We start from the raw sequence: 57,671 nt of genomic DNA, 5'->3' as shown, positions 1-57,671 counted from the left end.
GGAAGAAAAGCGATGAAGAGAAGAGTAGATCAAGTGAATTCTTATACAGAGAGCTTCGGTAGCTGAAAAGAAGCAAGGAATAATTGATTGAACATGGTCTCTGAGCTGCATATCTGAGCTTTTAAGTAAAGGTATGACGAGATTTGACACTCGTTATCTATGTCATAGTATAAGAACATGTTGTCTATTGTTCCGTACTAATGGAGGCTATTCATGTGAATGATTAGTGAACAAAGGTGGTAACACGAGTATACCCTCGTCCTTTGACAATATTTATTGTCTTGGACGGGGGTTTTTGCATGAAAGGAAACACAAGATTTTTATAAATTTTGAAGAGAGGAAAAAAGTGATGAATATACTAATTGGTGGGGCTTGGCCATATGCAAATGGATCATTGCACTTAGGGCATATATCCAGTCTTTTGTCTGGAGATATTTTAGCGCGTTATTACAGAGCAAAGGGTGATCATGTACTATATGTGTCCGGGAGTGATTGTAATGGAACACCTATTACAATACGGGCCAAACAAGAGGGAGTGGAACCAAAAAAAATAGCCGATACGTATCATAAAGAGTTTAAACAATGTTTTGATCAGCTTGGCTTCACTTACGATTGCTATACACGTACAGATGCACAACATCACCATACCACGGTTGGAGAAATATTCACTACCTTAATGGAAAAGGGGAACATTTATCGCAAAGAGGTGGAACAAGCTTATTGTAGTACTTGTGAACAGTTTTTACCTGATCGTTTCGTAGAAGGTATTTGTCCACATTGTGGAAAAGAAGCACGTGGAGATCAATGTGAGCATTGCTCCAAGATACTTGAACCATTAGAACTGGTGAATAAAAAATGTAAACTATGTGGCAATTCACCTGTAACAAGAAACACAGAGCATTTTTATTTTAAATTGCGTACTTATCAACAATTATTGGAACATTACCTCAAAGATGTGAAAGAAAAGGGGACTTGGAGAGACAATGCACTTAAAATAGCAGAAAGATATTTACAGGAAGGCTTACATGATAGAGCAATTTCAAGAGACCTACCAGTCGGTGTACCTGTACCTGTTGATGGTTATGAGCACAAAAAGATTTACGTTTGGTTTGAAGCAGTTGCTGGTTATTATACCGCTAGTAAAAAATGGGCAGAGGATAATCAGAAGGATCATACTTCTTTTTGGGGGGAGGACGCGATCTCTTATTATGTTCATGGAAAGGATAATGTCCCGTTTCATGCAATTATTTGGCCTGGTATATTATTAGGTATAAATAAGCCGGCCCTTCCAACTTATATGGTTTCTAATGAGTATGTAACGATCGAGAAGAAGAAGCTATCTACTAGTAAAAACTGGGCGGTTTGGGTTCCGCACATGTTGGAGAAATATGACCCAGATTCTATACGGTATTTCTTAACAATTAATGCCCCTGAACATAGAGATGCTGATTTTTCCTGGCGTGAATTTGTCTATAGCCATAATAGCGAGCTGCTTGGGGCTTATGGTAACTTTGTGAATAGGAGTGTGAAGTTTATTGAAAAATTCTTTCATGGAGTCGTGCCTAAAGGACAGATTAATAAAGAAATGAAGTATCAGGTAGATGAGCTTTATCACCAAGTGGGTGAAATGATTGAGCACACTCATTTTAAACAAGCGCTAGAGTTAATTTTTGAATTTATTAGAGGTGCGAATAAATATTTTGATCAGCAAAAGCCATGGATTCAAGTAAAAGCTTCTCCTGAATATTGTCAAAATACGTTGAGAAGTTGTGTCTATATTATTGTCAATTTAGCTCAGTTATTACATCCGTTTCTACCATTTTCCAGTGATAAATTGAAACAAGCATTTAACATAGAGGAAATACAATGGAAAGCCATTGATAGTAATGATTCATCTTCTATAAACATTTCTGAACCGTTATTTGAAAGAATCGATGTCATTGTTATTGATAAAGAAATAGAACAGTTAAGAAAGCAATCCTCTTTATAAGGGGATTGCTTTCTTGTACGATAGGAAAGTACAAAAGTCTAAAGGTCTAGTATAAGAACTACGGCTTTCGCTAAAAGAATTGGCGAATACCTGAATTTTTAGAAAGCAAAGGTGAATAAAATGAGTGAATTCAAGCTAGGAATGAAGGAGAATTATGTTCAGTTTTTCTTATTAGTAATTACGAACTTGTTTGTTGGTTCAATGGTTGGGATAGAAAGAACCGTTTTGCCGATTATAGGCGAAGATCAATTCGGACTGGCATCAACAAGTGCTGCGTTGTCTTTTATTATCAGCTTTGGTTTTTCTAAGGCGATCGTAAATTATTTTGCTGGTCATATAGCAGATCGATTTGGTCGTAAGCAGGTGTTATTACTTGGTTGGATCGTCGGTTTATCTGTTCCTATGTTGATTATTTTTGCGCATGCATGGTGGGTTATCGTTTTTGCCAATATCTTACTGGGAATTAATCAAGGATTGGCTTGGTCCATGACGGTTAATATGAAAATTGATCTTTCCAAGTCGAATGAAAGAGGAACAGCAGTGGGGTTAAATGAATTCGCTGGTTATTCTGGAGTAGCTTTATTGGCAGCTATTTCAGGTTATGTCGCTTCTACTTATTCTTTGAGACCCGAGCCATTTTATATCGGAATAGGAATTTCGGTGGTAGGGATACTGTTATCATTAACTGTGAGAGATACAAGGCATCATATAGAGTTACAAATGAAGCAAAGCGCAGCTATGACAAATAGTGGAGGAGATTTATCATCGAGAAAAATCTTTCAATTAACTACATGGCAGGACAAGAATCTTTCAGCTATTAGCTTTTCAGGTCTATCTACTAATCTCAAAGATGGAATGGCATGGGGGTTGTTCCCATTATATTTTACTTCTGTTGGATTATCGGTAGCGCAAACTGGAACCATAGTTGCATTATACCCAGCTGCATGGGGGTTTTTTCAATTATTTACAGGAATATTAAGTGATAAAATTGGTAGAAAGAAATTAATTACTTATGGCATGTGGATACAAGCTATTGCGCTGTGGTTTATTTTGCTAGTTAGCAGTTTTTCACTATGGGTCGCTGGAGCTTTAATATTAGGTTTAGGAACGGCAATGGTTTATCCGACGTTGCAAGCTGCTATTGGTGATGTCGCTGCACCTAACTGGAGAGCTTCTTCAATGGGGGTGTATCGGTTTTGGCGAGATAGCGGCTATGCTTTTGGTGCGTTACTAGCTGGACTCATAGCTGATGTGATGGGGGTCGGCTGGGCGATAGGAATGGTAGCTTTATTGCCATTTTTAGCTGGTGTAGTTGCTAGAGTGCGTATGGATGAGACGTTGGATATGGAAGTGTGAATAATTAAGGAAGAAGGCACCAATATTTCTTTTGAAAAGGTAAGGTAACTTTAGGATTAAAATTATCAAATTTGAGGTAAAAAAAAGCCTAATAAGCGGCTTTCAACAAGTTTTCTAAGATTTAGCAGACGTTACATTTTCATTTTTAGCCTCTATATATAAAAAAGCTTGGCGATAAGCCAAGCTTTTTTTAAAAGATAAGAAAGTATAAAATTTGATGCTATGGCGTAACCAAATAACCGAATGAGCCCCGTCCGGCTCCAGTGCCCACCAACTAGGCGACTTCACTTCATTGCCCTAAGCTAAGTCACCATCGGTTCGTGCTAAATATTGAGGACGACTAAAAAACGGGCTTGCCTTAGGGCGTCGGCATACCCCTGATTTAGTGGCATGGTTCCTAAAACTTCAGTGGTTTCGTTCCACTCGCTACGTTGCTAAACGGGTGCTTGTGCCTTTGTTCCACTATAGGAAAGTATAAAAGTCTATAGGTTTATAGTATAAGAAAAACTACGCCATTCACCATAAGACTTGGCGACAAGCCAAGTTTTTCTAATGTGGAGTGAACCAATGGGTTTTATAATGATGATCACCTATGTCTACATTATAGTTGTACTTAATCAAAATAATACCAAAAAACAACCAAATTATACAGAAATTTTAATACACCTTGTTTTACATTAATATGTCACAAAGAAATTATTGACTGTAAACGCTTTTAAATATATAATGTAATCAAACATAACCAATACTTAACCAAAATATGATATTAAGTTGTTGTTTTTAATTTTATGAGGATATAATTAACAAGTTATTGGTTAACTTTATTAATAAAATATGGAAGGGTGTATTTAATGACGAATATTGCATGGGGAATCGCACCGATTGGTTGGAGAAATGATGACATTCCTGAAATTGGAGCAGAAAACACGCTATCACATGTTTTAAGTGACATTGCTGTTGCTGATTATGCAGGAACAGAAGTGGGAGGCTTCTTTCCGGAAGCAGAAGTACTAAATAAGGAATTGGAACTTCGTAAATTAAGAATTGCTGGTAAGTGGTTTAGTAGTTATATTATTCGAGATGGTATCGAGGATGCGGAAAAAGCATTTCGTAAGCATTGTGAATATTTAAATGCGGTAAATGCAGATGTCGCTGTAGTATCTGAACAAACGTATAGCATTCAGGGAACTGATAAGAATGTATTTGCCGAAAAACCGTTTTTTTCAGATGAAGAATGGGGCCGTTTATGTAGCGGATTAGATCTTCTTGGTAAGGTAGCGCATGAATATGAGTTGAAACTTGTCTATCATCATCATATGGGAACGGGTATTCAAACCCTAGAAGAGGTCGATCGTTTAATGCGCAATACAGACCAAAATTACGTGAATTTGCTTTATGATACAGGCCATATCTATGTATCTGATGATGAATATATGCATTTACTAAATAAGCATATAGATAGAATAAAACATGTTCATTTTAAAGATGTTCGTAAAGATGAAAAAGAGGAATGTAAGAAAGAGGGGAAATCATTTTTACAATCATTTTTAGCTGGAATGTTCACGGTTCCTGGTGATGGGAATATTGATTTTATCCCAGTTTATAAAAAATTGCTTGCATCTGGATATGAAGGGTGGATTATTATAGAAGCAGAACAAGATCCTAATAAAGCGCATCCTTTAGAATATGCCTTAAAAGGAAAAAAGTACATTGATGAGACATTATTGCCTTTAAATAAATCATTGACATCTATACAGTAATTTTCTCTGGCGTCATCAACCTATTTAGAATAAGTCGAATATTTATGACACAGGAGGGGCTGGGAACTAATTGAAAAAAATAAATGTGGGAATTGTTGGTTTAGGAAGAATGGGTCTTACTCATGCTGAAAATATTGTGGAGAGAATTCCAGAAGCTGTATTGGTAGCTGTTTGTAGTTTTGTGGATGAAGAACTCCAAATGGCAAAAACAAAGCTAGGTGTGGAGAAAGCGTATACAAGCTTTGAAAATATGCTCTTGGATGCTGAAATTGATGCAGTAGTGATTGCTTCTCCATCGGGGCTTCATGGTGAACATATCCGTTTAGCTATGAAAAAAGGGCTGCATGTATTTTGTGAAAAGCCAATTGGTGTAGAAGTAGAAGATATAGAAAGAACGATTGAAGTAGTAGAAGGTTATCCGAAACAAATATTCCACTTAGGTTTTATGAGACGTTATGATAAGTCTTATCAATACGCAAAACAAAAGGTAGACAATGGTGAAATTGGTGATTTAACTTTAATTCGCTGTTATGGCATTGATCCAGCTTCTGAATTAGGGAATTTTGTGCAATTTGCAACAAACAGTAAAAGTGGTGGGCTATTCGCTGACATGGCTATCCATGATATCGATTTAGTCAGATGGTTCTCTGGAAAAGAAGTGAAACGCGTGTGGGCAATTGGAAAGAATACTGCTTATCCTGAATTGGATGATTTGGGCGATTTAGAAACTGGAGCTTCTATGATGCAATTAGAGGATAATACAATGGCTCTGTTAGTTGCTGGTAGAAATGCGACGCACGGTTATCATGTGGAAACCGAACTAATAGGGACAAAAGGAATGTTGCGCATTGCGCAGGAACCTGAAAAGAATCACGTTTCCATTTTTAATAATCAAGGAGTAGTAAGACCTACTTCACAACATTTTTCTGAACGTTTTAAAGAGGCCTTTTTCCGAGAGATGAAAGAATTTATTTTATGTATTCAGGATGGGAAACAACCAGGTGTAACTGTATACGATGGTTTGGAAAGTACTGTAATCGCAAATGCTTGTCAAGAATCGGTTGACACTGGAAAAATGGTCGAAATATCTAAATAAATTCATTAAAAGAAGTTAGAAACGAGGGGGATACATTGAATGCGTTTGCCCTAGTGACATTTGTTGTCATTATAGCTCTAGTATGGCTTTATGCATGGCGGAAAAGTAGAAATATTGATATTTCTACTGCAGAAGGATTTTTTATGGGAGGTCATAGTTTAACGGGGTTGTCTATAGCAGGGACAATCATTATGACGAACTTATCAACAGAACAACTAGTTGGACAGAATGGTCAAAGTTATGCAGCTGGTATGGAAGTCATGGCTTGGGAGGTCACCTCTGCAATTGCGATTGTTTTACTAGCTTTAGTTTTTCTACCAAGGTACATGAAGTATGGCGTTAATACGATTTCTGACTTTATTGAAATTCGCTATGATACGTTTACAAAAAGGCTTATCTCCATCCTGTTTATGTTTACGTACTTGACTTCATTTTTGCCTGTAGTACTTTATTCTGGAGCTTTGGTTTTTAATAAGTTGTTTAACATAGATGAAATCCTAGGTGTAGATCCACTAATAGCAGTTGCTATTTGTGCAGCTTTTATTGGCGCTGTAGGAGTTTTATACCTCTTAATGGGAGGGCTTTCATTAAGTGCTTTTAGTGATACTATTTATGGGTTTGGTTTACTTACAGGAGGTATACTGATATTAATCTTGGGAATAGTGACACTTGGAAATGGGAGCGCTATGGACGGGGTTCATTTTATTCGTGAAAATACAGCGGAAAAGTTAAATGCTTGGGGCGCTATAGATTCTGATTATGTCCCATGGCCTACCTTAATGTTAGGGATGTTGTTCAATAATTTATATTTTTGGTGCTGTAATCAAATGATTGTACAAAAAGCGTTAGGTGGAAAAAATTTGAAAGAAGGACAAAAAGGTGCGCTTTATGTAGCTTTCTTTAAAGTTTTTGGAGCCTTATTTCTAGTATTACCAGGTATTGTTGCTTTTAATATGTTTGATGGAGGCATTGCTAATCAAGATGATGCTTATCCGAGTTTAGTTTCGGCAGTGTTACCTGAATGGGCATATGGCATATTTGCGGCTGTTATATTTGGTGCAATATTAAGCTCATTTGTTGGTTCATTAAACTCAACGGCCACTTTGTTTTCTTTGGATTTTTACAAGCCAATCTTTAATAAAGATGCAACAGATAGACAAGTCGCTAGGATGGGAAAAATTGTAACCGTCATTGTTGGGTTTATATCAATAATCATTGCGCCATTAATTGCTTTTGCACCGACTGGCTTATATAACGTTATACAGGAGTTTAACGGGTTATATAGTTTGCCGTTACTAGTTATTATTCTATTTGGTTTTTGGAACAAGCGAGTTACTGCGCAAGGGGCCAAAATTACTTTCTCCTTCCACCTTGTTGTTTATATTGCAGCTCAAGGGTTGCTCGCTGAGATAAACTATCTTTATATATTTAGTGTTTTATTTATATTAGATTGTTTCGTTTTATGGATGTCGACAAGAATAAATCCATTAAAAGAACCTTTTCAATTCCAAGCAAATCTTAATAAGGTTGATATGACTCCTTGGAAACATGTGAAATGGGTGAGTGCCATAGCTTTGTTATTAGTGGTAATTATGTATACTGTTTTTTCGCCTGTTGTGTTAGCTAATTAAAGGAAAATAACAACGATGAAATATCTAAAAGAGAGAGGATATCAAATCATGGAAAAAGAAAAAGTGAATGTAGTAGGAGTAATTGGAGCAGGAAGAATTGGGAGATTACATATTAATAATATGAGAAATATGCCTAATGTACGCCTGAAAACAGTATCAGATCCCCAGGCTGATCACATGAAAGATTGGTTTTCTGAGTCTGGAGTGGAAAATTTAACCAAAGACTATAAAAATATTATAGACGACCCAGAAATTAATGTGGTTTTTATATGTGCTCCTACCAGTTTGCATGTTCAAATTATCACAGAAGCAGCAAAAGCAGGAAAGCACATCTTTTGCGAAAAGCCGATATGCTTCTCAGATGAAAATACGTGTAAAGCTCATAAGGTAGTAAAACAAGCTGGTGTGAAGTTTCAATTGGGTTTTAATAGAAGATTTGATCGTAACTTTGCAAAAACGAAAGAATTGGTAAAAAATAAAGCTATTGGTGATTTGCATATTTTAAAGATTCAATCTCGAGATCCTGAACCCCCTTCTTTGGAATATGTATCTCACTCTGGTGGTATATTTATGGATATGAGTATTCATGATTTTGATATGGCGCGTTTCATATCGGGTTCTGAGGTTGAAGAAGTATATGTAGTAGGTGGAGCGCTCATAAATCCAGAGTTTAAGCAGTATGAAGATATTGACACAGCATTAATTACTTTGAAATTTGAAAACGGTTTAGTAGGTGTTATTGACAATAGTCGACAAGCAGTATATGGATATGATCAGCAATTAGAGGCATTTGGGTCAAAAGGATCAGCAAAAGTAAATAATGAAAAAGAATCTAGTGTTGAGGTTCTGTTAAAAGAGGGCGTAAAAAGTAGTAATCCGCTACACTTCTTTTTAGAAAGATATAATGATGCTTTTATAGAAGAGGTAGAACAGTTTTTTGAAGCAATTAATAACGATGAGGAAGTTCCTTGTGGCTTCGTTGATGGTATTATGGCGCAACGAATTGCTTCTGCGGCAAAAGAATCGTTATTAACTGGGCTTCCAATAAAAGTAGAAAAATATCAATGATTTTATCTGTGGATAATGGAGAAAATTAAATCTTATAGATGTCGTACAAAAATAAGGTATGAACAATAGGGGGAATGTATATGCCGTTACTTACATTTGATTTGATAGAAGGTAGGACGGAAGAAGAAATCAAGTTATTATTAGATGCATCTCACCGTGCTGTTGTTAAAGCATTTGAAGTTCCTGAGGGTGATAGGTATCAAATAGTTCATCAGCATCCGAAACACGAACTAATTATAGAAGATACAGGCTTAGGATTTAAAAGAAGCGATAAAGTGGTGGCCGTTTCTGTAAGAAGTACTCCTCGAACGGATAAGCAAAAGAAATCATTCTACAACATCCTTGTCAAGGAATTGAATGAGAATTGCGGTATGGACTCAAAGGATGTAATGGTTTCAATTGTGACAAACAGTGCAAGCGATTGGAGCTTTGGATTTGGTGAGGCACAATTTTTAAATGGTGAATTATAGATTTAATACAAAAAAACGTAACAGAATAGATAAAGTGCTATTTGTCCCGGGGTATAAAGTGCTATAACACTCTCGCTTAAAGAATTGCAGATGCAAATCTGTACAAGTCTAAGTCGGGGGTAACTAAGTTACCTCCTTCCTAAGAGGCGATGAGGTCATATCTTCGGTTACTGATAATCGGTGGGGGAAGGAGGAAAACCCCACTGATTGAAGATCACTTTATTCTGTTATGTTTTTTTCTTTTTCACTTTAATTAAATATAAAATTTTTTAGGGTATATTTTAGGGGAAACGACGGCGTTCTATCCTCATAAAGATCTTGGTAATAGCCAAGTTTTATAAAAGGGAATGAAGATGAAGAGCAAAAAATAGCTGATAGCATATAAAAACTAAAAATAGTAGCAACACAATGCCGTATTTTAAAAAGCGAGGGGGAGGGAAAAGAAAAGGGCAAAATGTATACATTAGCCCTAGCAAATGAAGGGAATGAGCAAGCGATTTAGAAGTTTAATGACTTTTATTTTAATTGACATAATTAATTTTAATACCTTTCTCCTTACAATAGACTTTATAGTTTTCTGGAATAGAATCTGAAGTAATGATTTGATGAAACTTTTCTATATTTGAATAGGTGACTAAAGCAGCTTTATCGAATTTTGAATGATCGACTAACAGAATGTTTCGATCCGTCTTTTCGACAATCCGACTTTTAATATCATATTCTAGTAAATCTGAATTCGTAACACCTCGTTCAATTGAAAGTCCTGTTGCTGCCATAAAGCTTTTGGTAATATTGATACGTTTAAAGTATTCCCAAGACTCTACGTTGACAAAGGATCTGGTAGCACGCTTATATGTCATACCTATTAATATGAGCTGATAATTACTTAACTCAGCGGCTTTATTAATGATATTTAAGTTATTGGTAATGATGGTTACTCTTTTGTCTGGATCAAAAAAATCGCCTATACAACTAGTTGTTGTACCGGAATCAATAAAAACAAGATCGTTATCCTCAATTTCCGCCGCTGCGGCTTTACCAATGGCTATTTTCTCTTCTGAATGGCTGGAGTGACGATGTTCGTAGGGTTTAAGCTGATTAGAAACAGAAGCAACGCCACCATAGACTTTTTTAATTGTTCCATTCTCAACAATTTTGTTTATATCGCGACGAATCGTGTTTTTAGACACATTAAACTTATCACAAAGTTCATCAATGCTTGCACTACCGTTTTCGTGAACGTAAGCTTCAATTTCCTGTATTCTTTTTAATTTCATTTTAAGCACTTCCTTAGTCATATTATTGTATTTCAAGATACCATTTTCATCGTAGTTAATCAACAGTTAACCATATTTTGATAATAAAGTGATGATAATAAATGATCAAACCTTGACTTTAATATAAGTTTAATATAATATTGAATTGTAATCAACATATAACTAAATGTTAATCAAAAGATAACAATAAAACTCAAAAAGAGGTGTTCATAATGGGTGAAATTAGAACTTTGAAAAACTTTGTGAATGGAAAATGGGTTGGAAGTGAAACGAAAACTTTTGAAGATGTTTTAAATCCAGCAACAGAGGAAGTCGTTGCAAGAGTTCCTATTTCCACAAAAAAAGAATTAAATGAAGCCGTAGAAATCGCCAGTGAAGCTTTTCAATCATGGAGTAACACTGCTGTACCAAAAAGAGCACGTATCTTATTTAAGTTCCAACAGTTACTCATGGAAAACAAGGAAGAGCTTGCTCGTTTAATAACGATTGAAAATGGAAAGGCATACAGTGAAGCTCTAGGGGAAGTGCAACGTGGAATTGAAAATGTAGAATTTGCTGCTGGAGCACCTTCTTTAACAATGGGAGATTCATTGTCATCCATTGCTACCGATGTAGAAGCGACCAATTATCGTTACCCTATTGGTGTAGTTGGCGGAATCTCACCTTTCAATTTTCCGATGATGGTGCCTTGTTGGATGTTCCCAATGGCCATTGCATGTGGAAACACATTTATTTTGAAACCATCCGAACGTACGCCGCTTTTAACAGAAAAATTGGCAGAGTTATTTAAAGAAGCTGGTCTTCCAAATGGCGTGTTTCAAATTGTAAATGGTGCACATGACGTAGTAAATGGAATACTTGAACATCCAAAAATAAAAGCAGTATCTTTTGTAGGGTCAGAACCTGTTGGAAAGTATGTTTACCAAAAAGGTTCTGAAAACCTTAAGCGCGTGCAAGCTTTAACTGGTGCTAAAAATCATACCATTGTTTTAAATGATGCTGACTTAGATGAAACGATTCGTAATGTAATCGCTGCTGCTTATGGTTCTGCTGGTGAAAGATGTATGGCTGCATCCGTTGTGGCAGTAGAAGAAGGTATTTATGATGCATTCATGGAACAGCTGGCATCTGAAGCTAAACAATTAAAAATGGGAAATGGATTAGATGAAGAGGTGTTTTTAGGGCCAGTTATTCGTAAAGAACATCAGCAAAAAACATTTGATTATATTCAAAAAGGTGTAGACGAAGGTGCTACATTAGTATTGGATGGTCGTGAAGGAATTCCAAGTGAAGGATATTTTGTCGGTCCAACTATATTTACAGATGTCACTCCAGAAATGACCATTTGGAAAGAGGAATTATTTGCGCCTGTTCTTTGTGTTGTGAAAGTGAAGAATCTGGCAGCAGGAGTAGAATTGGCCAATAAATCTGTATTCGCTAATGGTGCATGCTTGTTCACGAATAGTGCAAATGCAATCCGTTATTTCCGTGAAAAAATAGATGCGGGTATGCTCGGAGTTAACTTAGGTGTTCCAGCACCAATGGCATTCTTCCCATTTTCAGGATGGAAATCATCTTTTTATGGAACATTGCACGCCAATGGAAAAGACGGTGTTGAATTCTACACACATAAGAAAGTAGTTACCGCTAGATATGCAACAAAAGATTTTAAATAAAGGAGCATGGTTATGAGTAAGTTGCAATACAAACCGAACGATCATAACGTTTCTGGAGTTACTATTTTGCAAGATGTTCATGAAAGAAATTCAGATTTAAAATATGTTGCATTTAAACTCATTCAGTTGGATGAACAAGCGACTTATGCTGAAGAATTGACTGATAAAGAAGTATGTATTGTTGTTTTAACAGGAAAGGCTTCTGTAAAAACCGGAGATCAACTGTTTGAAGAATTAGGAACACGCGATTCTGTATTTGAAAAGAAACCGACAGATAGTGTTTATATTTCAAAGGATTCTACATTTAAAATAGCTGCAAAAAGTGCTTGTAAGATAGCATTATGCTATGCACCTGCAACAGAAAAACGGCAAGCTCAAGTGATACGGGCAGCTGATAACTCTGTAGAGCATCGAGGGAAATATCAGAATAAAAGAATGGTACACAATATATTACCAGATAGTTCAGCTGTATCTAGTAGTTTATTAGTTGTAGAGGTATATACAGATGGGGGTAACTTTTCAAGTTACCCTCCTCACAAGCATGATCAGGATAATTTGCCAGAAGAATCATTTTTAGAGGAAACGTATTATCATGAAATAGACCCAGAGCAAGGCTTTGTGTTCCAACGTGTGTATACAGATGATCGTTCTTTAGATGAAACGATGAGTGTAGAGCATGGCGATGTCGTTTCCGTTCCCAAAGGCTATCACCCTGTTGGAGTGCCGGATGGTTACACTTCCTATTATTTAAATGTCATGGCTGGTCCTAAAAAGATTTGGAAGTTTCATAACGATCCAGATCATGAGTGGATTTTGAAGAGGAAGTAATACCTACTTTCATACGATTAAAAAATAGTTGTAGATAGATTCTGAATATATTGTATGGCGCTGTAACACCATTATCACAATAATTGGAGTTGTTTGCTGGACAAATCTAAGTGGTAGTTCACAGCGCCTCTAGTGCAGCAGTAAATCATGAAGAATCATTTTATTTACTAGGTTAGCAAACTTTCTAAGTTGGAAATTGGAGGATAAAACCATGAGGTTAAAAAAAGGAAATAAAAAAATGGATATAATTGCTATTGGTAGAGCATGTATTGATTTAAATGCTGTTGAATATAATCGGCCAATGGAAGAAACCATGACTTTTCAAAAGTATGTCGGTGGTTCTCCAGCAAATATTGCTATTGGGACGTCAAATTTAGGGCTAAATGTTGGGTTTATTGGAAAAGTATCCGATGATCAGCACGGAAGATTTATAGCGACTTATATGGCTGGAAAAGGTGTAGATACCTCGAAAATGGTGGCGGATCAGGAAGGAAGGAAGTCGGGGTTAGCATTTACGGAAATTAAGAGTCCTAGTGAATGTTCTATTTTAATGTATAGAGATAATGTAGCAGACCTTTATTTAACACCACAGGAAGTGGATGAAAAATATATCCGTGAGGCTGAAGTTCTTTTAGTATCTGGAACAGCTCTTGCACAAAGTCCTTCTCGAGAGGCTGTATTAACTGCTGTTGCATACGCAAAAGCAAACGATGTAAAAGTTATCTTTGAAATCGACTACCGTCCATACACATGGAAGTCAGAGGAAGAAGTATCCACTTATTACACATTAGTAGCACAAAAAGCGGATATTGTCATCGGTACTCGTGATGAATTTGATATGTTGGAAGGGAAAGAAGGCGGAGATAATCAAGATACTGTAAAGGAATTATTTAAATATGAGCCTGAAATAATTGTCATTAAACACGGTGTCGAAGGATCTTTTGCATATAGTAAAGAGGGAAAAGAATATAAAGCGAACGCTTACAAGACCGAAGTTTTAAAGACCTTTGGTGCTGGGGATGCTTATGCTTCTGCATTTCTTTATGCGTTATTTAATGAGAAAGATGTAGAAACCGCTTTAAAATATGCTAGTGCAGCAGCAGCGATTGTTGTTAGTAAGCATAGTTCTTCTGAAGCGATGCCAACTGTTTCAGAGATTGAGGAATTAATCAACAATCAATCCCAATAGATATGGAGGCGAGATTTTATGGTAGCAACCATTCGTTTAACAACTGCCCAAGCGTTAATAAAGTTTTTAAATCAGCAGTATTTATCTGTTGATGGCAAAGAACATCCTTTTGTTGAAGGTATCTTTCATATATATGGCCATGGCAATGTTCTTGGAATTGGGGAAGCTTTAGAAGAAGACGCAGGCCACTTAAAAACCTTTATGGGAAAAAACGAACAGGGGATGGCTCATGCAGCAATTGCTTTTTCTAAACAATCCTTACGTAAAAAGATCTATGCTTTATCTAGTTCAGCTGGGCCAGGATCAGCGAATATGATCACAGCTGCCGGCACAGCTTTGGCGAATCAGATTCCTGTTTTATTCTTACCAGCAGATACATTTGCTACAAGACAGCCAGATCCAGTATTACAACAAATAGAACAAGAGTCAAGCATTGCTATTTCAACTAATGACGCATTCAAAGCTGTTTCGCGTTATTGGGATCGCGTTCAAAGACCAGAACAGCTAATGTCTGCTTTGATCAGAGCGTTTGAAGTAATGACCAATCCAGCTACGATGGGGCCAGCTACGATTTGCTTACCTCAAGATGTAGAAGGAGAAGCGTACGATTATCCGGTTGAATTTTTTCAAAAACGCGTACATTATATCAACCGTACAGTACCTACAAAGCGCGAAATGGAAGGAAGTGTAGAAAGAATTAAAAACAGTCGTCAACCAGTAATTGTTGTTGGCGGTGGTTGTAAGTACTCAGAAGCAAGAGAGGAATTAATCCACATCTCAGAACGACATGATATTCCATTAGTAGAAACACATGCTGGGAAATCGACTGTAGAGTGGCAATTCAAAAATAATTTAGGTGGACTAGGAATTTTAGGTACATCTGCTGCAAATAAGGTAGTTAAAGAGGCAGATCTAATAATTGGTATTGGTACAAGATATACCGATTTCACCACTTCTTCTAAAACGTTGTTTAATTTGGAGAAAAGTCAATTTCTTAACATTAATATAAGTCGTATGCAAGCATATAAGTTGGACGCATTTCAAGTTGTTGGTGATGCAAAAGCGACACTTAAAGAGTTAGCGCCACTATTAGAAGGATATAAGGCAAATTATGGTACGCAATTAGAAGAATTAAAAAGGGAATGGCTAGATGAAAGAACTCGTTTAGCAAATGTTCAATTTAAACGGAAAGATTTTGTTCCTGAAATAGACGGACATTTTTCACAAGAAACGTTAAACGAATACGCAAATGTTTTACAGACAGAACTAACGCAAACAGAAGTATTTGTTGCATTAAATGAATCGCTTAATGAAGACGCTATTGTTGTTTCGGCGGCTGGTTCATTACCAGGAGATATGCAAAGATTATGGAATCCGGTCGTTCCTAATACGTATCACTTGGAATATGGTTACTCTTGTATGGGGTATGAAATTGCTGGTGCATTAGGAGCACGTCTAGCGGAACCAGATAAAGAAGTGTATGCCTTTGTTGGTGATGGGAGTTTCTTAATGCTACATTCGGAACTTGTTACAGCTATTCAATACAATAAAAAAATTAATATTATTCTATTTGATAACTCTGGATTTGGTTGTATTAATAATCTACAAATGGGTAATGGGTGCGCAAACCAAGGAACAGAATTTAGAACAGCAGCTGGTACAATTTTAAACATAGACTATGCAAAAGTAGCAGAGGGTTACGGCGCTAAGACCTATAAAATAAGTAATCTTGATGAATTGAGACTAGCTATTGAAGATGCGAAAAAACAACCAAATTCCACATTAATTGAAATTAAAGTTCTTCCAAAAACAATGTCAGATGGCTATGAGGGAAGTTGGTGGAATGTCGGTTTATCTGAAGTTTCTAAACAGGAAAGTATAAATAAGGCATTTCAAAATAAGCAAGAAGCAATGAAGCAGGCGAAAGGGTATTAAGGAATAACTAACGTAAATGAGAAAGCTTTGCAAAATGAATTAGGAGAAATAAACATGGCATTAGTTACATTAAATGATATACTTCCTCAAGCTAAGCAAGCAGGATATGCTGTAGGACATTTTAACATCAATGGTCTTATTTGGCCACAAGCTATATTAGAGGCAGCTCAAGAGGCAAAGGCTCCTGTTATTATTGCTTCTTCGGATAGATTGGTGGATTATCTTGGTGGTTTCAAACTAATTTCTAATATGGTTCGTAATCTAATGGAAGTTCAGCAAATTACTGTTCCGGTTGTATTACATTTGGATCATGGGCAAAGTGTAGAAAGATGTTTTGAAGCGATTGACGCTGGATATAGCTCTGTGATGTACGATGGTAGCCACTTTCCAATTGATGAGAATATTAAAAATACGAAGCAAGTAGTAGACTATGCACATGTAAATGGTGTATCCGTTGAAGCAGAAATTGGTACGGTTGGTGGTTATGAAGATGGTCTAATAGGCAATATTTGTTATGCCAATTTACGAGAATGTGTAGAGCTTGTGGAGAAAACAAGAGTTGATGCGCTTGCTGCTGCACTAGGTTCTGTACATGGGAAGTATGTTGGTGAACCAAAGCTAGGATTTAAGCAGATGGCTGAAATATCTAAAGAAGTTGAAATCCCACTTGTCTTACATGGAGCGAGTGGAATACCGTTAGACCAACTGCAAAGATCAATACGCTTAGGGCATGCTAAGATTAATATTAATACTGAAATGAATATAGCTTGGAGAGAAGCACTACAACAAAGTTTGGTAGAAAATCCAGAAGTATATGAGCCAAAAAAATTATTGGAGTTAAGTAAACAGGCAATAAAGGAAACAGTACATGAAAAAATCCAAGAATTTGGTTCAAGTAATAAAGCAATGAATAAAGTAGAATAGAAGTAATCGTTGATGCTTTGTTTTGTGTTTAACTTATAGTTAACTAAACTTAAACATCATAGTAACCGTAGGGGGTCGAATTTGCTTTTGTGACTTTCTGCGGTTATTTTATGGCGTTAATCAAGAAATTGTTGATGAAATGATGAACAAATCCACCTATGAACGAAGGTGGGTTTAGGTAAAAAAGCTTTCCTATCTTAAGAGGTTTAACTGTGCAAAAAAACCGAACATATGTTAGTGTAATTGTACAGATTAATTTTGAAAATTTAATTTTAGTGAGGTGAAATATTGTATAATTATCTACATTACTTTTCAAATGAATAATTTTTGGAATGATGCAAAATCCATGATGGTAGAAGGCATGTGCCGGGAATAAGGTAACTTAATTTTGATGGAGGGATGCAATATGAGAGCGAGTACTTTGACTGTTTGTCAAGAACCAATGGGGCGTTTTGATATCGTAAATGAGTGCAGCGGCGTGTATGATTTCTTTCACAGGAAGCAAACAGAAGAAGTGCTGTGTGATGAACAAGAAGGATATATGTTTACGGACGAAAAAGAAACAGAAGATGCTAAGCATCATATATTACGAAAGGCATTTAATAACATCGTTTTTGTTGAGCGCATTCACCAAGTTGCCTACCGTAATGCTTTAACAAACTCAAATTTAAAAAAAGAAGAAGATCATGCTGATGAAATTTTCAAGCAATTACAAGCAGCGTTAACTACTACGGAACAAAAGGATTTACTTACCGAATTAGAGGCTGCATGGAACAGTATGTATGCCGTTTTCTTAGAATACAGTTATTGTCAAGGTATAGCTGATAGTCCAGTGATCCATAAGGAACTAAAGCAATATGGAATTTGTATTTTAAAGGAATGTGCATAGGTTCATTTCATTTTACTTTTGTTTGAATTCTTACATGATAAAGTAACAATATAGATGAGGACACCCTGAAGTTAGCGTGATATTAAACTAACTGTTGGGTGTTTTTTATGATTGTATTAGGCTAAAAGTAGATAAGGAAGGGGAAGTACAATGAATAATAGAAACCCAACCGACAGTTCAATTGTCCTAATGATGTACAAGAAGGTATTCAAAAGTGGACTAAAGAAATGGCTCACAATTTAGTTGCCTAAATTTGCTTTCTTTCTGGAAAAAATATTAAATTTTGCATTTACAATATGAGCATAATTATCAATGGTAAATAAAACATTAGGAGGAGAAACTCATGAGTGAAACGAAAAAAGCTTTAATTTTGGTCGATGTACAAAAGGCATTTGAAGATAAAAAATGGGGTGAGAGAAATAATCAAGAAGCAGAAGAGAATATGAGAAAAATACTACAATTATGGAGAGAAAAGAAGTGGATAGTATTTCATATACAACACACGTCTGATAATCCTAATTCCGTATTTCATATGGCAAATAAAGGCTTTGCTATCAAAGAAATAGTTGAACCAATCGAGGGGGAAGTTATCATTACAAAAAAAGTAAACAGTAGTTTTATTGGTACTAACTTAGAAGAACAATTAAAAGCAAATGAAGTATCAACCGTTGTAATTACGGGATTGACTACACCGCATTGTGTATCAACGACTGCAAGAATGAGTGGTAATTTAGGGTTTGATACATATCTGATTTCAGATGCTACTGCAGCATTTGGATTGAAAGATCAAAATAATAGATATTATGATGCAGAAACTATACATAATGTATCTCTGGCTACATTGCATGGTGAATTTGCCACGATACGGACAACGGAGCAACTAATTAACAGTTTATAAAAAAGTATTTCATTACAAGGTGCAATTATGCAATCCTTTCGTTTATCTCAAATAATTTAGAAAACGGTGCAGCCAGGGTTTTTATCCGGGTATAAGGTGCTGTAAGCCTCCCACTTCAAAATTGGAGATGTGAGTTGATCAAGTCTAAGTGGGAGATAACAGCACCCAAATCCCCGATTCGTTCAGTTGCCTTTAGGTGATACCCTTGCGGTACTAACATCAGTGGGGGATGAGAAAAACACTCATTGAGGTTCACTTTATCTATTGTCCTCTTAGAAAAAATCCGTTTTCCAACGCTTTAAATTTACCAAACTAGATAGACTTAATATTCAAATGGACGGCTATAGTTCCAATCTGAGTTGTGCAAAGTTGAAGAATTACGGTCTATCTTATAGGAAACAGAAAATGAATCGCTTTCACTATTTTTACTCCATGTTTCAAAAAAATATATGATATAAGTATCATCATCAATAATTTCAGCTTTTGTTTCTTGAATTATATGGTATCCGTCAATTTTCACTTTAGAAATACCTTCTTTTTGTGGGAATTTTGCTAGCATTTCATCTCCTTCTGAGGCAAATTTTATAGCATCTTCTGCAGTAAATGGAGGGAGAGGCTCTGATGCAAATTGAAAACCACCCCACATGAATGCCAATATAATAACTGGAAACGATAGACTAATCCAAATTGCTTTTTTGCTTTTTATTTTTATATAGAGAATGCGATCAATCACAGCATATACTAATGCCAGAAATGCGCCAAATAAAATGAATAACCAATTAAAAAGAAAAGAGTCAAGAGTCACCACAATAATACCGAAAAAACCTCCAAATAAACTATGTAATAGAATGTAAAGCCATCTATTTTTAAAGATGCCTTTTTTATGAATGAGCTCTACTATAATTGAAATAGGACTTCCATATAAAAGCAGTACAGGAAAAATATAAATGCTATAAATGAAAGTCCACCCTAAAAAGTCCACTTCTAAATAATAGGAAGCTGATTCTATTGGGAATAGATAAAAGATTGCAAAGTAGATAGCAATAAAGATAGTTAGTATGTAAGAAGTAACAAGTTTTCTTAATAAAAGGGGGAGAGTGTTCATATTAACGCTCCTTCAAAATTAATAAATGTTAGATAATTATTTTCGGCTAGAATATAGTTTTGACTGGATATAGAGTGAATTCATTCCTAGCTATAAACAATTGTTATCTGTTCTATATCCATGTTGTAGTAAGTTGAAAATTAGGATATATCGTTATTATGCAGAAAAAATTTCGTTGTGTCCATTGTAGTTCAATTTTTCTAGATGTTCATGATGATAAAAAATAATCATTAACCTGGAACTTACAGATTTTCTGGAGAAGAGGAATAATTCTATCCATTAAAAAATCAGTGAAAGATAGGTTTCTCTCACTGATTTTGTATTTATTTAAGCCATCGAAGGCTCATGCCAATGTCTGTCAGAGAACCAATTTTCCTTTGTATAGGACATCTCCCAGAAGGCAAGCTCGTATTCTTTAGCAATGATAAATTGCTCTTTCATCTTTTCTTTTTCTTTCTCAGTAGATTCGGCTGCAATTTGATTAAGCAAATGAATCTGTTCATTGGTTGAATCTTGAAACCAGTCACTTGCATAGGTAGCAATCCAATTTTGATAGATTTTTTCGGTTGGTTTGGCATTTTGGTATGTTTTTCCAATATCTGCGTATAACCAATAACAAGGCAACATGGCTGCAATCGCTTGACCTAGGCTTCCAGATGCTGCAGCGCGATATAGGTGTGATGTATAAGCGTAAGCAGTTGGGGCTGGTTTGAAATGATCCCAATCTGTATCTGTGATGTTTAAGATTTCTGCATGCTGTTTATGCACGGTTAGCTCTGCTTGTGCAGTTTTTTTTGCTTTGTCAGCTAGCATCGCTGTTACTTGAAAATCTTCAGCTAATGTAGCTGCCAAGGCATGGACTTTTCCGTAGTGCTTCAAGTAATAAATGTCTTGTAAAATATAATACTTGAAAATGTCTAGGGATAAATCACCTTTGGCGATCCCTTTTACAAATGGATGTTTTATACTTTGCTCCCAACTTTTTGCAGTTACCTCACGTAATGTGTCTGTAAATGACATAAAAAAATTCCTCCTCATACATATTTCATTGCTCGAGGAAGAAAGGGATATACTTAATACACGCAATCTATCTGTGTATAAGGACTTTTGTCCATACACATAAACATGAAACAGATAACGCTGTTAAGTAGTTTTCCACTTCCCTCCGCTGGTACAAACCAGATCAGGTTCTAAGGGTCGTTGTCTCAGCCGCCATCGGGCTCCCCTAGTAGAAACACTATACTTGAAGCATATCATAGTGTCATACAAAGTCAACCGTATTTTTCAAGAGATAAGAAAGCATAAAAATTTGATGCTATGGGATAACCAAATAACCGAATGAGCCACGTCCGGCTCCAGCGCACAGCAACTAGGCGACTTCATGAATCGTCCTACGATAAGTCATCACCGGTTCGTGCTAAATAGGAAGGCCGGCTAAAGACGGGCTTGCCAGAGGGTGCCGCATACTCCTGTTGCAGGAGCATAATTCCTAAAACTTCAGTTGATTCGTTCCACTAGCTACGTTGCTAAACGGGCGCTCCGAGCCTTTGTTCTAATATTAATTGTATTTGTTATAGCGGGTGGAAATAAAGCAACAAATGTTCTATAATAGATGTAATCGTTAGGAGGTGGAAAATTGAGACCAGCATTAACGAAAGATATTCATGTACAAACTTTCAAAGACTACTATTGGTTAAAAGAAGAGTTACAATTATTTTGTAAGCAAAATGGCATTCGTACTTCGGGATCGAAATTAGAACTTACAGACCGCATTGATACTTTCTTGCGTACAGGTGAGGTAAAAAAGCCAATCCGAAAAAGAAGCGGTACTAAAAAAGCAAAAACAAAAGACGAATTAAGCTTAGATACTGTAATTACGGAAAATCATCGTTGTAGTCAGCATGTGCGGGCTTTTTTTAAAACAATTATCCCGAATTTTCACTTCTCTACGTATATTCAAAACTATTTTAAAGAAAATGTCGGTAACACGTATCATGATGTTGTTCAAGCATGGTATGAGGAGGGAGAGCGAAAGAAAGATCCGTCATACAAGAAAACGATTGCTCCACAATTTGAATATAATCAATTTATTCGTGACTTTTTTGCAGATCCGGCTAATAAAGGAAAAAGTAGGGAAGATGCAATTAAAGCTTGGAACAACATAAAGCAACGTCCAGGGAGTAACAAATATACGGCAAACAAATAACTGAGGTTTATGGATGAAGAGAGGGGTATAAAAATTGAACTATAAAAATATTATATTTGATTTTGATGGAACCTTGGCAGATTCAAAGCAATGCAGTGTATTAGCAACACAGAATGCTTTTAAAGCGTTACGACTACATATACCGTCTGCGGATACTATCGAACACTATATGGGAATCCCAATTGAAACATCTTTTAAAAAAATGGCAGATCGAGAGTTATTGAAAGATGAGTATAAGCTTTTATTGCAAACTTTCCGTGAACAGTATAAACAGTTAGAAAGCGATTTACTAACCGTTTTTAAGAATATACCAGAAGTGTTACATAAAATGGTTTTAGAGGAAAAATTGTTATTTGTTTTATCAAGTAAAAAGACAGATGTACTAAAACGGAATCTACAAAGTTTAAACATAGATACTTATTTTCATGATATTATAGGGTCAGACAAAGTATCTCATTATAAACCGCATCCTGACGGTATTTTAAACATCGTTGAACAGTATCATTTAAAAAAGGAAGAGACGGTTATGGTAGGAGATGCTATATATGACTTACAAATGGCTAAAGTTGCTGCTATTTCATCATGTGGAGTGACTTGGGGGAGTCATAAAAGAGAACAATTGACGGAAGAAAAACCTGATCATCTAATAGATGAAGTCATGCAACTTGTATATTCGTAATTTAGCTCCTTTTGTTGTTATTGGAGGGAATCATGAAAATTGAAACGAAACGACTTTTATTAGTTCCTTGTACAGAGGAAAACGTAAACATGGTTTTAGAACGAGAACAAAGTGTTGGTAACCATATCTATCAACACATAGAAAAGTTGCAAGAAGATCAAAGTCAATTCGGCTGGGGACCGTGGTTGATTTGTAATAAAGAGAATACACTTTTGATTGGTAATGCTGGATTTAAAGGAAAGCCGGGTATAGAACGATCGGTAGAAATTGGGTATGGAATCATGGATGATGCTCGTAATCAAGGATATGCGACAGAAGCTGTTGGAGCGCTTATAAATTGGGCCTTTGCTTTCGCTTCTGTAGAGCAAATTCATGCAGAATGCTTGGTTACAAATTTGCCGTCCATAAGCGTGCTGGAAAAAATAGGGATGCGCAAAAGAAAAGAAGCAGATGATAGGATAAAGTGGATATTGAAGAGAACCAGCGTTAACGAGGCTTAGTAAGATGCCTTGTTAACGCTGTTTATTAGCAAATCATGGTATTAATGTAGTTGGCAGTTCTCTTGCAGAAGCCTATGCTATTACAGAGCAACTGGAATTTTGTGCTCGCTTGTACTGGCAGTCCAAAGCAATTGGTGATCCCATCATATTAGCCGACGAGGAAATGACGATGATGGTAGAAAGATTTAAAGATTATGGCCAACCTAAAGATACGCTAAAGTGAATTTTACAACGGTCTTAAAGCATTTTATAGTTGGGATAAAATAAACCTCCTCCCTTACTTCTTAACTCAGTGTAACAAAGATAAAAAAGAATAAGCATTTTAGATAAAACTCCTTTAGAAGTGAAGGGGTTTTATTTGTGTCTCCAATAATACTTATAAAATATTTAAATAATTAAATTAAATACAATATTGACAAAATTTAATCTATGGTGGTACTATCTATATAACATTAATTTATATGCCGTTTATAAAACGTCATACAAAATATTGTTCTAATATTTCCTCTAAAGATATATCATGAAATAAATCGTCTATTTAAATGCTTGATAGATGAGAAGAAATATTTACCCTTCATACACTATAGAAAACCATCATGGATGCAGGACGAAATAATAGCTCCTAGATAAAATAGGAAGAGAGCTCTTATAAGTGGAGGTGAAAAAGTGAAAGAAGAATGTATGTATGATGTTACGATTATAGGTGGTGGACCAATAGGTTTATTTGCTGCTTTTTATGGGGGATTACGACAGATGAAAGTGAAAATCATCGAAACCTTACCTCATTTAGGTGGGCAATTGTCTGCATTATATCCTGAAAAGTACATTCATGATGTTGCGGCATATCCGAAAGTGAAGGCACAAGTATTAATTAATCAGTTAACGGAACAAGCAATGCAATTTAATCCTCATATTGTATTACAGCAAACGGTAGAAAATGTAGTAAAGGTTAATAACCAATATTTTCAACTTGCTACAGACAAAGAAGTGCATTATTCAAAAACAATTCTTATTACTGCTGGTATAGGAGCCTTTGAACCTCGACGAATAAAATTAGCAAATGCTTATACATACGAAGGAAAGAACTTACACTATTTTGTTCAAGATGTAAATCGTTATAAGGATAAAAACGTTTGTATATTAGGTGGTGGAGACTCAGCAGTAGATTGGGCAATGATGATGGAGCCAATAGCAAAAAATGTGAAAATAATTCACCGAAGAGAACAATTCAGGGCTCACGAACATACTGTTTCCAAACTGTTTGACTCTAAGGTTGACGTATTTACTCCGTTTCAATTACATGAAATTGTAGGAGAAGGAAAAATAGAAGAAATCACTATTCAAAACGTAAAAGACTCAGAAACGATAAAAATTCCGTTAGACGAATTAATCGCTAGTTACGGCTTTATATCTTCTTTAGGTCCGATTAAAAATTGGGGGCTAGAATTTGTGAAAAATGCTATTCAAGTAGATTCAGCTATGAATACGAATATCCAAGGTATTTACGCTGCTGGCGATGTTGTTACCTTCTATGGAAAAGTGAAGTTAATTGCTTCAGGATTTGGTGATGCAGTCACTGCAATTAGCAGTGCTAAAACGTATATAGATCCTAAAGCTAGGCATCAACCCCAACATAGCACAACTTTATTTGAAAAATGGGAAAAAATGAAAAACTGAGATTGGAGAGAAAAACATGGCGTTTGTTATTACATCTCCTTGCTCTTTTGAAAAGTCTGCTGAGTGTGTAGAAGTTTGTCCTGTAGATGCGATTTATTCAGGAAATGAAATGTACTACATAGACCCTGACATATGTATAGACTGTGCAGCATGTGAGCCAATTTGCCCAGTTCAAGCTATATATGCAGAAGAAGACGTCCCTGAAAAAGAGAAGGAATATATTGAGAAAAACAGAGATTTTTTCTAGCACTGTAGGAAGGAGCACATTTTTATGGATTGTCGTATAAACAAAATGAAGGCGTCTATCGCCATATTGATCTGTCGATAGCGAAGTTATTTTAATAGTATATGTAAAATGAAAACGTTTTTTTTCATAGGAAATTCGTAAAAAGTCATGTTTTTCAATTATAAATAAGGTAGGCGAAAATGAAAAAAACTTATGTAGCTACGGATTTTTTTAGCAGAAAGTCCGTATCCTAATGGAAAATTTCATCTAGAGTATTTGCACAAATACAATGAATAGGTAGGTGAAATCATGTTTTATAATCAAGAAATGGAAACGCTTCCTAGAGAAAGTATGGAAAAACTTCAATTATCAAGACTTAAAAAAACAGTGCAAACCGTTTACAATAAAACCCCTTATTATCATAAAAAATTTGCAGCATTAAATCTAACCCCAAACGACATTCAATCCTTAGAAGATATTCAGAAATTACCATTTACGCAAAAGAAAGATCTGCGTGATAATTATCCATTCCAATTATTTGCACTACCAATAAGTGTTATTGATAGAATCCATGCTTCTAGTGGTACAAGTGGCAAACCGACTGTTGTAGGATACACTAGAAACGATTTGGAAGTATGGGCGGAAATTGTTGCAAGAGCAATTGTTGCTTGTGGAGGAAATAAGCAACGTATTCTACAAAATGCATTTGGTTATGGTTTGTTTACTGGTGGGCTTGGTTTACATTATGGATCAGAAAAACTAGGAATGGCCACGGTCCCCGTTTCAGGAGGAAACACAGAAAGGCAAGTGTTATTAATAGAAGATTTTAAACCTAGCGTCATTGTTGGTACTCCTTCCTATATTTTAAATATTGCTGACAAAATGGAACAATTAGGAAAAGATCCCCGAAAAACCAGCTTGCAATATGGAATATTTGGTGCTGAACCTTGGTCAGAGAAGATGCGCAAAGAGTTAGAAGAGAGATTAGGAATTAAAGCCATGGATATTTATGGATTAAGTGAAGTGATGGGACCTGGAATTTCTTGTGAATGTTTACAAGCACAATCTGGTCTGCATGTCGCTGATGATCATTTTTATGTGGAAGTCATTCATCCAGATACGTTGGACCCCGTACCAGAAGGAGAAGAAGGGGAGCTTGTTTTTACTAGTTTAACCAAAGAAGCTTTTCCAATTATTCGTTATCGTACTGGTGATATAGCTTCCATTACGAAAGAACCTTGTATATGCGGTAGAACAACAACGAGAATGTCGCGTGTAAAAGGAAGAATTGATGATATGCTTATTGTTCGTGGCGTGAATGTTTACCCGACAGAGATAGAGAGCGCTCTATTGGAGATGAAGGAGCTAGAACCACATTATCAGCTTTATGTTGTGAATCAAGGCTCATTAGATAAAGTGTTGTTAAAAGTAGAGATCAATGAAACGATGTACCGACAATTAGATGGGGATTTAGAGCATGCAAAAATAAAAGCGCTTTCTAATCAAGTTTTTCAACAATTAAAAAGCAAATGTCTCGTTAGTATAGATGTTAGCATTGAACATCCTGGTACGATCCCTCGATCGATGGGGAAAGCGATTCGTGTTGTCAGAGACAGCGGAATAAAAATTTAAGGAGGTTGCAAACCATGGTTTTAACTCCTTTTGACCAATTAACAGCTGATGAAAAATATGATCATTTTATGGAAAGGATTGAAAAGGGTGAAAAAATAGAGGCGGAAGATTGGATGCCAGACGAATATAGAAAGGCATTGATACGTTTAATTTCGATGCATGGGATTAGTGAAATTATGGGGGCACTCCCTGAAAAAGAATGGGTACCTAAGGCACCAACTTTACATCGAAAATTAGCTATTATGGCTAAAGTTCAGGATGAAATGGGACATGGTCAGTTGCTGTTACGCGTCGTAGAAGATTTAATCCAACCATTGGGGAAAACAAGAGACCATATTATGGAGGATTTATTTACAAAACGGCTTAAATTTCATAATGTCTTTCATATGCCTGCACCATCATGGGGAGATGCAGCTATTATTGCTTGGTTAGTGGATGGAGCGGCTATTTTATCACAAACGATGATGTTAAATACTTCTTATGGACCATATGGAAGAGCATTGAAAAGAATTTGTCAGGAGGAATCCTTCCATGCGAAACATGGAGAAAGCTTGACACTAGCTTTGGCTAGTGGAACGGAAAAACAAAAAGCCATGTTACAGGAAGCACTTCATCGTTGGTGGGAATCGTTATTAACCTTTTTTGGCCCCAAGTCAAAGCAAGAAACAGGTCACACCAATGTTGATATTGGTATAAAGTATAAACTCCGAACAAAAACAAATGAGCAATTACGGCAAGAATTTTTAACGAAATATGTACCAAAAATTCAATTACTTGGATTAAGCATTCCAGACGAACAGTTGCGTTTTGATGAAGATACACAAGAATGGCGTTATACAGAGCCAGATTGGCAGAAATTCAAAAGAATAGTAGCTGGGGATGGACCAAAATCAGATGAAAGGCTAGCTTTGCGCAGGAATTCTTATGAAAATAGTCAATGGGTTCGAGATGCGTTAAGGCATTTCAAAGAACAAGCAAGCGAACATGTTGGATGACGGAGAGGAGTGCGATCATGGCAAGTGAACAATTTTATGAAGCATTTGAAGTTTTTAGCAGGAAAAGAGATGGATTACCTTTAGAACACCGATTTAGCTTAACAGCACCCAACAAGGAAATGGCTTATATCATGGCGAAAGAAAACTTTTTTCGGCGTGAAGCCGTGAAGGAATTGTGGGTTGTAAGTCGAAAAGATATCAGGAAGATGAGCCAAGAAGAAAGAGAAGCCTTTCAATTAATGGATAATAAAGCGTATCGGGAAACTCGTGGCTATGTAGATCTCCCTAAGAAATGGAAAGAATTTAATCATGATACAAAAGTGAAGGAGGGGTAAAGAGGTTGCAACGAGAAGATATGGTTTTGTGTGAATTACTTTATCAATTAGCAGATGATAATTTCATCCTAGCCTATCGTGGCTCGGAATGGCTTGGGTTGGCGCCTCATATTGAGGAGGATGTTGCTTTTTCATCCATCAATCAAGATATGATGGGGCATGCGGTCATGTATTATCAATTGCTGGAGGAATTAGGAGCAGGAGATGTTGATGCATTATCGCATTGTAGGGAGCCAGAATCCTTTCGAAATGCTATTCTTTTAGAGCGGAAGAACGGATTAGGCCATTATTTAGAAAATCCCAATTACGATTGGGCCTATACGGTAGTTCGCCATTATTTGTTCAGTGTGTTGAAACAAATTCGCTTAGAATCTCTTTATCATTCTAGTTATGAGCCTTTGAAACAAGCAGCAGAGAAAATCTCATTGGAGCATTACTACCATTCTATGCATTGGGAAACTTGGTTTACACAATTAATGTCGAGTACGAAAGAGGCCCGTCATCGTATGGAGAATGCTATCAACTATTGTTGGCAAGAATTTGACGGGGTAATCTCTTTAGGTAGATATGGTAAAGAAATATGTGATCATCAGTTGATAGTGGAAGAAGAAAAATTGCGAAATGAATGGTTGAAAAGAGTTTGTACTACATTTGGCGAAATGCAATTTTCACCTAAGACATCTCCTGGCATGGAAAGTGGAAATGGGCGTAATGGAGAACATACGGAAGATCTAACGGAAGCTCTGGAAGTGTTAAGTGAAGTTTACGGAGGTGATAAGCAAGCAGTTTCTTGGTAATAAAGATGAAGTGAGGGATAAAGGATGACGAAAAACTTACTTCTCAAGAAGGAAGTACAGCAAGTATTACAACAAGTAACTGATCCAGAAATGCCGTATATTAGTATTGTTGAGCTAGGAATGTTGGAAAATATAGCAATGAAAAGGGACGGTTTTGTTCAAGTGGAGCTATTGCCAACTTTTAGTGGATGTCCAGCTTTAAATATGATTCAAGCAGATGTAAAAGAAAAAGTGAAAGAGCGTTTATTAGAATGGAATGATGATTTAGAAGTTGAAGTTACATTTCGTTTTCATCCTCCGTGGACAACGGATCGCATTACGGAAACGGGGAAAGAAAAATTAAGACAAAATGGAGTTTCACCCCCACCAGCTTCTTTTACTGCGGGTGAACCTTGGAAGATTCCATGCCCTTATTGTCATTCCATGTATACAACGATGGAGAACATATTTGGGCCAACAGCATGTCGAAGTATTCTTTATTGTAATGCATGTAAAAACCCATTTGAAGCAATGAAACCCATTGCTAATTTATTTGAAGGAGTGGAAAATAAATGGTTAAATTAATAGCATTGTATAAACGCCCTGAGGATAAGGTTAGTTTTGATGAACATTATCAGAATGTTCATACGCCCATTACTAAAAAGATTCCTGGATTACGTAAAATGGAAGTTACTAAAATTGTAGGATCACCTGGTGGGGAAAGTAAGTACTATCTGTTATGTGAAATGTATTATGATGATCACGATGCATTAAAAGCGGCGATGAAAACGGATGAAGCAAAAGCCTCTGGAAAAGATTTGATGTCATTCGCTGGGGATTTAGTGACGATGATGATTGGTGAGGAAGTTGAATAACTATCAATATATTAAAGTTTGGACGGACAACGAAATTGGAAACATTGAGTTGCAACGCCCAAAAGTTTTAAATGCTATTAATCAATCGATGGTAGCAGAAATTTTAACTGCATTATGTGAATTTGATTATTCAGAGCAAGTGAAAGTCATTGTTTTATTTGGCGCCGGTAAATCTTTTGCTGCTGGAGCAGATATTAAAGAAATGATGGGAGAAAATGCGGTTTCCATGGAGTTGAAAAATCAGTTTGCTGATTGGGATCGTATTGCATTAATAAAAAAACCAGTAATAGCTGCAGTGCACGGATTTGTCCTCGGTGGTGGATTTGAGCTTGCATTATGTGCTGATATGATATTTGCAGCAGCAAATAGTAAATTTGGATTTCCAGAAGTGAAACTTGGTGTTATGCCTAGTGCTGGAGGTTGTGTGAAATTAACGAAATTAATAGGGAAAAGAAAGGCATTAGAATTTCTATGGAGTGGAAATCATTTGGAAGCAGAAGAAGCGAAACATTGGGGAATGGTAAATCGGATAGTACCAAATGAACTTCTTATGCAAGAGACGATACATTTTGCTGAAAAATTAAAGAAGCAACCGGCTTTGGCTTTACGGCTAATAAAAGATACGGTTAGAAGAGCAGAGAATGTAACTGAATATGAAGCGATGCAATATGAACGAAAAAACTTTTCTTTGCTTTTTGCTTCTGAGGATCAACAAGAAGGGATGCAGGCATTTATGGAAAAGCGATCGCCACATTTTCAGGGGAAATAGGAGTTGGGCAAATGTTTCAGACCATTCATTATGAAGAAAAGGATCAGGTCGCTTGGCTAACCTTGAATCGACCTGAGAAATTAAATGCATTTACAAGTACGATGAATCAAGAAATGATCGAAGTATTTCAAAGCGTGGGAAAGGATCATAAAATACGTGCCCTTGTTATTACTGGTGCCGGAAAAGCATTCTGTTCTGGAGAAGATATTAGCAGCCTACAACCTGAGATGCAACTAGGGGAAATTATTAAATCCCGCTACCAACCGATGATGAAAGAGCTTGCTCGAGTGGAAAAACCAATTATTGCTTCTATTAATGGTGCAACAGCAGGTGCTGGGTTAAGCTTGGCATTGGCGTGTGATTTTCGAATTGCTTCGGAACAAGCTTCATTTATGGAGGCGTTTATCCATATTGGGTTAATTCCTGACTCTGGAAATTTATATTATTTGCCTCGTATCGTCGGTTTAGCTAAAGCTCTTGAATTAGCTATTTTAGGCGAGAAGCTAACGGCAAAAGAAGCGAAGGAGGTTGGTCTAGTAACAAAAGTAGTCCCACCAGATCAGTTAGATACAGAAACGACTTCATTTGTTGATCGCTTGGCTCATATGCCTACAAAAGCAATAGGGTTAATCAAGCGTTACATGTACCAAAGCTTTGAAACGAACTTAACTAATATGCTAGATTATGAGGCGTTTGGACAAGAGATTGCTGGTAAGACAGAAGATTATGCAGAAGGGGTTCAGTCCTTTTTGGATAAACGATCCCCTAAATATAAAGGATATTAAAAAAGGAGCGTTGGAAATGGTAAAAACAACAGAACAGCCAATTTTTGCGAAAGAGCTAAAACGTGAGACATACCAAATGGTTATTAATGGAAAACCGACACAGGCTAAGTCAGGTGAAATGGCGACGGTTTACAATCCTGCAACAGGTGAAGTCATTGCTGAAGTGCCAAAAGCAAATCTGGAAGATGTAGACTTAGCGGTAGAAGCAGCTCGAGAAGCTTTTGATAATGGCAAATGGAAGCGTTATCCAGTAGGAAAGCGCGCACGCGTATTAAACAACATTGCTTCGATTATGAGGGAGCGGTTTCATCAATTAGTTGAGATGGAAGTTATGAATAGTGGTAAAACCATCTCCGCAGCTCAAGGTCAAGTCATGCAGGCAATAGAAGATTTCGAGTTTTATGCTGGAGCCATTGTTGGACATTGTGGCACGGTAAATAATGTCCCTGGGCAGTTTTTTAATTATACGCAAAAAGAACCGATCGGTGTAGCAGCGCAAATTATACCTTGGAATTACCCAATGATGATGGCTGCTTGGAAGGTGGCGCCTGCCATTGCAACAGGCTGTTCTATTGTATTAAAACCCGCCAGTTTTACACCAATTACGGCAATTTTGTTAGCAGAAATTTGTACAGAAGCAGGTGTACCTGAAGGGGTTGTTAATGTAGTAACAGGCCTAGGTGCAACGATCGGCACTTATTTAACGGAACATAAAGGCATTGACAAGGTTGCCTTTACAGGAGAAACAAATACAGGGAAGGATATTATGGCAAAAGCTTCGGAAACCTTAAAGCGGGTTACCTTAGAGTTGGGAGGAAAATCTCCCAACATCGTATTCCCAGATGCCGATTTAGAGGCGGCGGTTAACGGGTCTGTTTTCGGTATTTTTTACAACACTGGTCAATCGTGTGAAGCAAGATCGCGCTTATTTATCCATGAAGATATGTATGATGAATTTATGGAAAGTTTTCTCGATAAGACAAGGAAACTAGTTGTAGATGACCCGATGTCAGAAAAGTCTCACGTTGGTGCAATTATTAGTAAACAACAATTGGATAAGATCCATCGTTATGTAGAAGGAGCAAAGGAAGAGGGTGCAACCGTTGTAACAGGGGGGCATCCCTTAAAAGTAGAAGGCTTTGAAGAAGGGTATTGGTATGCACCAACCGTAATAACAGATGTAACAAATGATATGAAAATTGCGCAAGAGGAGGTTTTTGGTCCTGTCGTCGTTGTGATGACATTTACAGATGAAAAAGAAGTGGTTCAATTAGCTAATGATACGAAATACGGTCTGGCTGCGGCTATTTGGGCGAAAGACCAAGGTCTTATAAAGCGTGTGTCTGATCGTATTCAGGCTGGTGTGGTGATGGTGAACTGCCCGTTTTCTGCTTTTCCTGGCACTCCATTTGGTGGATATAAACAGTCTGGATTTGGTCGTGAACTAGGAATAGAGACGCTAGATTTATATACAGAAACAAAAAGTGTTTTATCTTATGCAGGAAGAAAACCGTTAAATCCATTAAATCTATAGAATAATACGTACTGTCTTGGAATAAAAGCGAACGAATATCCTTTAGGGAAAAGTTCGCTTTTCATTTCAATAGTAGAAAAGGAGAAGATTTTGATGCGGGGATGTTTTGTAGTTGTAGGCGCAGGGGTAATGGGAAGAGGAATTGCTTATGTTGCTTCATTAAGGGGTTATTTTGTTAAGCTTGTGGATGTAAATGAAGAAGTCCTTTTCAAAGCGAAACAAGAGATAGACGTATTGTATGGAAAGGGAATAACTTATGGAAAGATAACAGAGGCAAAGGCGATAGCAGGAAAGGATAGCATTCGTTATGAAACAGATTTAGAAATAGCGGTGAAAGATGCCATCATTATCATAGAGGCTGTTCCGGAAAGAATAGAGATTAAAAAAGATATCTTTTCCATACTTGATCGCCATGCGCCTAGGGATTGTTTATTTGCTACAAATACGTCAACCATGAGTCCAACGGAGATAGCTTCATACACAACTAAACCCGATTTCGTTATTGCTATGCATTTTTTTAATCCAGTTCATAAAATGCCATTAGTTGAAATTGTCCGTGGTTTGGAAACAAGCGATGAAACAGTAAAAATAGCAGAAAACATCGCTGAAGAATTAGGAAAAGAAACGGTAACGATTCATGAATTTCCTGGGTTTGTAACAAGTCGTATTAGTTGCTTAGTAGGTAATGAAGCATTTTATATGCTACAGGAAGGACTTGGTACCCCTGAAGAAATTGATAAAGCGATTAAGCTCGGATTGAATTATCCAATGGGACCATTTGAATTAGGTGATTTAGTCGGTTTAGATACAAGGCTTCATAATCTTCGGTATTTACATCAAAAGTTAGGGGATAAATACCGTCCTGCCCCCCTTTTAGAACAGTATGTAAAAGCAGGGCGATTAGGAAGAAAAACAGGAAAAGGTGTCTATGTCTATGAAGGAGGGAGTGAGAAGTGAAAGAAGTTGTTATCGTTGATGCAGTAAGGACGCCAATAGGAAGATACAATGGTTCATTAAAATATGTACGTCCAGATGATTTAGCGTCGGTTGTCATTCAAGCGATCATTGATAGACAGCCAAAGTTACCCATAGATGCCATCAACGAAGTGATTTTAGGTAATGCAAATGGTGCTGGGGAAGAAAATAGAAACGTTGCTCGTATGTCTCTCCTACTTGCTGGGCTCCCTGTTCATGTAACTGGTACAACCGTAAATCGCCTTTGTGGTTCAGGAATGGATGCTGTTCATATGGCGGCACGCGCAATAATGGTTGGAGATGGGGATATTTATATTGCTGGTGGAACGGAGAGCATGACAAGAGCACCGTATGTTTTACCTAAATCAGAATTCGCTTTTCAACGAGGGAATAAGACTTTACTAGATACTATGATTGGCTGGCGTTTCACTAATCCAAGGCTAGAAGCAATGTATGGTGCTGATTCCATGCCGCAAACGGCAGAGAATGTGGCAAAACAATTTCAAATAACAAGAGAAGAACAAGATGATTTTGCTTATGCTAGTCAAATGAAAGCAAAAGCAGCAATAGAAGCAAATAAGTTTTATGATGAACTTACTCCAGTAAAGTATATGTTTAAAGGGGAAGAGAAGGTTGTCGATAAAGATGAGCATCCACGCCCCGCAACAACTCGAGAAAAACTAGCTAGCTTACAACCATTATTTAGCGGAGGGACGGTTACAGCAGGTAATACATCTGGAATAAATGACGGGGCATCAGCATTGTTATTAATGAGCAAAGAAAAAGCAGAGCAATTAGGTGTGAAGCCTATGGCACGCTACATAGCGAGTGGAACATCGGGAGTAGAGCCTTCTATCATGGGTATTGGCCCTATTGAAGCATCCAAAAAAGCATTGCAACGAGCTAATCTACAAATAGAAGACGTGGATTTAGTTGAATTGAATGAAGCATTCGCATCGCAGTCGATTGCATGTATGAAACAACTTGAATTAAATCCGGAAATAGTTAATGTTAACGGAGGCTCAATTGCATTTGGTCACCCATTAGGAGCTAGTGGAGCAAGAATTCTTACGACTTTATTACATGAAATGAACCGTCGTAATAGTAAATATGCGCTTGCTACAATGTGTATTGGTGTGGGGCAAGGAATTGCGACAGTTATTGAAAAATGGTAAGTTAGGGGGAGAAGAAATGAGTAATGTTTTATTAGAAACAAAAGAAAGAATTGCCTATGTCACGATAAATCGACCTGAAGTGTTAAATTGCTTTAATTATTCTACATTACTAGAGTTAGAGCGTGTTATAGAAGATCTATCCATCAATCAGGAAATCTGGGCGGTAGTCATTACAGGGCGGGGTGAGAAGGCGTTTAGTGCAGGAGCAGATTTAAAAGAACGTAGACAATTAGGAAACAAGGAAGTTATTCGTAACGTCAAAAAAATCAGCTCGGTGTTTGAACAAGTTGCCAATCTTCCTCAACCAACCATTGCCTTAATGAATGGGTATGCTTTAGGAGGTGGGTTGGAGCTTGCGCTTGCATGTGACTTTCGCATAGCTGTTTCTTATGCGACAATGGGGTTAACAGAAACAAGTATGGGGATTATACCTGGTGCTGGTGGTACGCAACGACTTCCTAGATTAATAGGGCAAGCAAAGGCAATGGAATTAATTTTATTGGCTAAACAGATTTCTGCTAACGAAGCTTTAGAGTATGGTCTTGTTCATAAAGTAGTGGAACAAGAAAAACTTTTTGAAAGCTGTGAATTATTTGTTGAGTCCATCGTGCGCATGCCGCAAATCGCCATTCGACAAGCAAAGTTTGCTATTCAACATGGGATGAACACAGATTTAAAAACTGGGATAAAAATAGAAGAAAGTGCATATCACAGAACAATTCCAACGAAAGATCGGGTCGAAGCACTGACCGCATTTTATGAAAAAAGACCCTCTCAATTTGTCGGTGAATGAATAGATGAATGGAACGTGTTCCTCCCATAATCTCTTTAGAAGGTAATACAGTTTCATACTAGCAAAGGATGATAATCGTGGAAAGCAAACCAAAGACACGTTCAATGATTTTTACGTTATTTGGAGATTATATTCGGTACTACGGTAATGAAATATGGGTTGGTAGCTTAATTAAATTATTGGAGCCATTTGACCATAATGAACAGTCTATAAGATCAGCTGTATCTAGAATGAGTAAGCAGGGATGGGTTGTCAGTCGTAAGGAAGCAAACAAAAGTTATTATTCATTGACCGAGCGTGGAAAAAAAAGAATGAAAGAAGCGGCCGGCCGTATTTATAGAATGGAGCCAGCGAAGTGGGATGGAAAATGGCGGACGCTACTGTATACCATACCTGAAGAAAGAAGACATATTCGCGATGAATTGCGTAAAGAACTAATTTGGAGCGGTTTTGGCCTACTTTCCAATGGCGTTTGGATTACACCGAATCCGTTAAAAGAGCAAATTTATGACATTATTGATAAATATGATATTAAAGAAGATGTTTATTTTTTTGAAGCTAAAAATGAAGGTTTCCAAGCGAATAAACAAATCATACGCAGCTGTTGGGATATAGATCATATAAATATGCTATACGAAAAGTTTATTCATGCGTATGAGGAAAAAATGATTGCCAATGCCATGAAGATAGAACGTGGGGACATGAGTGATCAAGACTGTTTTGTAGAACGAACTTTACTTGTTCATTACTATCGGAAATCATTGTTTGTCGATCCAAGTATTCCAAAAGAATTATTGCCAGAGAAATGGTTAGGTGAACGTGCGGCGAAGTTATTTAATGAGTATTATCAAATTCTTGCAACAAAAGCGAATGCTTTTTTCAAAGCGATTTATTTAGCAGGATATGATAACTGTCCAAAGCAAAAACAAATCATTGCGAAGGAGGAGTAAATTGGGGAATTTGTTAACGGAACGACTAAATATTATTTATCCTATTTTACAGGGAGGGATGGGAAATATAAGTGACCCTGGGCTTGCAGCAGCAGTTTCGAATGTTGGTGGCTTAGGGACAATAGGGGCAGGGAATATGCCAGTTGAAGAGGTTTTAACAAAAATAAAAGAAATGATGAAAAGAACATCAAAGCCTTATTGTGTAAATGTTCCTATATCTGTTCATCCGCATACAGAACAATTAATTCAGGAATTAATTGAATTAAAGGTTCCTGTCGTTTCTTTGTCTGCAGGCAACCCAGCACCATTTGTTCCATTGCTCAAAGAGCATGATATAACGGTTATCTGTGTCTCTTCCACCGTAAGCCAAGCCAAAAAAGCTGAAGCTGCTGGGGTGGATATTATTGTTTGTGAAGGATATGAGGCTGCTGGGATTAATGCACTAAATGAAAGTACTACAATGACACTTATTCCCCAAGTTGTTGAAAAAGTAAGTGTCCCCGTTGTCGCTGCGGGAGGAATTGCTAATGGTAAAGGTTTGGCGGCGGCTTTATCGTTAGGGGCGCTAGGTGTACAAATGGGAACGCGTTTTATTGCTACGAAGGAATCGCCTTATCATGATAATTATAAACAGAAAATTATTCATGCTACGGATGAATCAACGATTATTGTTGGAAGAAGATATCATCGTATTCGTAGATTAATGAAAACAAACTATGTTCATAAGTTGACAGAACTCGAAATGAAACATGAGAAGCCCGATTTATTTATAGAAGAAACAAGTGAAGATCACCATAAATTAGGGGCAATCGTAGGAGATTTGGATAATGGTTTTATTAATGGTGGACAAATAGCCGGCTTGATTGATGATTGTCCAACTGTAGAGGAATTGATAGCAACGATGGTAAGAGATGCAAAACAGATATTAAAGTTTAGTATGGAAAAACTTATGTAGGCGTTAACTGGTGGTATCGTGTTAAGTTGACGTATATACGGAATGAATTGGGAGGGAAGGGATACCTCCCAACAGCAATGGTTTATTTTTTCAGTATTTGTTTGAAATCTTTCCCTTTTTGTACATATGTATCAATGGATAATTGAATAAGCTCAAGATCCTTTGCTGTTATTTCGCGAACGATTTTACCCGGAGATCCTACTACCAGGGAACGTGAAGGTATTTTTTTACCTTGTGGTATAAGGGTATTTGCTCCTATGATGCATTCTTCGCCGATTTCTACATGATCTAGAATGGTAGATCCCATTCCAATAATGGTTCTTTTACCTATTTTACAACCATGTAAAATAACATTATGTCCTACTGTAACCTCATCTTCTACCACTACAGGACAATTTTCGAACAGATGGATAGTTGAATTGTCTTGAATACTACACTTTTCCCCAATTGTAATGGAATCCTCATCCCCTCTTAAAACGGTATTAAACCAAATAGTAGATTCTTCACCGATAGTTACATCGCCAATTAAGTATGCACCCGGTGCTATAAAAGCGTTGTCATTAACGAGGGGGGTGTATTGATTGTATGGAATAATCATGATATCACCTCTTTGGAAAATTTAGTAATAAAAATAAGGACTGCTAGGATTTTAATCCAACATGATAAAAGACATAAAATACTGTTTGACTCTTACATGGTGAACGTCATCTGTTGTGATAATATATCCTTAAGTCTAAGAAGAGTTTGAGAATAAGTATTCTTATGTGGAAGTATGGAGCAAACAGAAAAATTTCAAAATTTGTATTCTATTTTAACATTGCTGACCTTTTTTTAAAAGGCTAAATGTTAAAAAAATAGAAAATAAAATGATAAATCGGTTTCGTTTCACATTCAGGAAATGGTTTGTTTTTACTTGCTCTACCCTCGCAAAGGAGAAGCTTTCTTATTATGGGTAAGTGTAGAAGTTTAAAGGTTTATAGTATAAAAAAACTACAGCTTTCACTATAAAACTTGAAAACAAGCCAAGTTTTGCTAATATAGAGACAGCTTGAAGGAGTTTCTTCTCATTGTATAGAACTGTTTTTTTAATGAGAATAAAGTCAGTACGTCCGAACCAGTTAAACGGAGGAAGAATATAAGGGGAAAACATGAAACTTCATGAAACAAAGTAGTTAGCAAATACGTATCAATATATAAGTTCAAATGTAGAAAAAATTCTTCGTTATTATTAAGCTAACAAGCGGCTTTATGATATATCTTAACTTCTATATTGGAAGCAAAACTACGTAAGCTATCGCCATAAAGACTTTACGATAGTCAAAATTTTCTCCTGAAAGGGGCATGAATATGGGAAAAAAGAAAGTAGATATCGGCTTGATTTTGGTTCATATGCTATTACTAGTCATGTTAATCATTTTAGTAACTTTGTTTATAGCTATACCATTTGTTATTTCCTTTGCTGTCATTTATCTTGCTCAAGTAATACCGTTCATAGATTTTCATTTTTATGAAGACTTTTGGGGGGACTTCTGGTTTTTTACAGGTTTCACATTGTTAAGCTTATTCATGCTAGTAATCATTGAAATTGCGATATTTATTGATCGAAAAGATAAAACTTTTCATTCTTTAGATGATATTGGTCCTACCAATTTGAAGGAATGGGTTATTTTCTTAACGGTTTTTAGTGTGTACATAAATACGTTTAACCTCTATTCTGAACGACTAGATACGAATTTTATTGGAGCTACAATCATAAGCTTGGTATTTGTTTTTCTACTATACGTTTTTGGGAAAATTATTGATTTATTTGCTGACGAAGAAGATGAGCCAAATGTGATGGAAGAAAAATAATTCAGAGTGGGAGCTTAAAATGTTTTCGTTGCGGTTAACAGGCAATTTCCGATGAACGAGAGCTATTTTAACGTGGTAGGGAGTGAAATTCCGTTTTTCGAGAGCGACTTCTGCATGGTCGGGAGCGAACCTCCGTCTGACTAGAGCGGATTTTTCCATGGTCATAATTACAACCCATTAGAAATGTTAAGGTTAATGATGCAAAACCTATGATAACATTTGCTATATCTCCAGTAATCACGAGCCTCATCTCCATTTTATCTCGGAGGTTTTTGGTCACTCACCTAGCTAATACAACTATAATATTATTATAGCATTTGATACCGTTTTCTCCTATTAAGCCTTTCATAGACTTTAGAGAATTCTTCATACTTACCCTCCTCAAAGTTAGCTTTTTTAAAGTGCTATATCATGATTTCATAATGTTGATATATATATGCTATTACACTAGTATGGTTGGTTATGTAAACAAAGCAAGAGCCACACTCTTTACCTGTGGCTCTTCTGTGTAACTTCATCTATCATTTAATGATGTCCCTCTGCAAATGCTATATCAGCTGGTACATGTTCTCCTTGGTAAACCTGCTTATATTCATTGGGCGTATAATGGCTTTCTTTTTTAAAAATTCTGCTAAAATACGTAAGATCTAGGTAGCCCACTTGTTCGGCGACTTCTGTGACCGATAAATCGGATGTACGCAATAGCTTTTTTGCTTGTTCTATTCGATAGTGCCGTACATAACTTACGAAGGACATGCCGACGGTTTCTTTGAAAAAGCGGCTTACATAACTTTTATTTAAATGCATGAACGCTGCTAATGAATCCAAATTTATTTCTTCATAATAATGTTCGTGGACGTATTGCATCATCTGAGCGGCACTTTCTTTTAAGGTATCGGTGACAGATTTTCGTTCATAGTTTAATAAGGATACTTGATTTAGTGCCAAAATTGCCCGGTGAATGGCAGATTTACATTCCTCTGCTTTTAATGGCTTCACCAAATAGTCAACCGCTCCACAGCGAATCGCTGTTTGAATATGTTTAAAGTTTTCCTCATTGTCTATTAAAATAACTTTCACGTTTGGGTGGCGTTTAACGATATTTATCTTATATTGAAAAATTTCTTCACTTGATCCACTGACATCTAATATAAGCATATCAGGGCGTTGTTCTAATGAACGTGCATATGCTTCTTCAGCAGATAAGGCATCATCAAAAAATATGACATTAAAAAAGTGCTCTGCAAAAATTCGCTTTAAAAAAACACGGTCTGCTTGTTCTGGACTAGCTAATAATACACGACACATGATATCCCCTCTCTTTACGTTATTCCTGATGATCTTTAGAACCAAATCCTCTGCTTCCATACTAAGTTATAAAGGTTACACGTATTGTGTAACGATGTGAAATGTATATTCTATTATAAGTATAACATGATAATGGAGGGAATTTTATGTTTATATATGCATCAGTTTGTGAAATAATGAGCTAATGTCAAAATTGTCCAAAAACAAATATAAATAGTCCTAACGATTAATTTGTAAACGCTTTATTATAAAAGTATAGAAATTAATTGAAAAGGGGATGTCAAACATGGCTATAAATTTAGCGCAAGAAACTGTACAAACATATGAGGTAGAGACGCTAATTCAAAAAGCGAAACATGCTCAACATATATATGCCAGTTTCACCCAAGAACAAGTAGATGAAATCGTAAAGGCCATATCTGTCCGATTAACAGAAGCTGCAGAGGACTTAGCATATAAAGCACATACTGAAACAGGATTCGGTAATGTGAAAGATAAAACGACGAAAAACTTATTTGCTAGTCAGCAAGTATACGAGAGCATAAAAGATGAACCAACTGTAGGCATTATTGATCGAGATGAAATGAATAAAGTAATTGAAATTGGCGTGCCAATGGGAGTAATTGCAGCACTTGTACCGGTTACCAATCCAACATCTACGGTTATTTTTAAAACACTAGTCGCATTAAAAACAAGAAATGCCATTGTATTATCACCACATCCAAAAGCTGTCAACTGTATTGTTGAAGCGGCACGGTTAGTGGAAGAAGCAGCAGTAAATGCTGGAGCGCCAAAAGGTCTAGTACAAGTAATTGAATCTCCAAGCCTAGAAGGAACGCAAACATTGATGCAACACGATGATACAGCATTAATTTTGGCAACTGGTGGTGGACCAATGGTAAAAGCTGCTTACTCTTCCGGCAATCCAGCAATTGGAGTCGGCCCTGGTAACGGTCCAGCTTTCGTTGAAAAATCAGCTCATATCGAAGAAGCAATCGATCGAATTATTACGAGTAAGACATTTGATAATGGTACGATTTGCGCTTCAGAACAATCCATTATTGTTGAGAAAGGTATAAAAGAAGAAGTTGTCGAGGAATTGAAAAAACGTAAAGCTTATTTCATGAATCAAGAAGAATCAGAGAAAGTTTCTCACTTTATTATGCGAGAAAATGGTACGATGAACCCACAAATTGTAGGTAAAACCGTTACAGAGGTGGCTAAACTATGTGGGATTATCATTCCTGCAGATACAAGTGTGCTTATTTCAGAGGAAACGACAATTGGACCTGACAACCCGTATTCACGTGAAAAATTAACCCCAATTCTAGCAATGTACACGGTAAATGATTGGGATCAAGGTGTTACAACATGCAATACCATCCTAGAAAATGAGGGTGCAGGGCATACAGCTATGTTGCACACAACAAATGATGAGTTAGTAGAAGATTTTGGACTACGCATCAAAGCTTCCCGTATTTTAATTAATACACCGGGAACATTTGGAGGTATTGGTTTTTCTACAAATCTAGCTCCTTCCCTAACATTGGGCTGTGGTGCAATTGGTGGAAGCAGTATTACGGATAACGTAAGTGTTCGTCAATTAATGAATATTAATCGAGTTGCGTATAATAAATAATAAAATGGTAGAAAAGCATCCAGACTTTGTAATAAGCGAAGTTTGGATGTTTTTTTCTACTATAGGAAAGCGTAAGCAAACCTAGTATGAATGTTGCTCAATTAGTTTAACGAAACATACAGTAGGAGTTAGATGAACCCCTCTTTCTGTAGTTTCGTTTATTTAAGTTTACTAAAAGTTTCCATAAACACCTATTAGGGTATAGGAAAATATATGTGCCTAGGAGAAAGGATAGCGACGTTGAAAGCTCAAAATAATGTAATAAAAAGAAAAATCCCTAGTGGACATTCCTTGGCAATTCACCCAAATTAACAGATAAGCAAAAGGTTGCTTTTAGAAACTATATCCATATTAAAGCTTCAGTTTCATATGGCATATTCGCCTTATATATATTGCTAGAAATGTTCTATCATTATTTAAAAATTGCAAACCTTTTTATATTTCTACCCTCAGGATTCTTCACTTTTTAAAAAACTATCTCATCTCACCAAAATTAAATCTAAAAAATTATAATATTCTTTATCCATTCTCGCATATTATTTTCATGACAAGTAATTTATCAATTGAAGTTTTAAAACGCACCTACTACTTCAGCATTGACAAGTTTTATGAATATTTTTCAACAGTTGTTTACTTCGTTCAGGATGTTTTTAAAAAGTTTAATGCTGTTAGAACAAGTTTTGCTTTTAAAACCGATATGGTCCTTATTAACTATTTTTTGTATATATAATTAGTAAATAATGCTATTTAACTAGGACTATATAACTGGTTGAACGCTTACATTTTAGTTTTTGTTTAGAAATCGTTGATAAAGTATGGAAATGGTGAAAATAATTTGAATGGATGGAGGAATTATTATGAAGGCTATTATTGTGGATGATGAACAATCGGCTTTAGACTATTTGGAACAACAGCTCAAAAAGATTAGTAAAATGTATGTTATTGGTAAAATAACTAATCCTATCCATGCACATAAAACTATTCTTAAAGAGGACGTGGACGTAATATTTTTAGATATAGGGTTGCCGGAAATGAATGGTATTCGTTTGGCTGAAAAAGTTTTAAAAGATAAGCCAAACTTACTTATTGTTTTTGTGACTGCTTATGATAAATATGCTGTAAAGGCATTTGAGCTTAATGCAATCGATTATCTAGTTAAGCCGATTCCACCTGAACGTTTGAAAAAAACAGTTGAACGAATAGATAATAATTTACAGTCATCTACGATTGAAAGAACTTCACCACTTTATGTAAATGTGCTCGGTCAATTTTCGGTTGAATCGGTTAAAGGGAAACGTGAATTTGTTGCCTGGAGAACGAAAAAGGCAGCGGAATTATTTTTATATTTATTACATCATAGAGGGAAAATGGTCAGAAAATCATTTTTAATTGAGCTACTTTGGCCTGACCTAGCATTAGAAAGAGCCAATTCATTGTTGTATACAACAATTTATTACGTGAGAAAAACACTGAGAAAGTATCATAGACATTTGAGATTACAAAATGTTTCTGATGGCTACGTTTTAGAAACAGACAATATTATTTTAGATTTTGAAGAATGGAAAGAACATATAAAAACGCTACCACCTTTGAATGAAACATCCGTTAATAATTATATTCAAGTATTGTTCTTATATAGAGGTGCATATCTACAAGGATATGACTTTTGGTGGGCAGAGTCAGAACGATATTATTGGGAACAGATTTGGTTGACAAAAGCTTTAGAAATTGCGGCATTTTATCAAAAGAATCAAAATATGTCTGAAGCAAAACTATGGTATAGCTATATATGTAAAATTATACCAGAAACAGAAAGTGCTCATTTTGCTTTAATGAAAATTTATGCACTTGAAAATAACCCTGCTTATGTACATCAACAATACGAATCTTTGAAAAGCTACTTAAAAACTGAAGTAGGAGTGCTGCCGAACAATGATATTGTTGGCTGGTACAATTCGTGGAAGTCAGGCAGAAAAGCCTTTTCTCATTAATGTTCAGAGGAGAATAGCATGAAAAGTAAGCGCAAATTCTCTATTTTTTTTACGCTATTTTCAGGTTTTATAGTAAACAAAATAATAGGTACCGCTATAAAAACATTTCGGTAGTCAAGTTTTTCTAATTTATTTTAAATAAATGTTTAGAAAATGCAAAGGAGTATAGCATAAAATAATGTTGATATGTTGTAATCTGTGAATAATCGCATTATTCGTGGTTAAAACTATCGTATGTTGACCTGTCTTTACTATATAAAAATTAGTTTAATGGGGTGTAAATAAGGCTATTTAGTTAAAAAATGTAGTAATTTGAAATAATATCTCTTTCATAATAATGTAAATTTAAAAATATAAATAATAAAGATGAATTAACAAAAAAATCTAATTTGACTATTTTTTTCTAATATATTATAATTTCTATGAATAATAACAAGGTGGTGGTAGAAATGATTAAGTGCGTGGATCGCTATACTTCTGGGACAAAAAAATGCTAGTTAAAATGAAGAAGCCAATTCTACAAATGAATTGGCTTCTTTTTACGGGGGGATTGTAGTGTCGACATATTGGTTAAAACAGCCTGATGTTCAGGTAGAAGAAACGAAACAGGGACAAATTATCTGTACATTGTTAAACCGTTCAGAAACCATTCTATATGAAGGTATGAGTGTATTTATAAATTTTTTAACCTATTTACAACAGCCACGAAATTTTGAAGAACTTCTCGTTTGGGGAGAACAAAATGAAATTACAGAAGAAATGCTAGTAGAAACATTACAAACTCTAGTAAATGATAAAATCTTGTTAACTGGTAATCAACCTTGGAATTTAACCGGAGAAAGTAGATTGTGGAGTTATCTTGCTGCACAAACATCCTCGCTTGATCAGCTATTAGACAGTGAACAAGCATGGTGTTCAAGCCGAGTAGGAATCATTGGTGTGGGAGGCGTTGGAAGTAGAGTTGCTCATGAGTTAGCGGCAATGGGAATTCCCTCCCTAATTCTAATTGATCATGATAATGTAAGCACTCACAATTTAACTCATCAATCATTGTATCCTAAAAACGCTGTTGGTGAATTGAAAGTAAACGTTTTAAAAAATATATTACATCATCAATATGGAACGTTAATAGAAACTGTGCATGACCCTATCACCCAAGATATTTCTGCAAACATTTTAGAAAAACTTAAAACATGCTCGGTTGTTATATTATGTGCGGATGAGCCTTCTGTAGATACATTAGCTGATTGGATCACGCCCCATCTTACAAAGAACAATATTGCGCATATTGTTGGAGGTGGCTATCATGGTCATTCTACTAGTACAGGTACAACTGTAATTCCGGGAGTAACTGGGTGTTGGAAATGTTACGATTCGCTGGTGGAGAGAAAAGATATGCATCGTGTTTATCAACATATCCGTGGCATTTCTGGTTCTTTTAATCCGCTGATACAAATTCTTGTAAGTTTTATCATCTCGGATACAGTAGCTGTTATTACTAATTTAACAAGGCCTTTACTTGTGAATGGAATGGGTGATTTTGATTTAGAAACTGGAAAATTCAAATGGAGACCAGGTTCACGTAATGAAAATTGTGATTGGTGTGCGAATATACCAAAGTCCTATCCTAGTTTTATGAAATAAGTTTAAGTATGCTTGACTGTGTATAGTAAAGTGTATGTAATTTCTTTTAGTGAACAAAGGCTCAGGGTGCCCGTTTAGCAACGTAGCGAGTGGAGCGAATCAACTAAAGTTTTAGGAATCATGCCACTAAAACAGAGGTATGTCGACGCACTAAGGCAAGCCCGTTTTTAGTCTTCCTTCCTATTTAGCACGAACCGATGATGACTTAGCGTAGGGCGATTCGTGAAGTTGCCTAGTTGCAGGGCGATGGAGCTGGACGTGGCTCATTCGGTTATTTGGTTATCCCATAGCATCTTTTATACTTTCTTATCTCTTAAAAAAAGAAGGAGGTCATAACATGTCAATCTTAAACTTTAATAATTTGTTGGAATTTCACTCTATTTTAAAGAATATCCCCTTTCAAAAAAAAGAAGAGCAACAATTAGCAGATCTTTTTTTGCAAACCATTGTTGAAACAGACATGAATTCGAATACACTAAATCCATTGAAATATGTACCTGTAATCAAGTCATTTCCCGCTTTGAACCAAAGCGCTGAGGAAATTAGTCATGCTTATAGTTTATTTGCAGAAAAAAGAAAATCTGCTTGGACATACTTGTCCTTGTCCCTATACAACAAACAATATGATCAGATCATTGAACCGGAGAGTGATCGATTATTAAAATCGATAGAACCCGCTCATTCTAAAAATCGTATTATCATTGCTCCCTTTCATATGGGTATGCATACGATGTCCATGCCTTTAGTTACACGTTATTTTGATAAAACAACAATACTTGTAAATAGTGATGAAATAGATATCATTCAGCAATGGATGTCTACATATCTTGAAGCAGCATACAGTGATTCCATAGATATGGTTCCTGTACCTTCACATACAAGCCCTTTAAAATTTACTAAAGCTATTATGAGGGGAGCAACGGGTATTATTTTCCCAGAGTTTTCATATGGCATTAATCAAGAAGAAGAGGAAGTGCCCTTCTTAGGTGGGACATTTAAAGCACCAATTGGTGTTTATGTGCTTGCCAAGCGTCTGTCAGCAAAAGTATATCCTCTGGGTTCCATTTGGAATGAAGAGGAAAACAAAGTTCGTTTCATGGTTGGAGATAGTCTTGATCCCAACGCATTATCTCAGTCCACCTTTCTACAACACTTATTTGCACAAGGAGAAGAATGGATCGCTAAAAATCCTGAGCAATGGCTTTGGGATCATTTAATAGAGTAGACAACCTTGGATTTATAAAAAGATATTCTCTATGAAATATTCTATCTATAAAAAACATGGGTAGTGGGGAGTAATTCATCGTCCTTAAATAATTTCTTTTTAAGGGCGACTATATTTTTAGTAATGGTTGTACTTCAGTTCGTGGATGAAAAAATACCATTGATTGAAGAGTCATTTTATTAGTAGAAATGGGTTTTTACGATGTGGATACTTTTAAAAAACAAATCGTTTACCAAGCTTTTCTTAGGGAAGATCTTTTCAAATATTGGTGATAGTATGTATGCTATTGCAGCAATGTGGTTGGTGTATGAGTTAAGTCATTCGGCGTTTTATACTGGATTAGCTGGGTTTTTGACAAGAATTCCGGATGTGTTTCAGTTTTTGGCTGGACCATTTATCGATCGCTGGTCTTTGCGAAAAACTTTACTAATCACTCAAGTATGTCAAATTATACTTGTGCTTATTATACCAATCGCTCACTACACCGGAGATTTAAATGTCTGGATGGTACTTATCATTATGCCAGTTATATCTTGCATTCAACAATTCTCGTATCCAGCACAAATGGTTGCATTGCCAAAGTTATTAAAGCAAAATGAGTTGGTGAAAGGTAATTCTCTCTTTTCTTTTGCTAATCAGGGTATTGATATGACATTTAATGGCATTGCTGGAGTACTTATAAGTATAGTTGGTGCTGTTAGCATTTATTTGTTAGATGCTATTGTTTTTATGGTGGGGCTGCTTTTATTTTGGACATTGCCCGTCTTAAAAACGTATGAAAAAGAAAAACAAGAAAAACAAAAACTGACGCAGGCGTTTCAAAAGTATGGAAAAGACCTAAAGGAAGGATTCCAGTATGTTTTTCAATCCATTATAAGTAAGTTTTTTATTGCTACCATTATTGCTAACTTTTCTTTCGGTATCGCTTTGGCGGTAATGCCTGTCTACGCAGATTTTCGTGGTGGATCTACTACCTATGGATTTCTTATGGGTGCATTTTCTGCTGGATTCTTAATTGGAGCACTATTAAGCTCCGTTGTCGGTGCTTTTCCACTAGGCAAGACGATGATTGTAACTTATTTGTTTAGTGCCTTACTTTGGATAAGTTCTGCATTTCTTCCATGGGATATACCCGCTGTCATTGTGTATGGAATATCACTGATACCACTTGGTGCTACACAAGTACTACTATCAGCAACAGGGCAACGTATTATTCCAAGTTCACTACTAGCAAGGGTTTTTTCAGTTATTACAAGCTTGTCTTCTATAACGATGCCTCTAGGTTTTTTAATTGGTGGTACACTAGGATCCGTTTTCGGTGGGCAAATTATATTTGCTATCGGAGGTCTCGGTATGCTCTCCATTTCATTTGTGTGGTTGATCTTATCAGAATTACGTCGAATCCCAAAAGTTAATGATATTACCCCAGAAACATATGGCCTTAAAAGATCAATTAATTAACTTTTACCTGAAAAACATTTTTTTCTTTACATTATAGGAAAGCATAAAATTTTGGGGTTTATAGTATAAGCAAAACTACGGTTTTCGTTATAAAGATTTGGCGATAAGTTAAGTTTTTTTTACAATACGGAAACATATTTTTCAAATTAAAGATTAATCATAAGCGTTAAAAAGCCTTACCTATCATTAGGTAGGGCTTTTTAACGCTTATTTTTTAAATGGAGATGAAAGTGTAGAGGATTTAATATTTTGAAATGTTTAATATTTGTTTAGAACGAGTCTTTAGAATATTTCAGGAATGGAAAGGAGGGAAGGGAACAGATTGATACTAAAAACTCTTCGTAAAAAAGTAGTTTTGTTTTTTATTGTTATGGTACTCGTGCTACAAGGGTTTACATCTACAATAGTTGGAGGTGAGGTAGACGATAAAGATCCGTACTTAGATATTCTTACAAATCAGGAGGCAACTACAGAGAGTGTAGTTGTGCAAGTTCAGGCGGAATTTTCCACATTTAGTATGCTTGAAATCAAACTGCCAAAAGGGGCTACGTATGATGAGGAAAAGACGCGTTCTATACAACAAGGAGCTACTTTAGATTACAATGCTAAAAAACACGTGTTAACACTTAAAGGGGAAAAAGGTGTACCCGAGCAACAAATAGCGTTTGTTTTAAGTAATCTGGAACAATCTCATAACGCTTTAGCTATTACTGGAAAGTTAGATGGAAATGTAGTATTCGAAGAGGATTATTCATTTCAAGTAAAGGAAGTACCGGATAGTTCGAAACCTGAGAAAAAACAGAACAAAGAAACATCGCAAAATAAAGTAGAAAAAGAAAAGAATGAAGAAAAAGAAAAAAATAAAAAAGAAGCAGTAAAACCAGAAGCTGAAAATAAAGATTCTATAAAACAACAGGGGCAGCAACAGCAGTATCCATCGTATACTACACCTGCAAAATATATGGCAAAAATAAATACAAATTGGCCAAATCCAGGCTCATTAAAGTTATTAAAAGAGGCAAAATCAACTGATGAGTATGGAGAATGGGAGATAGAATTAACGGCTCAAGGAAAAAATTTAAAACAAAAATCAGATGTTGTTTTATTATTTGATCGTTCTAATACGATGTATGGGAGTCGTGTTCATAAAGCTAAACAGGCTGCACAACAGTTTGTTGAAAATCTTTTAACAGAAGATGCAACGACTAGAATAGCGTTAGTGCCGTTTGGTACAGAAGCAGACAGACATGTGGATTTTAAAGGCCATAGCGAAAAACAAGTATTGAAAAGGGCGATTGAACGAATCCGTGTAACTGGAGGACCAGATGGAGCAACGAATATCCAGGCAGGTCTCCATAAAGCAAAACAATTACTGAATAGAAGTAATGCAGACAGAAAAACGATTGTCCTTTTAAGTGATGGTGAACCGACCTTTAGTTTTAGAGCGGGGAAGGCAGAGGGGTATACATGGCCGAATAATAGATATAACTTTATGCTCTCTGATTTTAATTATAATGAACTAATTGGTTCTGGAGCATCTTACTACTTAGGATGGGAATCATATTGGCTTGATGGGTTCAGAGTCAGAACAAATGGAATTGCAACTCTTTCTGAAGCAGTTCAGATTATGACTTCTGGCAACGATATATATTCCATCGGCATAGATGTGGGCGATTACGAAGAAGCAATATATGTATTAAAAAATAGCCAAAACAGAGGTTACTATGAAGGAACGGAAGATGAATTACAACAGATTTTTACTGAAATTAGTGCAGATTTGTCGCACTATGCAGCAAGTAATAGTGTTGTAACTGACCCAATGGGAGACATGTTCAACCTCGTAAAAGATGGCAGTTACAGTGGCAAAAACTTTTCAGCAAGTCATGGAGAAGTAAATTGGAATGAAGCAAAAGAAACGTTTACTTGGGATATAGGTGATATTAAGGAGAATGAAACGTACACGTTAAAGTACAAGGTGACTATTGATTGGGATAAAAACCCAAAAGGAAATGAACGATATCCAACGAACAAAGATACACCGCTAAATTATACGGATCCAAATGGCGACCCGCAAACAAAACCATTTCCAATTCCAGAAGCAGGAATTGATAAAGGAAAAATTATTAAAAAGGGTTATCGTGTAAATGTGGACGGAGATCCGATTGACCAGAATGGTAATGTCGTTTCTGATCCATCCTTAGCAGAGCAATTTTATGAAGAAGCACATCAAGAAAATGATCAGCAAGAATTAAAGTTTAATGAAACGTATCAAGTAACAGCAAATGATGTGACTGATTATACATTGCATGTAGGTGAAAACCCAACACATGTAAGTTTAAAAGCAGATAATCCAATAGAAAAGGTTTGGTTTGGTTACGTGAAAGAAACGGATCTGATTGCTGGTGATGTCACTGCAGAATATGTGGATGAAGAAGGCAATAAGATAGCCTCCAATGAAATTTTCACTGGTAAACTTGGTGACACATACACGACGAAGCAAAAGGAAATTTCAGGATATACATTTGTAAAAGTAGACGAGGAAGGTGCTCCGGCAACTGGAAAGTTCCAAAAAGATCCGCAGACTGTCCGTTATATATACAAGCAAGAACTCGGAACATTAACGGTTCAAAAAGTGGATGAAAACGGTGAAACTTTACAAGGAGCGACTTTTGAATTAAAAAATGCTAATGGAGAAATAGTAGAATCTCAACAAACGAATGAAGCGGGTATAGCAGAATTTAAAGAATTGTCGTGGGGGGAGTATGAACTAACAGAAACAAAGGCTCCAGAAGGTTACCGTTTGCTAAATAATCCTATCCATGTAGAAATTTCTGCCGAAAACCTTCATGAAGAGATTGAAGTAGAAAATAGTAAAAACGGTTGGATTTTGCCAGACACTGGTGGGATTGGAACGTTACTATTTTATGGATCGGGTGTTGGGCTAATGTTAGTAGCCATTCTCCTGTTTATACGAAAAAAAAGAAGAGATCAAACATCCAAAGAACAAATAACATCTACGGAAAATACGCTTTAAGGTAATAATGTATTTTAAAGCTATATATGTTTATAAACATCAAAATAAGATTATTCATGTGTGATTAATGAGAGGAGAAGTTAAATGAACGTAACGAAAAAAAAGAAAATAAACATCGCATTAATCTTTACTTTAATTGTATCCTTGTTACTTCCACAGGCAGCATTTGCCAAGGAAATAAAAGGGGATGAGGACAATCCGTCATTAACCATTCATAAGTTCGAACAAGAACCTGGAACAGCACCTGGTGAAGCTGGAACAGGTTTACCTGGCCAAAATGCAGAAGGAGATCCAGTTGAAGGGGTAACATTTACGTTAAAACAAACACATCAATATAATTCGGAAACAGATAAGTGGACAGAAGTAGCTGATGGGAAAACGATTGAAAAACAAACTGGCGCAGATGGAATAGTCGTTTTTACAAAAGGTGATGGATTAGAGCTTGGTCGTTATGAAGTAACAGAAACAGATGGACCTGCAAATGTTATTTTAAATCCAGATCCATTTTTTGTTGATATCCCAATGACGAACAAAGATCGCACGACATTAAATTACGATGTCCATGTATATCCAAAAAATGAAACCGTTCGTTCTGCTGTGGAAATAGTGAAAAAGGATGAAGATGGAAATCCACTACCAGGTGTAAGTTTTATCTTATATAACGAAGACGGTACCCTTGCTGTAGATAAAGAAGGAAATGAGATTGGGGAACTAACAACAAATGAAGCTGGAAAAATTAAAGTGGATGGTTTAGCACAAGGAAAGTATTATTTCCAAGAGACGAAAGCTCCAGAAGGATATGCATTAAATACAACCAGAATTCCATTTGAAGTTAAAAAATCTGGAGAAAATTTACAAGATATAGTAGTAGAGTGGACGACAGTCGATGGAATTGTCGATGAAAATGGAGTAGTAACAAACTATAATACTCCTGAAATTGACAAGGATGCTAATGGCGAAAAGAAATTGGATTTTGATCGTAATAAAGAATATAAGTACAACCTTACAATTAAAACACCAAAAGATATTAACAAATATAAAGCACTTGGTGTGACAGATACTTTAGATGAACGTCTAGAGTTTGTTTCTGAAGGTAGTATTGATGGTGGATGGAAGATTAAAGGTACAAATAAATCCAATGCTGATTTTAAGCAAAAAGGCCAAACATTAATTTGGGAAATTAAAGATCCGAGTCAATTAACCCCTGGTGAGGACGTTAAAATTACGTTTACAGCAAAAATTAAACCGGATGCCGAATTAAAAGAAGGCGAAATCGGCATTGAAAATACGGCTGATCTTCATTTCAATAACAATAAAGGATCTTACACAAGACCAGCTGATCCAGACAATCCTGACCCATACGAGCCATACGATCCAGAAGATCCAGATGAACCAAATGAACCTGGAGAACCAATAGAACCACCAAATCCAGAAGAACCACCAGTAGTAGTACCTACAGAAGGTGGTATAGACGTTATTAAAGTGGATGCTTCTGATAACAATGTAAAACTAAAAGGTGCAGAGTTTAAATTAACAGATATGGATGGTAATGTCATTGACACATCTAATGCTGGAGAAGTCGTTAAAGTAAACGGAGAAGCATTCAATGGCAAATTAGAAAACTTAGTAACTGGAGAAGATGGTACATTCTCTATTACTGGTCTCACACCAGGAACGTATCAGCTTCATGAAACAAAAGCACCCACGTATACTACAGAAAATGGTGAAGAAAAGCCATATCGTTTACTATCAAAACCTGTAGAAGTAAAAGTAGAAAATAATAAAGAGTTGAGTTATGAAGTTGAAAACTCGAAGTCACTTTGGGAACTACCAACAACAGGTGGTATTGGAACGATTATTTTCACACTTATTGGTTTAACGTTAATGGGAATGGCGCTTGCACTATATTTCCGTCGTAGAAAGCTAGAAGCTATTGCTTAGTTAGAAGAATGGTTGAATAGGAGAGAGAATTATTCTTTCTCCTATTTTCCATGTTACATATTTTTCTAAGGAATAATCATTTTTTTTTAATTTTTTTTGATCTATAAGCTAAACATAATTTCCATTGTAGTGAAATACATTCAATAGTATAAAATTTATTTACGATAGGAAGGGAAAATGATGAAGCGAGTAATAATTATTATCATATTTTTAGTTGGATTGGGTGTCTTTTCCTATCCTATAATAAGTAACATTTTATCGACACAAGTACATCAATCTGTAGTAAAAGAATATGCTGAGACAGTTGAAAACATGGATGAAGAGGAAATTAAACAAGAAAAAAAGAAAGCAGCTGAACATAATAAAAAATTGGAGAATTCCGAAGTCGATTTTGTTGATCCTTTCTCAGAAGAAGGGGCGGAGGGAAATAAGGCAGCTGGAAATAAAAGTTATTACGATGCACTAAATATTGACCCAGCAATTGGAAGTATCGAGATTCCTAAAATAGGTTCAAACCTGCCTATTTATCATGGCACTGGGGAAGATGTATTATCACGTGGTGTGGGGCATATGGAGAATTCTTCCTTACCTACAGGAGAAAAAGGGACTCACAGCGTACTCACCGCTCATCGAGGTCTGCCTAGTGCGAAATTATTTCGTAATTTAGATGAGCTTGGCAAAGGAGATCAATTCTATGTTAATGTGTTGAACGAAAAATATGCTTATGAAGTGTATGATGTAGAAATTGTTCTTCCACATGAAACGCAGTGGCTACAGACAGAAGATAATGAAGAATACATGACATTATTAACATGTGAACCTTATATGTTGAATACTCACCGGATGCTAGTGAAAGGAAAGCGAGTACCCTATGATGAATCAAAGGCGAAAGAAACAGAAGAAGTAACCGATACGTTTAACTATTGGTATATTGCAGGTGGTGCAGGCCTATTAGTAATTTTAATCCTTGTTTGGTGGTTGAAGCGTCGTAAAAATAAGAATAAGGTGGAAAGCTCATGAAGGGAAAAAAAGCAATCATCTTATTATTTCTAGCAGGTATTCTGATTTTTTTATATCCGCATGCAGCCAAACTCGTCAACAGTTACTTACAAAAACAACAAGTTGATCAATTTCAGGCTGACTTAGAAGAAAAACCCGAAGAGGAAATAAACAAGCTTATGGAAAAAGCTTCTGCATGTAATAAAGAAATCTTTTATGATAGTTCAGGTTTTCGTGATCCATTTCTTGATAATGAAGAAAAGCTGGCTGAATTTAAAAATTGTCTTGGAATAGACGACGATGAAGTGTTTGCGGCTATCGAAATTCCAAAACTTGGAGAGATGATTCCAATTTTTTTAGGAGCTACAGAAGAAACTCTTGATAAAGGGATTGGGCAAATTGAAGGCTCATCATTGCCAGTTGGTGGTGAGAGCAATCATACCGTCTTAGCGGGGCACCGAGGTATGGGAACGAAAGCCATGTTTCGTAATGTCGATGAATTAAACGATGGTGACATTTTCTATATCCATACTATGACCGATACGTTAACTTATCGTGTGTACAGTCAACAAGTGGTTGCTCCTGATGAAACGGACCCACTTGAAATTCAAAAAAATCGGGATTTAGCTACTTTATTCACCTGTCACCCGTATCCAACAGACAGAGAAAGGTTATTAATACAGGCCGAAAGAGTGAAAGAGGACGAACAATAAACTATTTACTACTTTATAGTGTGAAGTGAATTTTAAGAGTATTGCAAAAGGTATAGATTGTTGTTCCTTATTTGGAAAAAATAAAATGGAATCCCTCTTTAATTTAGTTAAAGTCTATTTGGTTAATCAGTCATACTCACTTAGTCCTCTTGTGAAGTTGTAACATGACCATTTTATGGTTGTTACACTTTCGTGGTTTTACAATGTTGTATATCATTTCTTATTGTTTTGTAAATAAAATAAAGCTATTCTAATTAGCTGTTCCCACATATAAGGTGTCGTAAAATTCCACTTCATTGAGCTTGGAGGTTCTTCAAAAAGCTCTAGTAGGGAATAGCGGCACCTAATTTTCTGGTGATGAAAAACAATGGGTACATCATTGAAGTTCCTCGGATATAGGATGCTGTAAGATGCCCTTTCCAAGAATTGAAAAATGCGAACGGGACAAGTCTAAGTGAAAAATGATAGCACCTATGTTTCCAATTTTGTAAAAGGATTTTAAGTAATACGTTTGTATTCTTATACACTTCAAATTAATAGTTATTAATTTGACAAAGACGTTCTTGGTAGAAAGTAGATGCGAGTAACTCTAAATGAATATAGAAATCTGTTTATAAATTGTTGATATTGACTCATTAAAATAAAGAAGCGGTTTTGTGTTTTTTGTCGAATCTTGATAAGGAGGGCTGTGCATTTCAGTATAGCAAGCTGAAAGAATGTCGAATGTTGTCTAAATTGAATTGTAAAGGTAGGTGTTATTAAAGATGAAACATAAAAAAGATATAGATTATAAGACAAGAATGAATCAAAAAAGAATTAAACGAATGAAACAGTTTTCTAGTATGTTGCTTGCTACATCACTTGTTTTTTCACCTATTCAGTTTTCTATTGTAGATGGTAAGAAAACAGTACACGCAGAAAGTACGTCTCCACTTGCGCTAGCTGGAATAGATTTAGTTGGCAGTTCGAACCTACAAGCATCATACGATGAAGGAACGGGGCAGTTAAAGCTACATTATTCTGGTACTACTATAGCTAGCGTTGGAGCATTAAGTGATTTTGTGCCTCAATTTCAAATAGCTGAAGAACTTAGATACTTGCTAAATGATCCAACTGTTAAGAATGCTATAAAAATAAATTATAAGATTCCAAGGATTTCTTTATTAGGAATAGATATACTTCCATTAACAGGGACATTAACAGGGAATGACTTACTTATTGACCCTACAAGGGGAGTTATTAGTGCTTACATTGATGGCGGTCTATTAAACCTTGGAGTGCTCTCTAACCTCACTTTAACGATGACTATTGATTTAAGTCGTTTAGGTGTAGGAGAACTTCCACCTGGTGAGGGTGATGGGGATCTTGATTTTATTGGTGCTATTAGTGGCAATGATTTAATTGACTTAGATGTTTTAAATAATGCTGTCTCAAAAGATGAGATAGAAACAGGTTTACCTGATGGAGACGCCGACGCTGACGCTGATGCCGACGCTGATGCCGACGCTGACGCTGATGCCGACGCTGACGCTGATGCCGACGCTGATGCCGATGCTGATGCCGATGCTGATGCCGATGCTGATGCTGACGCTGACGCTGATGCTGACGCCGACGCTGATGCTGACGCCGATGCCGACGCTGATGCCGACGCCGATGCTGATGCCGACGCTGATGCTGATGCCGATGCTGACGCCGATGCCGACGCTGATGCCGATGCTGACGCTGATGCTGATGCTGATGCTGATGCCGACGCTGATGCCGATGCTGATGCTGATGCCGATGCTGATGCTGATGCTGATGCTGACGCTGATGCCGACGCTGATGCCGATGCTGACGCTGATGCTGATGCTGATGCTGATGCCGACGCTGATGCCGATGCTGATGCTGATGCCGATGCTGACGCCGATGCTGATGCTGACGCTGATGCCGATGCTGA

Annotated in this window: 49 protein-coding genes, 1 pseudogene, 1 riboswitch and 1 other annotated feature; of the genes and pseudogenes, 45 read left to right on the top strand and 5 right to left on the bottom strand. The window is 36.4% G+C overall.

Features of this window, described 5'->3' with window-relative positions:
• The first annotated feature begins 3 nt into the window (after window positions 1-3).
• Window positions 4-267, top strand: a binding site (T-box leader).
• A gap of 55 nt (window positions 268-322) precedes the next feature.
• The 7 genes from metG (at window position 323) to BUB45_RS10905 (ending at window position 9,371) form a co-directional block, all read left to right on the top strand.
• Window positions 323-1,990 (top strand): methionine--tRNA ligase, encoded by a 1,668-nt coding sequence (metG, locus tag BUB45_RS10935; protein ID WP_280157440.1) that lies wholly within the window; start codon window positions 323-325, stop codon window positions 1,988-1,990.
• 120 nt (window positions 1,991-2,110) lie between these two features.
• Window positions 2,111-3,346, top strand: coding sequence for an MFS transporter (locus BUB45_RS10930; protein ID WP_073008844.1), 1,236 nt, complete (start codon window positions 2,111-2,113; stop codon window positions 3,344-3,346).
• 851 nt (window positions 3,347-4,197) lie between these two features.
• Window positions 4,198-5,106 carry a myo-inosose-2 dehydratase gene (gene iolE / locus BUB45_RS10925; protein WP_073008841.1) on the top strand — a complete coding sequence of 303 codons (909 nt, stop codon included), beginning with the start codon at window positions 4,198-4,200 and terminating at the stop codon, window positions 5,104-5,106.
• Between the two features lie 70 nt (window positions 5,107-5,176).
• Window positions 5,177-6,202, top strand: a complete 1,026-nt coding sequence (gene iolG, locus BUB45_RS10920; protein WP_073008838.1) for an inositol 2-dehydrogenase — start codon at window positions 5,177-5,179, stop codon at window positions 6,200-6,202.
• 35 nt (window positions 6,203-6,237) lie between these two features.
• Window positions 6,238-7,833 (top strand): solute:sodium symporter family transporter, encoded by a 1,596-nt coding sequence (locus tag BUB45_RS10915; protein ID WP_073008835.1) that lies wholly within the window; start codon window positions 6,238-6,240, stop codon window positions 7,831-7,833.
• Between the two features lie 15 nt (window positions 7,834-7,848).
• Window positions 7,849-8,901 carry an inositol 2-dehydrogenase gene (gene iolG / locus BUB45_RS10910; RefSeq protein ID WP_244527716.1) on the top strand — a complete coding sequence of 351 codons (1,053 nt, stop codon included), beginning with the start codon at window positions 7,849-7,851 and terminating at the stop codon, window positions 8,899-8,901.
• Window positions 8,902-8,981: 80 nt separating this feature from the next.
• Entirely contained in the window at window positions 8,982-9,371 is a 390-nt protein-coding gene (locus BUB45_RS10905) for a tautomerase family protein (protein ID WP_073008832.1), read from the top strand.
• A 521-nt stretch (window positions 9,372-9,892) separates the two neighbouring features.
• Here BUB45_RS10905 and BUB45_RS10900 read toward each other — a convergent pair.
• Window positions 9,893-10,648, bottom strand: coding sequence for a DeoR/GlpR family DNA-binding transcription regulator (locus tag BUB45_RS10900; protein WP_073008828.1), 756 nt, complete (start codon window positions 10,646-10,648; stop codon window positions 9,893-9,895).
• Between the two features lie 212 nt (window positions 10,649-10,860).
• On the opposite strand from BUB45_RS10900, the gene BUB45_RS10895 reads away from it, so the two are divergent.
• From BUB45_RS10895 to BUB45_RS10865, 7 genes are all read left to right on the top strand, one after another.
• Entirely contained in the window at window positions 10,861-12,324 is a 1,464-nt protein-coding gene (locus BUB45_RS10895; RefSeq protein ID WP_073008826.1) for a CoA-acylating methylmalonate-semialdehyde dehydrogenase, read from the top strand.
• A gap of 12 nt (window positions 12,325-12,336) precedes the next feature.
• Window positions 12,337-13,152 carry a 5-deoxy-glucuronate isomerase gene (gene iolB / locus BUB45_RS10890; RefSeq protein WP_073008823.1) on the top strand — a complete coding sequence of 272 codons (816 nt, stop codon included), beginning with the start codon at window positions 12,337-12,339 and terminating at the stop codon, window positions 13,150-13,152.
• A 211-nt stretch (window positions 13,153-13,363) separates the two neighbouring features.
• Complete coding sequence (gene iolC, locus BUB45_RS10885; RefSeq protein WP_073008819.1) at window positions 13,364-14,341, top strand: 5-dehydro-2-deoxygluconokinase; 978 nt, start codon at window positions 13,364-13,366, stop codon at window positions 14,339-14,341.
• A gap of 18 nt (window positions 14,342-14,359) precedes the next feature.
• Window positions 14,360-16,276 (top strand): 3D-(3,5/4)-trihydroxycyclohexane-1,2-dione acylhydrolase (decyclizing), encoded by a 1,917-nt coding sequence (iolD, locus tag BUB45_RS10880; RefSeq protein ID WP_073008816.1) that lies wholly within the window; start codon window positions 14,360-14,362, stop codon window positions 16,274-16,276.
• 54 nt (window positions 16,277-16,330) lie between these two features.
• Window positions 16,331-17,200 carry a class II fructose-1,6-bisphosphate aldolase gene (fba, locus tag BUB45_RS10875; RefSeq protein WP_073008813.1) on the top strand — a complete coding sequence of 290 codons (870 nt, stop codon included), beginning with the start codon at window positions 16,331-16,333 and terminating at the stop codon, window positions 17,198-17,200.
• Between the two features lie 406 nt (window positions 17,201-17,606).
• Entirely contained in the window at window positions 17,607-18,089 is a 483-nt protein-coding gene (locus BUB45_RS10870) for a hypothetical protein (RefSeq protein WP_073008810.1), read from the top strand.
• 343 nt (window positions 18,090-18,432) lie between these two features.
• Window positions 18,433-18,987, top strand: a complete 555-nt coding sequence (locus BUB45_RS10865) for a cysteine hydrolase family protein (protein ID WP_073008807.1) — start codon at window positions 18,433-18,435, stop codon at window positions 18,985-18,987.
• 322 nt (window positions 18,988-19,309) lie between these two features.
• Here the strand turns inward: BUB45_RS10865 and BUB45_RS10860 are convergent, their stop codons facing one another.
• Window positions 19,310-19,969 carry a hypothetical protein gene (locus BUB45_RS10860; protein WP_139300141.1) on the bottom strand — a complete coding sequence of 220 codons (660 nt, stop codon included), beginning with the start codon at window positions 19,967-19,969 and terminating at the stop codon, window positions 19,310-19,312.
• Window positions 19,970-20,419: 450 nt separating this feature from the next.
• Window positions 20,420-21,112, bottom strand: coding sequence for a thiaminase II (gene tenA / locus BUB45_RS10855; protein WP_073008801.1), 693 nt, complete (start codon window positions 21,110-21,112; stop codon window positions 20,420-20,422).
• A gap of 123 nt (window positions 21,113-21,235) precedes the next feature.
• Window positions 21,236-21,329: riboswitch (TPP riboswitch) on the bottom strand.
• A gap of 399 nt (window positions 21,330-21,728) precedes the next feature.
• Between tenA and BUB45_RS10850 the strand changes: the two genes are divergently transcribed.
• The 20 genes and pseudogenes from BUB45_RS10850 (at window position 21,729) to BUB45_RS10755 (ending at window position 37,929) form a co-directional block, all read left to right on the top strand.
• On the top strand, window positions 21,729-22,298 hold the full coding sequence (locus BUB45_RS10850; protein ID WP_073008798.1) for a DUF6434 domain-containing protein: 570 nt from the start codon (window positions 21,729-21,731) through the stop codon (window positions 22,296-22,298).
• 34 nt (window positions 22,299-22,332) lie between these two features.
• Window positions 22,333-22,977: an HAD family hydrolase gene (locus BUB45_RS10845; protein ID WP_073008795.1), complete on the top strand. Its 645-nt coding sequence runs from the start codon at window positions 22,333-22,335 to the stop codon at window positions 22,975-22,977.
• Between the two features lie 32 nt (window positions 22,978-23,009).
• Window positions 23,010-23,477, top strand: a complete 468-nt coding sequence (locus BUB45_RS10840; RefSeq protein WP_073008792.1) for a GNAT family N-acetyltransferase — start codon at window positions 23,010-23,012, stop codon at window positions 23,475-23,477.
• Window positions 23,478-23,508: 31 nt separating this feature from the next.
• Window positions 23,509-23,583: pseudogene (locus BUB45_RS20635) on the top strand (fuculose phosphate aldolase); the annotation flags it as partial.
• Between the two features lie 575 nt (window positions 23,584-24,158).
• Window positions 24,159-25,154, top strand: a complete 996-nt coding sequence (locus BUB45_RS10830) for an NAD(P)/FAD-dependent oxidoreductase (RefSeq protein WP_073008987.1) — start codon at window positions 24,159-24,161, stop codon at window positions 25,152-25,154.
• A gap of 16 nt (window positions 25,155-25,170) precedes the next feature.
• On the top strand, window positions 25,171-25,401 hold the full coding sequence (locus tag BUB45_RS10825) for a ferredoxin family protein (RefSeq protein ID WP_073008790.1): 231 nt from the start codon (window positions 25,171-25,173) through the stop codon (window positions 25,399-25,401).
• 288 nt (window positions 25,402-25,689) lie between these two features.
• Window positions 25,690-27,012: a phenylacetate--CoA ligase family protein gene (locus BUB45_RS10820; protein ID WP_073008787.1), complete on the top strand. Its 1,323-nt coding sequence runs from the start codon at window positions 25,690-25,692 to the stop codon at window positions 27,010-27,012.
• 14 nt (window positions 27,013-27,026) lie between these two features.
• A complete protein-coding gene (gene paaA, locus BUB45_RS10815) occupies window positions 27,027-28,007 on the top strand; it encodes a 1,2-phenylacetyl-CoA epoxidase subunit PaaA (protein WP_073008784.1) in 981 nt (326 codons plus the stop codon).
• 17 nt (window positions 28,008-28,024) lie between these two features.
• Window positions 28,025-28,342: a 1,2-phenylacetyl-CoA epoxidase subunit PaaB gene (gene paaB / locus BUB45_RS10810; RefSeq protein ID WP_073008781.1), complete on the top strand. Its 318-nt coding sequence runs from the start codon at window positions 28,025-28,027 to the stop codon at window positions 28,340-28,342.
• 5 nt (window positions 28,343-28,347) lie between these two features.
• A complete protein-coding gene (paaC, locus tag BUB45_RS10805) occupies window positions 28,348-29,139 on the top strand; it encodes a 1,2-phenylacetyl-CoA epoxidase subunit PaaC (protein ID WP_244527715.1) in 792 nt (263 codons plus the stop codon).
• A 24-nt stretch (window positions 29,140-29,163) separates the two neighbouring features.
• The gene (gene paaD / locus BUB45_RS10800) at window positions 29,164-29,703 is read left to right on the top strand and encodes a 1,2-phenylacetyl-CoA epoxidase subunit PaaD (protein WP_073008778.1); all 540 of its coding nucleotides are present in this window, start codon (window positions 29,164-29,166) and stop codon (window positions 29,701-29,703) included.
• A complete protein-coding gene (locus BUB45_RS10795; protein ID WP_073008775.1) occupies window positions 29,691-29,993 on the top strand; it encodes an EthD family reductase in 303 nt (100 codons plus the stop codon). The genes paaD and BUB45_RS10795 overlap by 13 nt, the downstream gene beginning before the upstream one ends.
• Entirely contained in the window at window positions 29,986-30,762 is a 777-nt protein-coding gene (locus tag BUB45_RS10790; protein WP_073008772.1) for an enoyl-CoA hydratase/isomerase family protein, read from the top strand. The genes BUB45_RS10795 and BUB45_RS10790 overlap by 8 nt, the downstream gene beginning before the upstream one ends.
• A gap of 11 nt (window positions 30,763-30,773) precedes the next feature.
• Complete coding sequence (locus tag BUB45_RS10785) at window positions 30,774-31,547, top strand: enoyl-CoA hydratase/isomerase family protein (RefSeq protein WP_073008769.1); 774 nt, start codon at window positions 30,774-30,776, stop codon at window positions 31,545-31,547.
• Window positions 31,548-31,563: 16 nt separating this feature from the next.
• The gene (locus BUB45_RS10780; RefSeq protein WP_073008766.1) at window positions 31,564-33,081 is read left to right on the top strand and encodes an aldehyde dehydrogenase family protein; all 1,518 of its coding nucleotides are present in this window, start codon (window positions 31,564-31,566) and stop codon (window positions 33,079-33,081) included.
• Between the two features lie 93 nt (window positions 33,082-33,174).
• Entirely contained in the window at window positions 33,175-34,038 is an 864-nt protein-coding gene (locus BUB45_RS10775; RefSeq protein ID WP_073008763.1) for a 3-hydroxyacyl-CoA dehydrogenase, read from the top strand.
• The gene (locus BUB45_RS10770) at window positions 34,035-35,231 is read left to right on the top strand and encodes a thiolase family protein (RefSeq protein WP_073008760.1); all 1,197 of its coding nucleotides are present in this window, start codon (window positions 34,035-34,037) and stop codon (window positions 35,229-35,231) included. The genes BUB45_RS10775 and BUB45_RS10770 overlap by 4 nt, the downstream gene beginning before the upstream one ends.
• A 16-nt stretch (window positions 35,232-35,247) precedes the next feature.
• Entirely contained in the window at window positions 35,248-36,024 is a 777-nt protein-coding gene (locus BUB45_RS10765; RefSeq protein ID WP_073008757.1) for an enoyl-CoA hydratase-related protein, read from the top strand.
• A gap of 104 nt (window positions 36,025-36,128) precedes the next feature.
• A complete protein-coding gene (gene paaX, locus BUB45_RS10760) occupies window positions 36,129-36,974 on the top strand; it encodes a phenylacetic acid degradation operon negative regulatory protein PaaX (protein WP_084723626.1) in 846 nt (281 codons plus the stop codon).
• Between the two features lies 1 nt (window position 36,975).
• A complete protein-coding gene (locus BUB45_RS10755; protein ID WP_244527714.1) occupies window positions 36,976-37,929 on the top strand; it encodes an NAD(P)H-dependent flavin oxidoreductase in 954 nt (317 codons plus the stop codon).
• Between the two features lie 82 nt (window positions 37,930-38,011).
• Here BUB45_RS10755 and BUB45_RS10750 read toward each other — a convergent pair whose 3' ends face one another.
• Complete coding sequence (locus BUB45_RS10750) at window positions 38,012-38,527, bottom strand: gamma carbonic anhydrase family protein (RefSeq protein WP_073008747.1); 516 nt, start codon at window positions 38,525-38,527, stop codon at window positions 38,012-38,014.
• A gap of 749 nt (window positions 38,528-39,276) precedes the next feature.
• Here BUB45_RS10750 and BUB45_RS10745 point away from each other — a divergent pair.
• A complete protein-coding gene (locus BUB45_RS10745; protein ID WP_073008744.1) occupies window positions 39,277-39,780 on the top strand; it encodes a hypothetical protein in 504 nt (167 codons plus the stop codon).
• A gap of 525 nt (window positions 39,781-40,305) precedes the next feature.
• On the opposite strand, the gene BUB45_RS10740 is transcribed toward BUB45_RS10745, so the two are convergent.
• Window positions 40,306-41,088, bottom strand: a complete 783-nt coding sequence (locus BUB45_RS10740; protein ID WP_073008741.1) for a helix-turn-helix domain-containing protein — start codon at window positions 41,086-41,088, stop codon at window positions 40,306-40,308.
• Window positions 41,089-41,374: 286 nt separating this feature from the next.
• Between BUB45_RS10740 and BUB45_RS10735 the strand changes: the two genes are divergently transcribed.
• The 10 genes from BUB45_RS10735 to BUB45_RS20190 form a co-directional block, all read left to right on the top strand.
• Complete coding sequence (locus BUB45_RS10735) at window positions 41,375-42,727, top strand: acetaldehyde dehydrogenase (acetylating) (protein ID WP_073008738.1); 1,353 nt, start codon at window positions 41,375-41,377, stop codon at window positions 42,725-42,727.
• A gap of 857 nt (window positions 42,728-43,584) precedes the next feature.
• Window positions 43,585-44,718 (top strand): response regulator, encoded by a 1,134-nt coding sequence (locus BUB45_RS10730; RefSeq protein ID WP_073008735.1) that lies wholly within the window; start codon window positions 43,585-43,587, stop codon window positions 44,716-44,718.
• A 555-nt stretch (window positions 44,719-45,273) separates the two neighbouring features.
• Window positions 45,274-46,362 carry a ThiF family adenylyltransferase gene (locus BUB45_RS10725; RefSeq protein ID WP_073008732.1) on the top strand — a complete coding sequence of 363 codons (1,089 nt, stop codon included), beginning with the start codon at window positions 45,274-45,276 and terminating at the stop codon, window positions 46,360-46,362.
• Between the two features lie 337 nt (window positions 46,363-46,699).
• Window positions 46,700-47,587: an LpxL/LpxP family acyltransferase gene (locus BUB45_RS10720; protein ID WP_073008729.1), complete on the top strand. Its 888-nt coding sequence runs from the start codon at window positions 46,700-46,702 to the stop codon at window positions 47,585-47,587.
• Between the two features lie 201 nt (window positions 47,588-47,788).
• On the top strand, window positions 47,789-49,048 hold the full coding sequence (locus BUB45_RS10715) for an MFS transporter (RefSeq protein ID WP_073008726.1): 1,260 nt from the start codon (window positions 47,789-47,791) through the stop codon (window positions 49,046-49,048).
• Between the two features lie 322 nt (window positions 49,049-49,370).
• The gene (locus tag BUB45_RS10710) at window positions 49,371-52,082 is read left to right on the top strand and encodes a SpaA isopeptide-forming pilin-related protein (RefSeq protein WP_073008723.1); all 2,712 of its coding nucleotides are present in this window, start codon (window positions 49,371-49,373) and stop codon (window positions 52,080-52,082) included.
• A gap of 84 nt (window positions 52,083-52,166) precedes the next feature.
• Window positions 52,167-54,023 carry a SpaH/EbpB family LPXTG-anchored major pilin gene (locus BUB45_RS10705; RefSeq protein WP_073008721.1) on the top strand — a complete coding sequence of 619 codons (1,857 nt, stop codon included), beginning with the start codon at window positions 52,167-52,169 and terminating at the stop codon, window positions 54,021-54,023.
• Window positions 54,024-54,203: 180 nt separating this feature from the next.
• Window positions 54,204-55,043 (top strand): class C sortase, encoded by an 840-nt coding sequence (locus BUB45_RS10700; protein WP_084723619.1) that lies wholly within the window; start codon window positions 54,204-54,206, stop codon window positions 55,041-55,043.
• On the top strand, window positions 55,040-55,735 hold the full coding sequence (locus BUB45_RS10695; RefSeq protein WP_073008715.1) for a class C sortase: 696 nt from the start codon (window positions 55,040-55,042) through the stop codon (window positions 55,733-55,735). Before BUB45_RS10700 ends, BUB45_RS10695 begins: the two co-directional genes overlap by 4 nt.
• A gap of 764 nt (window positions 55,736-56,499) precedes the next feature.
• On the top strand, window positions 56,500-57,671 hold a 1,172-nt coding region (locus tag BUB45_RS20190), incomplete at its 3' end, for a hypothetical protein (protein WP_425303966.1).

The organism is Virgibacillus chiguensis (assembly GCF_900129865.1).
Lineage (GTDB): Bacteria > Bacillota > Bacilli > Bacillales > Amphibacillaceae > Virgibacillus > Virgibacillus chiguensis.
Note: the sequence above shows the minus strand (reverse complement) of the source record. Positions and strands in the feature narration are given on the sequence as shown.

What these genes read in the sequence shown, in the direction of transcription:
- BUB45_RS10930 (WP_073008844.1), top strand. Translation starts at nt 2,111, where the DNA reads ATGAGTGAATTCAAGCTAGGAATGAAGGAGAATTATGTTCAGTTTTTC.
- iolE (WP_073008841.1), top strand. Translation starts at nt 4,198, where the DNA reads ATGACGAATATTGCATGGGGAATCGCACCGATTGGTTGGAGAAATGAT.
- iolG (WP_244527716.1), top strand. Translation starts at nt 7,849, where the DNA reads ATGAAATATCTAAAAGAGAGAGGATATCAAATCATGGAAAAAGAAAAA.
- BUB45_RS10905 (WP_073008832.1), top strand. Translation starts at nt 8,982, where the DNA reads ATGCCGTTACTTACATTTGATTTGATAGAAGGTAGGACGGAAGAAGAA.
- BUB45_RS10900 (WP_073008828.1), bottom strand. Translation starts at nt 10,648, where the DNA reads ATGAAATTAAAAAGAATACAGGAAATTGAAGCTTACGTTCACGAAAAC.
- BUB45_RS10895 (WP_073008826.1), top strand. Translation starts at nt 10,861, where the DNA reads ATGGGTGAAATTAGAACTTTGAAAAACTTTGTGAATGGAAAATGGGTT.
- iolB (WP_073008823.1), top strand. Translation starts at nt 12,337, where the DNA reads ATGAGTAAGTTGCAATACAAACCGAACGATCATAACGTTTCTGGAGTT.
- iolC (WP_073008819.1), top strand. Translation starts at nt 13,364, where the DNA reads ATGAGGTTAAAAAAAGGAAATAAAAAAATGGATATAATTGCTATTGGT.
- iolD (WP_073008816.1), top strand. Translation starts at nt 14,360, where the DNA reads ATGGTAGCAACCATTCGTTTAACAACTGCCCAAGCGTTAATAAAGTTT.
- fba (WP_073008813.1), top strand. Translation starts at nt 16,331, where the DNA reads ATGGCATTAGTTACATTAAATGATATACTTCCTCAAGCTAAGCAAGCA.
- BUB45_RS10870 (WP_073008810.1), top strand. Translation starts at nt 17,607, where the DNA reads ATGAGAGCGAGTACTTTGACTGTTTGTCAAGAACCAATGGGGCGTTTT.
- BUB45_RS10865 (WP_073008807.1), top strand. Translation starts at nt 18,433, where the DNA reads ATGAGTGAAACGAAAAAAGCTTTAATTTTGGTCGATGTACAAAAGGCA.
- tenA (WP_073008801.1), bottom strand. Translation starts at nt 21,112, where the DNA reads ATGTCATTTACAGACACATTACGTGAGGTAACTGCAAAAAGTTGGGAG.
- BUB45_RS10840 (WP_073008792.1), top strand. Translation starts at nt 23,010, where the DNA reads ATGAAAATTGAAACGAAACGACTTTTATTAGTTCCTTGTACAGAGGAA.
- BUB45_RS10830 (WP_073008987.1), top strand. Translation starts at nt 24,159, where the DNA reads ATGTATGATGTTACGATTATAGGTGGTGGACCAATAGGTTTATTTGCT.
- BUB45_RS10825 (WP_073008790.1), top strand. Translation starts at nt 25,171, where the DNA reads ATGGCGTTTGTTATTACATCTCCTTGCTCTTTTGAAAAGTCTGCTGAG.
- BUB45_RS10820 (WP_073008787.1), top strand. Translation starts at nt 25,690, where the DNA reads ATGTTTTATAATCAAGAAATGGAAACGCTTCCTAGAGAAAGTATGGAA.
- paaA (WP_073008784.1), top strand. Translation starts at nt 27,027, where the DNA reads ATGGTTTTAACTCCTTTTGACCAATTAACAGCTGATGAAAAATATGAT.
- paaB (WP_073008781.1), top strand. Translation starts at nt 28,025, where the DNA reads ATGGCAAGTGAACAATTTTATGAAGCATTTGAAGTTTTTAGCAGGAAA.
- paaD (WP_073008778.1), top strand. Translation starts at nt 29,164, where the DNA reads ATGACGAAAAACTTACTTCTCAAGAAGGAAGTACAGCAAGTATTACAA.
- BUB45_RS10795 (WP_073008775.1), top strand. Translation starts at nt 29,691, where the DNA reads ATGGTTAAATTAATAGCATTGTATAAACGCCCTGAGGATAAGGTTAGT.
- BUB45_RS10785 (WP_073008769.1), top strand. Translation starts at nt 30,774, where the DNA reads ATGTTTCAGACCATTCATTATGAAGAAAAGGATCAGGTCGCTTGGCTA.
- BUB45_RS10780 (WP_073008766.1), top strand. Translation starts at nt 31,564, where the DNA reads ATGGTAAAAACAACAGAACAGCCAATTTTTGCGAAAGAGCTAAAACGT.
- BUB45_RS10775 (WP_073008763.1), top strand. Translation starts at nt 33,175, where the DNA reads ATGCGGGGATGTTTTGTAGTTGTAGGCGCAGGGGTAATGGGAAGAGGA.
- BUB45_RS10765 (WP_073008757.1), top strand. Translation starts at nt 35,248, where the DNA reads ATGAGTAATGTTTTATTAGAAACAAAAGAAAGAATTGCCTATGTCACG.
- paaX (WP_084723626.1), top strand. Translation starts at nt 36,129, where the DNA reads ATGATTTTTACGTTATTTGGAGATTATATTCGGTACTACGGTAATGAA.
- BUB45_RS10750 (WP_073008747.1), bottom strand. Translation starts at nt 38,527, where the DNA reads ATGATTATTCCATACAATCAATACACCCCCCTCGTTAATGACAACGCT.
- BUB45_RS10745 (WP_073008744.1), top strand. Translation starts at nt 39,277, where the DNA reads ATGGGAAAAAAGAAAGTAGATATCGGCTTGATTTTGGTTCATATGCTA.
- BUB45_RS10740 (WP_073008741.1), bottom strand. Translation starts at nt 41,088, where the DNA reads ATGTGTCGTGTATTATTAGCTAGTCCAGAACAAGCAGACCGTGTTTTT.
- BUB45_RS10735 (WP_073008738.1), top strand. Translation starts at nt 41,375, where the DNA reads ATGGCTATAAATTTAGCGCAAGAAACTGTACAAACATATGAGGTAGAG.
- BUB45_RS10730 (WP_073008735.1), top strand. Translation starts at nt 43,585, where the DNA reads ATGAAGGCTATTATTGTGGATGATGAACAATCGGCTTTAGACTATTTG.
- BUB45_RS10720 (WP_073008729.1), top strand. Translation starts at nt 46,700, where the DNA reads ATGTCAATCTTAAACTTTAATAATTTGTTGGAATTTCACTCTATTTTA.
- BUB45_RS10715 (WP_073008726.1), top strand. Translation starts at nt 47,789, where the DNA reads ATGTGGATACTTTTAAAAAACAAATCGTTTACCAAGCTTTTCTTAGGG.
- BUB45_RS10705 (WP_073008721.1), top strand. Translation starts at nt 52,167, where the DNA reads ATGAACGTAACGAAAAAAAAGAAAATAAACATCGCATTAATCTTTACT.
- BUB45_RS10700 (WP_084723619.1), top strand. Translation starts at nt 54,204, where the DNA reads ATGAAGCGAGTAATAATTATTATCATATTTTTAGTTGGATTGGGTGTC.
- BUB45_RS10695 (WP_073008715.1), top strand. Translation starts at nt 55,040, where the DNA reads ATGAAGGGAAAAAAAGCAATCATCTTATTATTTCTAGCAGGTATTCTG.